Annotated in this window: 53 protein-coding genes (2 of these 53 only partly in view); 28 read left to right on the top strand and 25 right to left on the bottom strand. The window is 69.4% G+C overall.

Annotated elements, in window-relative coordinates; all coding sequences use genetic code 11:
• Positions 1-1,296 carry the 3' portion of a TrkH family potassium uptake protein gene (locus B9O00_RS06765; RefSeq protein ID WP_143596167.1) on the top strand. Its footprint begins 159 nt before the window's first position, so only the last 1,296 of its 1,455 coding nucleotides appear in the window; its start codon lies off the left edge, out of view; its stop codon occupies positions 1,294-1,296.
• A gap of 6 nt (positions 1,297-1,302) precedes the next feature.
• Here the strand turns inward: B9O00_RS06765 and B9O00_RS06760 are convergent, their stop codons facing one another.
• The 9 genes from B9O00_RS06760 to modA form a co-directional block, all read right to left on the bottom strand.
• On the bottom strand, positions 1,303-2,766 hold the full coding sequence (locus tag B9O00_RS06760; protein ID WP_085121694.1) for an efflux transporter outer membrane subunit: 1,464 nt from the start codon (positions 2,764-2,766) through the stop codon (positions 1,303-1,305).
• Between the two features lie 2 nt (positions 2,767-2,768).
• Complete coding sequence (locus B9O00_RS06755) at positions 2,769-4,781, bottom strand: MacB family efflux pump subunit (RefSeq protein ID WP_085121693.1); 2,013 nt, start codon at positions 4,779-4,781, stop codon at positions 2,769-2,771.
• A gap of 4 nt (positions 4,782-4,785) precedes the next feature.
• The gene (locus B9O00_RS06750) at positions 4,786-6,030 is read right to left on the bottom strand and encodes an efflux RND transporter periplasmic adaptor subunit (RefSeq protein ID WP_235017051.1); all 1,245 of its coding nucleotides are present in this window, start codon (positions 6,028-6,030) and stop codon (positions 4,786-4,788) included.
• 140 nt (positions 6,031-6,170) lie between these two features.
• Complete coding sequence (locus B9O00_RS06745; RefSeq protein ID WP_085121691.1) at positions 6,171-6,881, bottom strand: class I SAM-dependent DNA methyltransferase; 711 nt, start codon at positions 6,879-6,881, stop codon at positions 6,171-6,173.
• 125 nt (positions 6,882-7,006) lie between these two features.
• Positions 7,007-8,230 carry an MFS transporter gene (locus tag B9O00_RS06740; protein ID WP_085121690.1) on the bottom strand — a complete coding sequence of 408 codons (1,224 nt, stop codon included), beginning with the start codon at positions 8,228-8,230 and terminating at the stop codon, positions 7,007-7,009.
• A gap of 77 nt (positions 8,231-8,307) precedes the next feature.
• Positions 8,308-9,102, bottom strand: coding sequence for an SDR family NAD(P)-dependent oxidoreductase (locus B9O00_RS06735; protein ID WP_085121689.1), 795 nt, complete (start codon positions 9,100-9,102; stop codon positions 8,308-8,310).
• Positions 9,103-9,210: 108 nt separating this feature from the next.
• Entirely contained in the window at positions 9,211-10,410 is a 1,200-nt protein-coding gene (modC, locus tag B9O00_RS06730; protein WP_085121688.1) for a molybdenum ABC transporter ATP-binding protein, read from the bottom strand.
• 1 nt (position 10,411) lies between these two features.
• Complete coding sequence (gene modB / locus B9O00_RS06725) at positions 10,412-11,098, bottom strand: molybdate ABC transporter permease subunit (RefSeq protein WP_085121687.1); 687 nt, start codon at positions 11,096-11,098, stop codon at positions 10,412-10,414.
• A 62-nt stretch (positions 11,099-11,160) separates the two neighbouring features.
• Entirely contained in the window at positions 11,161-11,976 is an 816-nt protein-coding gene (gene modA / locus B9O00_RS06720) for a molybdate ABC transporter substrate-binding protein (protein ID WP_085121686.1), read from the bottom strand.
• Positions 11,977-12,310: 334 nt separating this feature from the next.
• On the opposite strand from modA, the gene B9O00_RS06715 reads away from it, so the two are divergent.
• From B9O00_RS06715 to B9O00_RS06705, 3 genes are all read left to right on the top strand, one after another.
• Entirely contained in the window at positions 12,311-13,267 is a 957-nt protein-coding gene (locus B9O00_RS06715; protein WP_085121685.1) for a 4-hydroxy-tetrahydrodipicolinate synthase family protein, read from the top strand.
• A gap of 340 nt (positions 13,268-13,607) precedes the next feature.
• The gene (locus B9O00_RS06710) at positions 13,608-13,862 is read left to right on the top strand and encodes a hypothetical protein (RefSeq protein ID WP_085121684.1); all 255 of its coding nucleotides are present in this window, start codon (positions 13,608-13,610) and stop codon (positions 13,860-13,862) included.
• Between the two features lie 114 nt (positions 13,863-13,976).
• A complete protein-coding gene (locus tag B9O00_RS06705; RefSeq protein ID WP_159460130.1) occupies positions 13,977-14,582 on the top strand; it encodes a type VI secretion system-associated protein TagO in 606 nt (201 codons plus the stop codon).
• A 61-nt stretch (positions 14,583-14,643) separates the two neighbouring features.
• On the opposite strand, the gene B9O00_RS06700 is transcribed toward B9O00_RS06705, so the two are convergent.
• On the bottom strand, positions 14,644-15,852 hold the full coding sequence (locus B9O00_RS06700; protein ID WP_200808427.1) for a hypothetical protein: 1,209 nt from the start codon (positions 15,850-15,852) through the stop codon (positions 14,644-14,646).
• 430 nt (positions 15,853-16,282) lie between these two features.
• Here B9O00_RS06700 and B9O00_RS06695 point away from each other — a divergent pair, with 430 nt between their 5' ends.
• Positions 16,283-16,549 carry a beta/alpha barrel domain-containing protein gene (locus tag B9O00_RS06695; protein ID WP_085121681.1) on the top strand — a complete coding sequence of 89 codons (267 nt, stop codon included), beginning with the start codon at positions 16,283-16,285 and terminating at the stop codon, positions 16,547-16,549.
• Between the two features lie 191 nt (positions 16,550-16,740).
• On the opposite strand, the gene B9O00_RS06690 is transcribed toward B9O00_RS06695, so the two are convergent.
• Both B9O00_RS06690 and metC read right to left on the bottom strand, forming a co-directional pair.
• Positions 16,741-17,100, bottom strand: coding sequence for a winged helix-turn-helix domain-containing protein (locus B9O00_RS06690; RefSeq protein WP_179243934.1), 360 nt, complete (start codon positions 17,098-17,100; stop codon positions 16,741-16,743).
• A 2-nt stretch (positions 17,101-17,102) separates the two neighbouring features.
• Positions 17,103-18,305 (bottom strand): cystathionine beta-lyase, encoded by a 1,203-nt coding sequence (gene metC, locus B9O00_RS06685; RefSeq protein WP_085121680.1) that lies wholly within the window; start codon positions 18,303-18,305, stop codon positions 17,103-17,105.
• A gap of 275 nt (positions 18,306-18,580) precedes the next feature.
• Between metC and B9O00_RS06680 the strand changes: the two genes are divergently transcribed.
• The 6 genes from B9O00_RS06680 (at position 18,581) to B9O00_RS06655 (ending at position 26,788) form a co-directional block, all read left to right on the top strand.
• Complete coding sequence (locus B9O00_RS06680; RefSeq protein ID WP_085121679.1) at positions 18,581-19,603, top strand: amino acid ABC transporter substrate-binding protein; 1,023 nt, start codon at positions 18,581-18,583, stop codon at positions 19,601-19,603.
• A 278-nt stretch (positions 19,604-19,881) separates the two neighbouring features.
• Complete coding sequence (locus B9O00_RS06675; protein WP_085121678.1) at positions 19,882-21,066, top strand: amino acid ABC transporter permease; 1,185 nt, start codon at positions 19,882-19,884, stop codon at positions 21,064-21,066.
• A 4-nt stretch (positions 21,067-21,070) separates the two neighbouring features.
• Entirely contained in the window at positions 21,071-23,071 is a 2,001-nt protein-coding gene (locus B9O00_RS34235; protein WP_367575457.1) for an amino acid ABC transporter permease, read from the top strand.
• 81 nt (positions 23,072-23,152) lie between these two features.
• Complete coding sequence (locus B9O00_RS06665) at positions 23,153-23,902, top strand: amino acid ABC transporter ATP-binding protein (RefSeq protein WP_200808432.1); 750 nt, start codon at positions 23,153-23,155, stop codon at positions 23,900-23,902.
• Positions 23,903-24,081: 179 nt separating this feature from the next.
• A complete protein-coding gene (locus B9O00_RS06660) occupies positions 24,082-25,794 on the top strand; it encodes a B12-binding domain-containing radical SAM protein (protein ID WP_200808426.1) in 1,713 nt (570 codons plus the stop codon).
• Complete coding sequence (locus B9O00_RS06655) at positions 25,781-26,788, top strand: fatty acid desaturase family protein (protein WP_159460129.1); 1,008 nt, start codon at positions 25,781-25,783, stop codon at positions 26,786-26,788. The genes B9O00_RS06660 and B9O00_RS06655 overlap by 14 nt, the downstream gene beginning before the upstream one ends.
• Here B9O00_RS06655 and B9O00_RS06650 read toward each other — a convergent pair.
• Genes B9O00_RS06650 through B9O00_RS06640 form a run of 3 tightly spaced genes read right to left on the bottom strand, consistent with a single transcriptional unit; the run spans position 26,769 to position 29,335 of the window.
• Entirely contained in the window at positions 26,769-27,890 is a 1,122-nt protein-coding gene (locus B9O00_RS06650; RefSeq protein ID WP_085121674.1) for a cyclic nucleotide-binding domain-containing protein, read from the bottom strand. The genes B9O00_RS06655 and B9O00_RS06650 overlap by 20 nt on opposite strands.
• A complete protein-coding gene (locus B9O00_RS06645) occupies positions 27,891-28,694 on the bottom strand; it encodes a lysophospholipid acyltransferase family protein (RefSeq protein ID WP_085121673.1) in 804 nt (267 codons plus the stop codon). It abuts the gene before it with no gap.
• A gap of 14 nt (positions 28,695-28,708) precedes the next feature.
• A complete protein-coding gene (locus B9O00_RS06640; protein ID WP_085121672.1) occupies positions 28,709-29,335 on the bottom strand; it encodes a DUF6962 family protein in 627 nt (208 codons plus the stop codon).
• Positions 29,336-29,521: 186 nt separating this feature from the next.
• On the opposite strand from B9O00_RS06640, the gene B9O00_RS06635 reads away from it, so the two are divergent.
• Positions 29,522-30,688 (top strand): glycosyltransferase family protein, encoded by a 1,167-nt coding sequence (locus B9O00_RS06635; protein WP_085121671.1) that lies wholly within the window; start codon positions 29,522-29,524, stop codon positions 30,686-30,688.
• On the opposite strand, the gene galE is transcribed toward B9O00_RS06635, so the two are convergent.
• Positions 30,685-31,704 (bottom strand): UDP-glucose 4-epimerase GalE, encoded by a 1,020-nt coding sequence (gene galE, locus B9O00_RS06630; RefSeq protein WP_159460128.1) that lies wholly within the window; start codon positions 31,702-31,704, stop codon positions 30,685-30,687. The two genes, B9O00_RS06635 and galE, sit on opposite strands and share 4 nt — an antisense overlap.
• 191 nt (positions 31,705-31,895) lie before the next feature.
• Here galE and B9O00_RS06625 point away from each other — a divergent pair, with 191 nt between their 5' ends.
• Positions 31,896-33,053, top strand: a complete 1,158-nt coding sequence (locus B9O00_RS06625) for a glycosyltransferase (RefSeq protein ID WP_085121669.1) — start codon at positions 31,896-31,898, stop codon at positions 33,051-33,053.
• 39 nt (positions 33,054-33,092) lie between these two features.
• Here the strand turns inward: B9O00_RS06625 and B9O00_RS33680 are convergent, their stop codons facing one another.
• The 5 genes from B9O00_RS33680 to B9O00_RS06600 all read right to left on the bottom strand — a co-directional run bounded on the left by B9O00_RS33680 (position 33,093) and on the right by B9O00_RS06600 (position 37,450).
• On the bottom strand, positions 33,093-34,106 hold the full coding sequence (locus B9O00_RS33680; protein WP_085121668.1) for a GNAT family acetyltransferase: 1,014 nt from the start codon (positions 34,104-34,106) through the stop codon (positions 33,093-33,095).
• A gap of 7 nt (positions 34,107-34,113) precedes the next feature.
• The gene (gene sseA / locus B9O00_RS06615; RefSeq protein WP_235017050.1) at positions 34,114-35,028 is read right to left on the bottom strand and encodes a 3-mercaptopyruvate sulfurtransferase; all 915 of its coding nucleotides are present in this window, start codon (positions 35,026-35,028) and stop codon (positions 34,114-34,116) included.
• A 3-nt stretch (positions 35,029-35,031) separates the two neighbouring features.
• Positions 35,032-35,742, bottom strand: coding sequence for an alanyl-tRNA editing protein (locus B9O00_RS06610; protein WP_085121715.1), 711 nt, complete (start codon positions 35,740-35,742; stop codon positions 35,032-35,034).
• A gap of 8 nt (positions 35,743-35,750) precedes the next feature.
• Entirely contained in the window at positions 35,751-36,752 is a 1,002-nt protein-coding gene (locus tag B9O00_RS06605; protein WP_085121667.1) for a cysteine synthase A, read from the bottom strand.
• Positions 36,753-36,817: 65 nt separating this feature from the next.
• Positions 36,818-37,450, bottom strand: coding sequence for an NUDIX domain-containing protein (locus tag B9O00_RS06600; RefSeq protein WP_159460127.1), 633 nt, complete (start codon positions 37,448-37,450; stop codon positions 36,818-36,820).
• A 146-nt stretch (positions 37,451-37,596) separates the two neighbouring features.
• Between B9O00_RS06600 and B9O00_RS06595 the strand changes: the two genes are divergently transcribed.
• The 5 genes from B9O00_RS06595 to B9O00_RS06575 all read left to right on the top strand — a co-directional run bounded on the left by B9O00_RS06595 (position 37,597) and on the right by B9O00_RS06575 (position 45,421).
• Entirely contained in the window at positions 37,597-38,880 is a 1,284-nt protein-coding gene (locus B9O00_RS06595; protein WP_200808425.1) for a bifunctional alpha/beta hydrolase/OsmC family protein, read from the top strand.
• A gap of 392 nt (positions 38,881-39,272) precedes the next feature.
• On the top strand, positions 39,273-40,967 hold the full coding sequence (locus B9O00_RS06590) for an ABC transporter substrate-binding protein (RefSeq protein ID WP_085121665.1): 1,695 nt from the start codon (positions 39,273-39,275) through the stop codon (positions 40,965-40,967).
• Between the two features lie 139 nt (positions 40,968-41,106).
• Entirely contained in the window at positions 41,107-42,045 is a 939-nt protein-coding gene (locus B9O00_RS06585) for an ABC transporter permease (RefSeq protein ID WP_085121664.1), read from the top strand.
• Positions 42,046-42,057: 12 nt separating this feature from the next.
• On the top strand, positions 42,058-43,290 hold the full coding sequence (locus B9O00_RS06580; protein WP_235017049.1) for an ABC transporter permease subunit: 1,233 nt from the start codon (positions 42,058-42,060) through the stop codon (positions 43,288-43,290).
• A 22-nt stretch (positions 43,291-43,312) separates the two neighbouring features.
• Positions 43,313-45,421 (top strand): dipeptide ABC transporter ATP-binding protein, encoded by a 2,109-nt coding sequence (locus B9O00_RS06575; protein ID WP_085121663.1) that lies wholly within the window; start codon positions 43,313-43,315, stop codon positions 45,419-45,421.
• Between the two features lie 179 nt (positions 45,422-45,600).
• Here B9O00_RS06575 and B9O00_RS33010 read toward each other — a convergent pair whose 3' ends face one another.
• The 3 genes from B9O00_RS33010 to B9O00_RS06565 form a co-directional block, all read right to left on the bottom strand.
• Positions 45,601-45,768 (bottom strand): hypothetical protein, encoded by a 168-nt coding sequence (locus B9O00_RS33010; RefSeq protein ID WP_159460126.1) that lies wholly within the window; start codon positions 45,766-45,768, stop codon positions 45,601-45,603.
• A 498-nt stretch (positions 45,769-46,266) separates the two neighbouring features.
• Positions 46,267-46,869: a response regulator gene (locus tag B9O00_RS06570; RefSeq protein ID WP_085121662.1), complete on the bottom strand. Its 603-nt coding sequence runs from the start codon at positions 46,867-46,869 to the stop codon at positions 46,267-46,269.
• Between the two features lie 215 nt (positions 46,870-47,084).
• Positions 47,085-48,035, bottom strand: a complete 951-nt coding sequence (locus tag B9O00_RS06565; protein ID WP_218822842.1) for an HpcH/HpaI aldolase/citrate lyase family protein — start codon at positions 48,033-48,035, stop codon at positions 47,085-47,087.
• A gap of 378 nt (positions 48,036-48,413) precedes the next feature.
• On the opposite strand from B9O00_RS06565, the gene B9O00_RS32375 reads away from it, so the two are divergent.
• The 5 genes from B9O00_RS32375 (at position 48,414) to B9O00_RS06550 (ending at position 51,588) form a co-directional block, all read left to right on the top strand.
• Complete coding sequence (locus B9O00_RS32375; RefSeq protein ID WP_143596165.1) at positions 48,414-48,620, top strand: hypothetical protein; 207 nt, start codon at positions 48,414-48,416, stop codon at positions 48,618-48,620.
• Between the two features lie 49 nt (positions 48,621-48,669).
• Positions 48,670-48,849 carry a hypothetical protein gene (locus B9O00_RS06560; protein ID WP_200808424.1) on the top strand — a complete coding sequence of 60 codons (180 nt, stop codon included), beginning with the start codon at positions 48,670-48,672 and terminating at the stop codon, positions 48,847-48,849.
• 77 nt (positions 48,850-48,926) lie between these two features.
• A complete protein-coding gene (locus tag B9O00_RS32370; protein WP_143596164.1) occupies positions 48,927-49,595 on the top strand; it encodes a hypothetical protein in 669 nt (222 codons plus the stop codon).
• A 50-nt stretch (positions 49,596-49,645) separates the two neighbouring features.
• Positions 49,646-50,671, top strand: a complete 1,026-nt coding sequence (locus B9O00_RS06555) for a helix-turn-helix domain-containing protein (protein ID WP_200808423.1) — start codon at positions 49,646-49,648, stop codon at positions 50,669-50,671.
• A gap of 38 nt (positions 50,672-50,709) precedes the next feature.
• Entirely contained in the window at positions 50,710-51,588 is an 879-nt protein-coding gene (locus tag B9O00_RS06550; protein WP_200808422.1) for a DDE-type integrase/transposase/recombinase, read from the top strand.
• On the opposite strand, the gene B9O00_RS32365 is transcribed toward B9O00_RS06550, so the two are convergent.
• Positions 51,585-51,821 (bottom strand): hypothetical protein, encoded by a 237-nt coding sequence (locus tag B9O00_RS32365; protein WP_143596163.1) that lies wholly within the window; start codon positions 51,819-51,821, stop codon positions 51,585-51,587. The genes B9O00_RS06550 and B9O00_RS32365 overlap by 4 nt on opposite strands.
• 27 nt (positions 51,822-51,848) lie before the next feature.
• On the opposite strand from B9O00_RS32365, the gene B9O00_RS06545 reads away from it, so the two are divergent.
• The 5 genes from B9O00_RS06545 to B9O00_RS06525 all read left to right on the top strand — a co-directional run.
• Positions 51,849-52,544, top strand: coding sequence for a hypothetical protein (locus B9O00_RS06545; protein ID WP_085121657.1), 696 nt, complete (start codon positions 51,849-51,851; stop codon positions 52,542-52,544).
• A 167-nt stretch (positions 52,545-52,711) separates the two neighbouring features.
• A complete protein-coding gene (locus B9O00_RS06540) occupies positions 52,712-53,749 on the top strand; it encodes a YncE family protein (protein ID WP_085121656.1) in 1,038 nt (345 codons plus the stop codon).
• Positions 53,746-54,795, top strand: a complete 1,050-nt coding sequence (locus B9O00_RS06535; RefSeq protein WP_085121655.1) for a Cj0069 family protein — start codon at positions 53,746-53,748, stop codon at positions 54,793-54,795. The genes B9O00_RS06540 and B9O00_RS06535 overlap by 4 nt, the downstream gene beginning before the upstream one ends.
• Positions 54,796-54,880: 85 nt before the next feature.
• The gene (locus B9O00_RS06530) at positions 54,881-55,162 is read left to right on the top strand and encodes a metal-sensing transcriptional repressor (protein ID WP_085121654.1); all 282 of its coding nucleotides are present in this window, start codon (positions 54,881-54,883) and stop codon (positions 55,160-55,162) included.
• Positions 55,163-55,173: 11 nt separating this feature from the next.
• Positions 55,174-55,603: the 5' portion of a cation diffusion facilitator family transporter gene (locus B9O00_RS06525; protein WP_085121653.1), read on the top strand. 611 nt of this gene lie beyond the right edge of the window; the window shows 430 of its 1,041 coding nt (coding positions 1-430); its start codon is at positions 55,174-55,176; its stop codon lies off the right edge, out of view.

Here is a 55,603-nt window from a genome sequence, read left to right as displayed (position 1 = left end):
GGCTCGCTGGCCTTCGCCTGCCGCGGCGACCGCGGCGCGATCGACCGGCGCGGCGGCTACCTGCTGACCGCCTCGGCCTGGGTCGTGGTCTGCGCCTTCGCCTCGCTGCCGCTGCACTTCTCGTCGCTGCACCTCAGCTTCGCCGACGCCTTCTTCGAGACCATGTCGGGCCTGACCACGACCGGCTCGACGGTGATCACCGGGCTCGACCACCTGCCGCCGGGCCTGCTGCTCTGGCGCTCGCTGCTCAACTGGATCGGCGGCGTCGGCATCGTCGTCATGGCGATCGTCATGCTGCCGGCGCTGGGCGTCGGCGGCATGCAGCTGTTCCGCACCGAGTCCTCGGACATCTCCGGCAAGCCGGTGCCGCGCGCGGTCGAGATGGCCGGCCTCACCGTGCTGGTCTACGTCGGCCTGTCGGTCGCCTGCGCCGCGGCCTACGGCGTCGCCGGCATGAACTTCTTCGACGCGGTCAACCACGCCATGGCGACCATCGCGACCGGCGGCTTCTCGACCAAGGACGCCTCGATCGGCTACTACAACTCGGTGCCGATCGAGCTGGTCTCGATCGTCTTCATGATCGCCGGCGCCTGCCCGCTGATCTGGTACGCGCGCCTGATCATCCACCGCCGCCAGGCGCTGTCCGAGGAGCGCCAGGTGCCGGCGCTGCTGGGCGTGCTGCTCGTCGCCATCGCCGCGGCCACGGTCTGGAACTGCGCGACCAACGGCATGTCGCTCGGTCACTCGCTGCGGGTCTCGGCCTTCAACGTCACCTCGGTCCTGACCGACACCGGCTTCGCGACCTCCGACTTCGCCGGCTGGGGCAGCTTCGCGATCGGCCTGTTCTTCCTGCTCTACCTGATCGGCGGCTGCGCCGGCTCGACCTCCGGCGCGATCAAGATCTTCCGCTGGCAGATCCTCTTCGTCTCGGCGCGCCGGCAGGTCCGCATGATGCTCTCGCCGCACCGTGTGCTGGCGACCCGCTACGGCGAGCGCGCGGTCGACGACGAGACCGTGCAGTCGGTGCGCAACTTCTTCTTCCTCTACCTGCTGACGCTGCTGATCCTGACGCTGGTGGTGACCGCGACCGGCATCGACTTCCTGTCGAGCGTCAGCGCCGTCGCCCAGGCGATGGCCAACGCCGGCCCGGGCCTGGGCAAGATGGGCGGGCCGGCCGGCAACTTCGAGGCCTTCCCGGACGCCGCCAAGTGGCTGCTGTCGCTGGCCATGCTGCTCGGCCGGCTCGAGCTCTCGACGATCTACGTCCTGCTGCTCTCCGACTACTGGCGGGGGTAGCGTCGGCTACTGCGCCGGCGCGGCGCTGGCCTCGGTCGTCGGCACGGTCAGGTCCTCGGCCGGGGCCAGGCCGGTGCCGCCGCCCAGGGCCTGGTAGAGCGTGACCTGGTTGTCGAGCTGGTCGAGCCGGTTCTGCAGCAGGTTCTCCTCGGCGGTCCGCCGGTTCTCCTGGGCGTCGATCCAGTCCTGCAGCTGCTCGGCGCCCTCGCGGTAGCGCGTCTCGTGCAGCTGCTCGGCGCCGCGCGCGGCGTCGAGGGTGGCCTGCAGGTGCTGCTGCTGGATCGCCAGGTTGCGCCGGTTCGAGAGCGCGTTCTCGACGTCGCTCAGGGCCTGGTAGAGGGTCTGGCGATAGGTCGTGACGTCGCTCTGGTACTGGGTCTTCGAGACGGCGACGTCGAGCTGCATCTGGTTGAAGTTGAGGAAGGGCAGCACGAGGCCGGCGCCGAGCGTGCCGATCGGGTTGCTCAGCAGGTCCTTCAGCGCGATCGAGGAGCTGCCGAGGCTGCCGGTCAGGCTGAGCGTCGGGAAATAGCTGGCCCGAGTCGCGTCGACGTCGGCCAGGTCCTCGCGCAGCCTGAGCTGGGCGGCGCGCACGTCGGGCCGGCGGCCGATCAGCTCGACCGGCAGTCCAGCCTCGACCTCGGGCAGCGGGCCGCGCGGCAGGGTCGCCTGCTCGACTGCCAGGGCCTCGGGCGGGCCGTCGAACAGGATGGTCAGCGCACTCTGGGTCTCGAAGAGCTGCTGCTCGAAGTCGCTGAGCGTCGCCCGCTGGGCCTCCAGGCTGCGCTGCGCCTCCAGCACGTCGAGCGGCGAGGCCGCGCCGGCGTCGAGCCGGGTGCGGGCCAGCGCCAGGGTCTGCTCGGCGTAGGCGATCGAGGCCTGGGCGAGGGCGATCCGCTCCTTCAGGAACAGCAGATTCCAGTAGAGCGTGGCGGTGGTGCCGACCAGGGTCAGCGCCGTCGCCTGGCGGTCCTGCTCGCTCGCCAGCGCCGCCCAGCGCGCGGCGTCGAGATTGCTGCCCAGCCGGCCCCAGAGATCGACCTCGTAGCTGACCGACGCGCCGACGCTGAAGCTGTTCGTCGTCGTGCGGCTGCCGGACAGCTCGGTGCTGCGGGTCACGTCGGGACCGGCGTCGAGGTGCGGCAGGTAGGCGTCTGCCGCCAGGCCCGCCTCGAGCAGGGCGCGGCGCACCGCGATGGTCGCGGCCGCCAGGTCGTTGTTGCGGGCCAGGGCCTCCGCTTCCAGCGCGTTCAGCGTCGGGTCGCCGAAGGCCAGCCACCAGCGGTCGAGGCCGGGCGCCGTCGCCGCCGCGCTGCTGTCGGGAACGGGCGCGCGCCAAGCCGTCGGCACCGTGACCGCCGGCTGCTCGAAGGGCGTGTCGATCAGCGAGCCGCAGCCGGCGAGCGCGAGGCCGGCCAGCAGCAGGGCGGCGAGGGCAGGGACGGCAGGGACCGGGGCGCGACGGGCCATGGTCATTCCCTCGCCAGCGCCTCGACCGGGTCGAGGCGGGCGGCGTTGCGCGCCGGCAGGAAGCCGAAGATCACGCCGATCGCCGTCGAGCAGAGGAAGGCGGCGGCGATCGAGCCGGTCGAGTAGACCATGCGGACATTGGGCACGAACTGCTCCAGGCCGGCACCCAGGCCGAGGGCGAGCAGCACCCCGAGCAGGCCGCCGATCAGGCAGACCAGGATGGCCTCGATCAGGAACTGGCGCAGGATGTCGCCCTGCCGGGCGCCGACCGCCATGCGCACGCCGATCTCGCGGGTCCGCTCGGTGACCGAGACCAGCATGATGTTCATGACGCCGATGCCGCCGACGATCAGCGAGATGACGGCGATCATCGAGATCAGCAGGGTCATGGTCTGGGTCGTGCTCTGGATCGTGTCGCGGATCGTGTCGGCGTTGCGGGTGAAGAAGTCCTCGGTGCCGTGGCGGCGCTTCAGCAGCTGGACGATGTGCTGCTCGGCCGCCGTCGTGTCGGCGTTGTTGCCGACCCGCACGATCACGCTCTCCAGGTACTTCTGGCCGATGATCCGGCTCATCGCCGTGGTGTAGGGCACCCAGACGTTGAGCGCGTCGCCGTTGATGCCGAAGCCGGACTTGATCGGCGCGGTGACGCCGATCACCCGGCAGGGCACGGTACCGAGGAAGATCACCTCGCCGATCGGGTCGCGGCCGTCCGGGAACAGCTTGTCGCGGCTGTTGTCGTCGATCACCACCTCCTGGGCGCGGCGCTCGACGCCGCGCTCGGTGAAGGCCATGCCCTCGGCCAGCTGGTAGCCGCGGACCTGGAAGTACTGGGCGCCGACGCCCTGGATCGTCGCGGTGACCGCGACGTTGCGGTAGCGCAGGGTCTTGCTGCTGGAGACCTGGGGCGTGACGCTGTCGACGTCGGAGAGCGCCAGCACGGCCTGGGCGTCGGCCGGCACCAGCGTCTCGATGCGGCTGGCGCGGCGGTCGCCGAAGCCCTTGCCTGGGAAGATGCTGATCGTGTTGGTGCCGATCGCGCTGATGTCCTCGAGGATGCGCTGCTGCGAGCCCGAGCCGAGCGCGACCACCGAGACCACCGAGGCGATGCCGATGATGATGCCGAGCATGGTCAGGAAGGTGCGCAGGCGGTGCGAGGCCATGGCCAGCAGCGCCATGCGGAAGGCCTCGGTCAGGCGGCCGGCCTGGGCGCCCAGGCCGTTCGAGGCGGCGACCGGCGGCGCCAGGCGGCGGCGCGGCGATCCGGCCGGGTCCGCGGCGCCGGCGCGGCTGTGGTCGCCGACGATGCGGCCGTCGCTGATCTCGATGATGCGCTCGGCGTGGTCCGCGACCTGGCTGTCGTGGGTCACGATGATGATCGTGTGGCCCTCGCCGTGCAGCTCCCGCAGCAGGGCCATCATCTCCCGGCCGGACTCGCTGTCGAGCGCGCCGGTCGGCTCGTCGGCCAGGATCACCCGGCCGCCGTTCATCAGGGCGCGGGCGACCGAGACGCGCTGCTGCTGGCCGCCCGAGAGCTGGCTCGGCCGATGGCCGAGGCGGTCGCCCAGGCCGAGCCGCTCGAGCAGGCTCCGGGCGCGTGCCGCGCGCTCGCCGCGCGGCTTGCCGGCATAGATCGCCGGCACCTCGACGTTGCCCAGGGCGTTGAGCGTCGGCAGCAGGTGGTAGCGCTGGAAGATGAAGCCGAAGTGCTCGCGCCGGAGCTCGGCCAGCTCGTCGGGCTCCAGGGTGCCGGTGTCGCGCCCGGCGATGCGGTAGCTGCCGCGGGTCGGCCGGTCGAGGCAGCCGAGAATGTTCATCAGGGTCGACTTGCCGGAGCCGGAGGCGCCGATGATCGCGACCATCTCGCCGGCCCGGATCTCCAGGTCGACGTCCCTGAGCACGGCGATCGTGCCCTCGCCGGCCGGGAACTCGCGCCACAGGCCCCTGATCTCGAGCAGCGGCCGCTCCGCCGAGCTTGCGGCGGCCGGCCCGGCCGGGGCGAGGCTGTCGGGGCCCATCGGCTCAGAAGCCCAGGAAGCCGCGCGGGCGGCGGCTGGAGGACGAGGTCGCCGGCGCCGCCGGCGCCTCGTTCAGCACGACCTTGTCGCCTTCCGACAGGCCCGAGCGCACCTCGGCGCGCACCGAGTTGTTGATGCCGATCTCGACCTGGCGCGTCTTGAGCGTGCCGTCCGGGCGCAGCACCCGCACGGCATAGAGGCCGTCCTTGCCGGGCCGCCCGAGCGCCGAGGAGGGGATGGTCGGCACCTTGTGGGCCTGGTCGATGACGATCGAGACCTGGGCGGTCATCGAGATGCGCAGCCTGTGCTCGGGATTCTCGATGTCGAACAGGGCGTCGTAGTAGACCGCGCTGTCCGACGAGCTGCTGCTCGACGAGCTGGAGGTGGAGGTGCTGGCCTCCTCGCTGATCGATTCGGGGGCCGGCTCGATGCTGCGCAGGATCGAGTAGTAGCGCTTGTCTGGCTCGCCGAGGATCGAGAAGTAGACCGTCTGGCCGGGCCGGACCCGGGTGACGTCGGCCTCGGAGACCTCGGCCGAGACCGTCATCGTGTCGAGGTCGGCGAGCATCGCGATGGTCGGCGTCGTCTGGGCGGCGTTGACCGTCTGGCCCTCCTTGACCGGCAGGTAGACGACCGTGCCCTTGATCGGCGCCGTGATCTCCGTGTAGCCGAGGTTGATGCGTGCCGTGTCGGCGGCGATCTCGGCCTGGGCGATCTGGGCGTCGAGGGCCTGGATCTCGGCCTTGGTCGTGTCCAGCGTCGCCTCGGCGTCCTCGTAGTCGGCGCGCGAGGTCGCGTCGCCCTTGAGCATGCGCGCCTGGCGCTGGAAGGCCAGCTGGGCCTGCTTCAGGGTCGCCTGCTTGACCGCCTTCTGGGCCTTGATGTTGGTCAGCTCGGCCTCGGCGTCGCGCAGCGCGTTCTGGCGGGTCAGCGGGTCGATCTCCGCGATCAGCTGGCCCTTCTCGACCTCGTCGCCGAGCTCGACCTTCAGCGACTTGATCTGGCCGGAGACCTGGGCGCCGACGTTGACCAGCTTCTTCGCCTCCAGCTCGCCGTTGGCCAGCACCGTCTCCTCGATGTCCTGGACCAGGACCGGCGCGGTCGCCGGGGCCTGCGCCGGCTTGTCGGAGCCGAGCGTGCGCTGCACCGCGAACCCGGCCGCGCCGAGGCCGGCGACCACCAGCAGGGCGAGGAGCAGGCGGCGCGGCCAGCGCCGGCGCGGCCGGGTAGGGGAGGAATCTTGGGTCACGGGCAGGCGTTCCGAATTCATCGGGGGCGTCGTTCGGACGGCGGCCAGAGACGCGTTCCGGGACCGGCCGTCACCTCTCTAACGCGCCAAGGCGGAAAACCCGGCGCACGGCGGCGCAGGCCTGCCCTGCGCCGGGCGTGTCAGACCGCCTTGCGCCAGAGCAGCAGGTAGCTGACCGGGTGGTGCAGGAAGGCCCGCCACTTCGGCTTGACCGCCAGCCAGTCCTGGTCGACCAGGCCCTCGTCCATGGCCTCGAGCCGCCAGCCGGCCGCCTGCGCCGCCTTGACGTGGTCGCTGGTCAGGTGGACGTGGCTCTCGATCGTCATCGACTGGCCGTCGGGCCGGTCGAAGTGCGTCGGGATGCCGCTCATCAGGAAGTGCGGGTGATAGCCGACCAGCAGGAAGGCGCCGCCCGGCCGCGCGAGGCGGAAGGTCTCGCGGTAGAGCGGCGCGAGGTCGGGCAGGTGCTCCTCGGCCAGGACCTGCAGCACGAGGTCGTAGGAGCCGGCGGGCAGCCCGGTGTCGCGGACGTCGCCGGCGAAGAGCGCGTCGTAGACGCCGCGCGCCGCCGCGCGCGCCAGCATCTCCGGCGTGAAGTCGAGGCCGTCGAGCCGCTCGATCCCCGCTCGCCCGGCCCCTCGGCCGCGCAACCAGGCGCCGATCCGACCGGTGCCGCAGGCGAGGTCGAGCACGGTGCCGGCGGCCGTCCAGTCGCGCTCGCGCAGGCGCTCCAGCAGCCGGATGTCCATGACGTCCTGGACCACGCCGTCGTAGCTCGCGGCCCACTCGCCATAGCCCTCGCGCACCGCGAGCGTCGGATAGCCGCGTCGGTCGAAGGGGGCGAAGTCCATGGCCGCCGCGTCCGGATCGTCGAAGCGGCCGGCAGCATCGCGGTGCCGGGCGCCGAAGGCAACGGTTGCGGCGGAAGGTCAGCCCTGCCGCTCTTGCGGGTCGGGCGATGCCGACTCGGAGGACCTCAGGCCGGGCTGGCGGCGGTGGCCGGGCGCAGCAGCAGGAGGGCGCCCAGGCCGGCCAGGCTGAGACCGGCGGTGACCAGCAGGGCGCCGACTCCGAAGCGCTCCATCAGCAGGGCGAAGACGAAGGGCGCGGCGGCCTGGGCGAGGCGCGTCGGCACCATCAGCAGGCCCTGGCGCAGGCCGTAGCCGGCCGGCCCGAACAGTGCCAGCGGCAGGGTGCCCTTGGCGATCGTCATGATGCCGTTGCCGGCGCCGTGCAGCAGGCCGAAGGCGGCGGCAGCCGGCGCGCCGAGGGCGAGCAGCACGGCGACGGCGAGCGGATGGGCGAGGCTGGCGAGGCGCGCCGAGAGCAGCGGATGCAGCCGCTGCAGCAGGCTGAACTCGAGCAGCCGCCCGGCGACCTGGGCCGGCCCGACCAGGGCCGCCGCGGCGATCGCCGCGGTCGGCGAGGCGCCGGCCTGCTGGAGCAGGCGCGGCAGGTGCGCGCCCATCGCCGTCGAGCTGAACCAGACCACCGCGAAGTAGAAGCCGAGCAGCAGCATGCCGGGGTCGGCCCAGAGCGAGCGCCCGCGGCGGGTCGGGGCCGGAGAGGGGGCGGCGGTCGCGGCAGGGGCCTCCGGGCCGGCAGGGGCGGGCGCGGCCGGCTCCGCTGGCACGTCGTCCTCGGCGCGCGGCAGCAGCCGGTTGAGCGGCAGGCCGATCAGCAGCTGCGCGGCGGCCCAGACGAAGCAGGCGCCGCGCCAGCCGATCTCCGCGTTCAGGGCCGCCGAGATCGGCCAGCAGACCGTCGAGGCGAAGCCGGCGAACAGGGTGATGCCGGTGATCGCGCCGCGCGCCTTGGCGCCGTAGAGCCGGGCCAGGGCCGAGAAGGCCGCCTCGTAGAGGCCGATGGTCATGCCGACGCCCAGCACCAGCCAGGCCGCGGTCATCACGACCGGGCCCTGGGCGAGCCCCAGCAGGGCGAGGCCGGCGGCGAAGACCAGGCTCGACAGGCAAAGCAGGCCGCGGCCGCCCTGGCGGTCGATCCGGCCGCCGGCCAGCGGCCCGATCAGCACGCCGACCAGCAGCGCCGCCGAGAAGGCGGCGAAGACCCCGTCGATGCCGATGCCGAGGTCCCGCGCCATCGGCGCGGCCAGGATCGCCGGCAGGTAGAAGGTCGAGCCCCAGGCCAGGGTCTGGGCGGTGCCGAGCACCACCACGACGCCGCTGCGCGAGAGGGTCATGGCGTCGGGAGCCGGCGGAAGGGCGGAAGCATGGGCGGCAGGCTGCTCCGCCGGCGGCGGGGCGTCAAGAGATTGGTCTAGACGATATCGTCGACCACGCCGCCGTCGACCCTGAGCGCCGCGCCGGTGGTCGCCGAGGCCTGCGGCGAGCAGAGATAGACGATCATGTTCGCGACCTCCTCGGGCGTGGCGGCGCGGCGGATGATCGAGCTCGGCCGCTCGGACAGCACGAAGTCGGCGGCGACCTCGTCGAGCGACCGGCCCTGCTCGCTGGCCTGGTCGGCCAGCATCTCAGCGACGCCTTCAGTCAGGGTCGGCCCGGGCAGCACCGCGTTGACCGTGACGCCGCTGCCGGCGACCCGCTTGGCGAGGCCGCGCGACAGGGCCAGCTGGGCGGTCTTGGTGACGCCGTAGTGGATCATGTCGGCCGGGATGTTGCGCCCCGACTCCGAGGACACGAAGAGCACCCGGCCCCAGCCGCGCTCGACCATGCCCGGCAGCCAGGCACGCGACAGGCGCACGCCGGACAGCAGGTTGGTCTCGAGGAAGCGCTGCCACTCGGCATCCTCGACCTCGAAGAAGTCCTGCGGCCCGTAGACGCCGAGGTTGTTGACCAGGATGTCGGGCGCCGGCACGGCCTCGACGATCGCGGCGCAGCCCTCGGCGGTCGCCAGGTCGCCGGCCCAGCCGCTGAGCCGGGCGCCCGACACCTCGCGCTCCAGCTTCGCGATCGCCTGGTCGACTGCGTGCTGGCTGCGGCCGTTGACCACGACCTGCGCGCCGGCGGCGGCGAGGCCCCTGGCGCTCGCGTAGCCGATGCCGGCGGTCGAGGCGGTGACGACGGCGGTCTTGCCGGAAAGATCGATCTGCATGGAGCCCTCCTGTCTGGCGCTGTCCCTGAGGTGGGCCGCCCGGACGGCAGAACCAGGGCGGCGCGCCGACCTGGCGGAACAAGAGCTGCGACGGCGGGCGGGGCGAGCCTAGTCCGGCGGCAGGAAGCGGCGGCCGGGCGGGCGGCCGAGGCTGAAGCGGTCGATCGCCGAGGTCTTGATCAGGGCGTAGACCGGCTTGCCTGGCGCCAGCGCCAGCTCCTGCAGCGAGCGCCGGGTGATGCGGGCCCAGAGCGGCACGCCGTTCAGGTCGAGGCGCACGTCGACCTGCGGGCGGACCTCGCCGCCGGCCGGGTCGCCCCCCGATCCGCTTTGGGGGCCGCCGTGGGGGCCGAGCCCGCTCTCCTCGCCGATGTCGGCGACCACCGCTGGCAGCACGTTCTGGATCGAGATGTCGCCGGGCGGGCTGAGCGCCAGCGAGACGTCGCGCGCCCGGATGCGCAGGCGCAGCTGGCTGCCGATCGCGGCGGCGAGGCGCGGCACCAGCAGCGTGCCGCCGGCGAAGCGCAGCTCCGACAGGCCGTAGGTCAGGTCGAGCCCGGCGACGGTCACGGAGATGACGGCGCCGGCCTCGTAGCGCCCGGTCAGGGGCCGGAGGTCGAGCCGGCTGGTCAGGTCCTCCAGCGCGCCGTGCGCGACGGCCCGGCCCTCCGACATCAGCACCATGGTGTCGGCGAGGCGCAGGATCTCCTCCATCGAGTGGCTGACGTAGACGATCGGGATGCCCAGCTCGTCGCGCAGCGCCTCGATGAAGGGCAGGACCTCCTCCTTGCGCGGCTGGTCGAGGGCGGCGAGCGGCTCGTCCATCAGCAGCAGGCGCGGCGCGGCCAGCAGGGCACGGCCGAGCGCGACGCGCTGCTTCTCGCCGCCCGAGAGGTCGCTCGGCCGGCGCGCCAGCAGCGGCTCGATGCCGAGCAGCCCGACGACGCGCTCGATGCCGACCCGCTCGAAGTGGGGACCGGCGCGCTCGGCCCTGGGCACGCGGCGGCGGCCATAGAGCAGGTTGTCGCGCACCGTCAGGTGCGGGAACAGGCGGCCCTCCTGGAAGACGTAGCCGAGCCGGCGCCGCTCGGGCGGCAGGTCGATGCCCCGGGCGTCGTCGAACAGCACCCGGCCGTCGACCGCAATCCGCCCGCGGTCGGGCCTCAGCAGCCCGGCGAGCAGGTTGACCAGCGAGGTCTTGCCGGAGCCGGACCGGCCGAAGAGCGCAACGATTCCCGTTGCTTCGAAGTCGACCTTCACGTCCAGCCGGAAGTCGCCCAGCCGCTTCTCGACGGCGATCTCCAGCATGTCAGCTCGCCAGACGCCGCTTCAGGCGGCGCGCCAGCAGCTCCGAGGCGCCGAGCGCGAGCAGCGCCAGGACCACGGCGATCACGGTCAGGCGCAGGGCCGGGCCCTCGCCGTCGACCTGCTGGGTGTAGGTGTAGAGGGCGTTCGGCAGGGTCCGGGTCTCGCCGGGGATGTTCGAGACGAAGGTGATGGTCGCGCCGAACTCGCCGAGGCTGCGCGCGAAGGCCAGGATCGCGCCGGCCAGGATGCCCGGCGCCATCAGCGGCAGGGTGACCGTCGCGAAGACCGAGAGCGGCCCGGCGCCGAGGGTGCGCGCCGCCGCCTCGAGCCGGCGGTCGACCGCCTCCAGCGACAGGCGCATGGCGCGGACCATCAGCGGGAAGGCCATGACCGAGGAGGCCAGGGCCGCGCCCTGCCAGGTGAAGGCCAGGGTCACGCCGAACCAGGCCTCGAGCCAGTGGCCGACCGGGCCGTTGCGCCCGAAGGTCAGCAGCAGCAGGTAGCCGACGACGACCGGCGGCAGCACCAGCGGCAGGTGCACCAGGCCGTCGACCAGGGCCTTGCCGGGGAAGTCGCGCCGCGCCAGCAGCCAGGCCGCGGCGATGCCGAAGGGCAGGCTGCAGAGCACGCTCCAGGCGCCGACCCGGAGGCTCAGCTCGATCGCCTCCAGCTCCATCGGGTCGAGCATCGTCCCGGTCCGCCCCCCGTCCTGCCTAGTCGCTCGCGTCCCGCCCCGGCGGCGCCGGCCGCTCAGCTGGCCGGTCGCGGCGCCTCGGCGAGGCCGAAGCCCAGCTCGTCGAAGACCTTGCGCGCTTCCGGACCGCCGAGGAAGTCCAGGAAGTGGCGCCCGGCCTCGAGCTTGCCGCCGTCGATCAGGGCAGCGGGGTAGACGATCGGCTCGTGGCTGTCGAGCGGGAAGCTCGCGACCGCGCGCACGCCCGGCGCGATCGCCGCGTCGGTCGAGTAGACGATGCCGGCCGGCGTCTCGCCCTGTGCGACCAGGGCCAGGGCGGCACGCACGTCGCTGCCCGGCGCGATGCGCGACCGGAAGGCGTCCCACAGGCCGAGGTTGCTCAGCGCCTGCTTGGCGTAGATGCCGGCCGGCACGTGGGAGGGATCGCCGAGCGCGATGCGCGCGTCGGCCGGCAGGCCCTTCAGCACCGCGACGGGATCGTTGCCGCGGCCGGTGATCGGGCTGTCCTTGGGCACCACCAGCACCAGGCCGTTGCGCAGCAGGTCGTGGCGGCTGCCGGCGACCAGGCGGCCCTGCTTCTCCAGGTAGTCCATCCACTGCGGGTTGGCCGAGATGAAGAGGTCGACCGGGGCGGCGGCGGCGATCTGCTTGGCCAGGGTCGAGGAGGAGGCGAAGACCGGCACGATCTCGTCGCCGGTCCTGGCCTCGTAGAGCGCGGCGATGCGCTTGAGGGCGTCGGTCGTGCTGGCGGCCGCGAAGACCGTCAGCTTCTCGGCGTGGGCCGAGCCGCTGGCGAAGCCGCTCGTGAAGGCGATGGCGAAGGCCAGGGCGGCGAGCAGCAGCGACAGGCTGCGGATGGAGAGGCGCTTCATCGGATTCCCCCGGAAGGTCAGGTTCGCGTCCCGTTATATTCCATCATATATAACGAGAGGGCAACGCCCGCCGTGCCGCGGGGCTGGGCCGAGACACTGGCGCTTGACTGCGGCGTCGCGATGGCGGCATCTGGCGACCATGCGACGCCAGCCTCTCGTCTCGCGCAAACAGAAAGCGTCTCCTTCCGGGGACGTGGGGTCCTGCGCCTGACCTGAGCCTGCGACGCGCGCGCCGGCTTCGGCGCGAAACCCAAGGCCCCGGCCGTTCGGACGGGGCCTTTCGTCTGTCTTGCCTCCGCTTCCGACGGCCTTTCGAGGAAAGGAGAACGGACGGATGCGAGAGATCGACGAGAACCACCGGGCGATCGCGGGGCTGTGGCTGCCGCTGGTCACGCCCTTCCGGGACGGCGCGCTGGACGAGGCCTCGCTGGCCCGCCTGGTGCGGCACTACTGCGAGCAGCCGGTCGAGGGCCTGATCCTGGCCGCGACGACCGGCGAGGCGCTGACGCTGGACGCCGGCGAGACCGAGCGGCTGGTCGCGGCCGCCGCGGCGGCGCGGACCCGGGCGCTGCCGCTGTTCCTCGGCCTGTCGGGCAGCGACACCCGTCGGCTCGCCGCGAAGCTCGAAGCGACCGAGGCCTGGCCGGTCGAGGGCTACCTGATCCCGGCGCCCTACTACGTGCGGCCGTCGCAGGAGGGGCTGCGCCGGCATTTCGAGGCGCTGGCGGGGGCGACCGACCGGCCGATCCTGCTCTACAACATCCCCTACCGGACCGGCGTCGCCATCGAGAATGAGACGCTGCTGGCGCTGGCCGAACTGCCCAATATCGCCGGCCTCAAGGACTGCTGCCGCGACCCTCAGCTCTCCTTCGACCTGCTGTGCCGCCGGCCGGCCGGCTTCTCGGTGCTGACCGGCGAGGACGCCCTCTTCCACGGCGCGCTCTGCCAGGGCGCCGACGGCGGCATCCTGGCCGCGGCCCACGCCGAGACGCGGCTCTTCGCGGCCGTGCGGCAGGCCCTGCTGGCCGGCGACCGGGCCGGCGCCCTGGCGCGCTGGCGCCCGCTCTTCGAGCTCGCCCGCCTGCTGTTCGCCGAGCCGAGCCCGGCGGCGGTCAAGCACTGGCTCTGGCGCACCGGCCTGATCGACAGCCCGGAGGTTCGCCTGCCGATGACCGGCGTCAGCCCGGCGCTGGCCGGGCGGCTCGACGCGGAGATCGTACGCAGGGGCACGCTGGCGGCGGCTTACCAGCGTCTTCCCTCTCTGCCCCGGGGGGCGGAGAGGGGCGCGTAGCGCGGCGCTGCGCGCGGAGAGGCGGGGCGACTCTCGTCCGCTCGAGACTACAACCCGCCTGTCAAAAGACTGGATGAGTGCTTGGGAGGTCACTGCCCGACTCGCCGCCTGGGACTGTCCGGGACAACCCGAAATGGTGACTGGGTGTGCTTCAATGGCCGCTTCGTCCCTTCCCACGGGCTTGGGAAGGGAAAGGGAAATCGAGCGTCCTGCAGGGCGGGAGGGCGCCGAGTGTGTAGCGCGGCCGAGGTGCCATCAATTGGCTGCGGAAAAAGGTTGCGTTCGCACAACTCCCGCTTTCTGACTGTCTCGATCGCCAACTCGATCAAGGAGAGGAGCGATGGCAGAGCACTGGAGAATCCGCGGTTACGACAGCACCAATTTGATGTTCGAACGGAATGTACCCGCCGACTCGCTGTCGGAAGCCCAGATCGTTGAGTTGCTCAAGTGCTTGGCGGCCACCAAGCTGAACGACGGTGAAGTCATCTCTTCCATCCTCGGGAACGCAGGCCACCTAGCCATCAAGCGCAACGGCGGCGGCGGCCCTGATTTCATAACGGATGGCAATCCCTGGTACACAGCTGACCTGAGCTAGTGGCGTAAATCGAGCGGGCAGCGGCCGAGGGCGCGATGCCATTGGGACCCGGAAATTGGTGCGTACTTTCCGGCCGTGATGCGGTGCCGCATCGCTGCTTCTGGGGAGGGGGATATGCGATTTTCTCTTTTTCTCGCAGTCTTGGTGCTGCTCGGGTCGACGGCCGCTCAAGCTGCATCGCCAGAGGACTGCGCGAAGATCGCCGACGACAACCGGCGCCTGACCTGCTTCGACCTGATCTTCCGGAAGAGCTCCCACACCGAGAAGGCCGATTATTCGAAGTGGCGGGTAACGATCGAGCGATCGAAGATCGACGACACGACGAATGTCTTCATGTTCCTCGATGCACGTGGCGAGATCCGCAGGCGTTTCGGCGGCACCGGCTATCCGACGTTGGTCATCGCCTGTCGCGAGAACAAGACCGGTCTGTGGCTGACGTTCGCCGGCCACTTCATGGCGGACAACGGCTCCTATGGGGATGTGACCTTCCGCATCGACTCGGAGAAGGCATTCGATCGATCCCTGTCAGAGTCGACCGACCATGAAGCCTTGGGGCTGTGGTCCGGTGACAGATCGATCCCATTCATCAAGCAGCTCTTCGGCAAGAAAACGCTGCTGGTGCGCGCGACGCCCTTCAGTGAGTCGTCCTTGACGATGGAATTCCCGATCACCGGTGTCGAAGACGCGATCGAGCCGTTGCGGAAGGCTTGCCACTGGTGACCCACAACTTCCCCAGCCAACTAGAGGCGGGCAACCGCCTGCACGTTGCAGCCAGGGGGCATCAGGACTTCGCCTCGGCGGCGGGAACGTCGAAGGCGAGGACCGTCAGGATGATCTCCCGGCTGGGATCGCGGGGGTTGCCAAGCACATAGCGGAACCTAGTCTCCCCCTCGACGGAGGGGCCCCGCTTCTTCTGCGGGTGCGCCTCCATCGCCTGCCGCACCTTATCGAGGACTGCTGAGAAGGTCTTCTGCCGATTGAAAAGCACGATGGCGGCTTTCGTGTCCCGCCAACTGAGGTAGGAGAGGATCTGGTCGACCGCCGCCAGAAACAACTTCTCGCCCCTCCAGAACTTGCACTCGGCGATGAAGATGTTCCGGTCCTGGACCCGGATCAGGATGTCCGTCTTGCCGGCATGGTTGAAGGTCTCGCCGGTCGCCTGCCCCTCGAACCGGCCGTTGAGCTGAACCAGGTACTGCTGCCGAAGGTCCTCCTCCGACATCTCCTCGAAGGCCGAGGGGCTGCGCTCCATGACCATCGTCATGCTCTCGATGGTCCCGAGTATCTCCTTGTAGATCGCTTCATCGAGGACCGGCTCGGGCTTGTAGGGAGCTGCCGACGCAGGTGGCAAGCGAGGTTCGATCTTTCGTCGCACCTGCGGAGCCGCGTATGTGTGCGAGGTGTCGCCTCGGTCTTTCATCCGATATCCCAGGCCTGACACGAGCTGTCGATCCTTGAGCAGCTTCTGCTTTCTGGAGTCGATGAGGTTGCGGGCAAGCCTCGCCAAGTCATCGTTGAACTGCTTTGCGGTCGTCCTGAGTGATTCCAGATTACTCTCTATGTTGTCGAGCTGCCGCTCAAACTCAGCCTTTATCTGATCGGCGCTTTGGTCGCCCACCTTGACCAGAAGAACGAGTTCATTGGGATTAACGACCGCCTTAGGCAGTGGTCTGGACGTCTGCGGTTGTACCCGGAAGAAGTCGCGGTCGCCGGTAAATGGCACGGTAAGCGTGACTACTGTTTCCGGTATTTCGATTATACGCCCATAGTCCTGGATCGTTCGCGTCTGCTCATGTTGATCCGCTATGGCCGCCCCTCTCTTGAGAATCGGTATCTCAAAACCCAATATTTTCCCCATATAGGCAACGAGATCGTCAGTAGGTGTGTTTAGTAATCGGTCACCTTCGATTCCCTGTACGCGCTTATCCGCTTCCCGACGATGCACCTCCATCACCTCAAAGATGCTGGTTTTACGGAAGAGCTGTTCCATCATCGCCTCTCCACCCGTTCGCTGCGCGATTCCATGATGGCGCGGTCCGGCAGAGGGCGAAACTATCGCCGGCGCTCAGCGAGCTGCGTCGAGCAGGTTAAACTGCGTGTTGACCACAGACCGTTCTTTTCCCGTTGCACCGTCTCGGCATGGCAACCGACCAAGCGGGCGACTTCCTGGAGGTCGCGTCCCGGTCAAGCACGTGTCGGATCAGCGTCTTCTGCTGGTGCTTGCCCTGCGGCACCTTGATCGTCTCGCCGCCGAAACGGCCTGAGATCGCTATGGCCGCCTCGCGTCCGCCGCCTCGACCAGCAAGCCGCCGCGTGGCTTCCGCGCAACATGCATCGTTGCCCCACCAAAGCTTCTTTCGTAGCTTTAGCGCCGGCACGCTGTGTGTCGGCTTTGGTGGTGGCCCGCTGATGATGGAGTCTTGGCGGGGTGGCAGGTTCAGGCGGCCGGTGTTGGCCGGCATGCGCCGAGCCGATCGGCGACCGGGAGGGCCCGCTGGCGCCCGCTCTTCGAGCTCGCCCGCCTGCTGTTCGCCGAGCCGAGCCCGGCGGCGGTCAAGCACTGGCTCTGGCGCACCGGCCTGATCGACAGCCCGGAGCTCCGCCTGCCGATGACCGGCGTCAGCCCGGCGCTGGCCGGGCGGCTCGACGCGGAGATCGTACGCAGGGGCACGCTGGCGGCGGCCTAGCACTCAATTTCCCTCTCCGCCCCGGGGGGCGGAGAGGGGCGCGTAGCGCGGCGCTGCGCGCGGAGAGGTGGGGCGATTCCGACTTGGCCGCCTGCGCTTGCGTCGAGAGCGATTCCCCCCACCTCTCCCCAACCCTCTCCGCCCCCCGGGGCGGAGAGGGAGCCCTTAGGGGGGAGCAGGGAGGGGCGTCCTCACTCCTCGGCCGGCGGCTCCTCCTTGAGCAGGGTGGCGAAGTCGGCGAGGTCGTCGGCCAGGGCCTCGGCGCCCTTCTCCTCGAGTGCGCGGTAGCGGGCCAGGACCTCCTCGCCGAGCGGCGTCAGGTGCGCGCCGCCGCCGCCGCTGCCGCCACGCGCCGCCTCGACCAGCGGCCCGGCGAAGCAGGCGTTCATGGTCTCGACCAGGAGCCAGGCGCGCCGGTAGGACATGCCCATGGTCTTGGCCGCGCCGCTGATCGAGCGCTCGCGGCCGATCGCCGCCAGCAGGTCGGCCTTGCCGGGGCCGACCGCGATCGCCGAGCCGAGCAGGATCCTGAGGCGCGGCCGGGCGACCATGGTCAGCCGCCCGCGGCGCGGAGCCGCTCGAAGCCGGCCTCGAGATCGGCGATCAGGTCGCCGGGATCCTCCAGGCCGACGTGCAGGCGCAGGATCGGGCCCTTGCCGTCCCAGGGCACGGCCGTGCGCAGCTTCTCCGGGTGGGCGGGCAGCACCAGGCTCTCGTAGCCGCCCCAGGAGGCGCCGAGGCCGAACAGCTCGAGGCCGTCGACCAGGGCGGCGACGGCGGCCTCGGAGACCGGCTTCAGCTCGAAGCCGAAGAGGCCGCAGGCGCCGCTGAAGTCGCGCTTCCAGAGCGCGTGGCCGGGATCGCCGGGCAGGGCGGGGTGGAAGACGCGGGCGACCTCCGGCCGGGCGGCCAGCCAGCGCGCGACCTCGAGGCCGCTCTCGTGGTGCCGGGCCAGGCGCACCGAGAGGGTGCGCAGGCCGCGCAGCGCCAGCCAGGCGTCGTCCGGCCCGACCGCGTAGCCGAGCTCGTGGCTCGTCTTCTTGATGCGCTCGTAGTGCGCCTCGGTCGTGGCGAGCGTGCCGAGCATGGCGTCGGAATGGCCGACGACGTACTTGGTGCCGGCCATCAGCGAGACGTCGACGCCGACCTCGAGCGGCCGGAAGTAGAGCGGCGTCGCCCAGGTGTTGTCGATCGCGGTGACGACGCCGCGGGCGCGCGCGGCCTCGGCGATCGCCGGCACGTCCTGCATCTCGAAGGTGAGCGAGCCCGGCGCCTCCAGGAAGATCAGCTTCGTGTTCGGCCGGATCAGCTCGGCGATGCCGGCGCCGACCGACGGATCGTAGAAGGTCGTCTCGACGCCGATGCGCGCCAGCAGGCCGGTGCAGGTGTTGCGGTTCGGCGCGTAGACCGTGTCGGCGACCAGGGCATGGTCGCCGGGCCCCAGGAAGGCGAGATAGGTCACGACGATGGCGGCGAGGCCGGAGGGCAGGCAGAGCGCGGCGTGGGCGCCCTCCAGCTTGGCGATGGCGTCGTTGAGGGCGAAGTGGGTCGGCGTGCCGAAGCGGCCGTACTGGACGAAGTCCGGCTCCATGCGCCGCGGCGCCGCAGCCGCCCAGTCGGCCAGGCTGTCGAAGACGATGGTCGAGGCGCGCACCACCGGCGGGTTGATGGCGCGGCCGCCATGGGCCGTCAGGTCCCGGCCGGCATGACCGAGGATGGTATCCGGTTGTAGTCCAGACTTTACTTTCCCGGTCATCGGGTCGACCCTCTGTGCTGTTCACGGGCGCCCGTCCGGGCGTTCCGGGGGCACTGTCACCTGTCTACGCGAAGGCAGCGAGCCCCGCCAAGGGCACCCGACAAAAGCTCATGGCAGCCATGATCGGATTTGTTGCCTTTGCTTCAGGGATGTTTCATGGTTGCGCCCGAAGCGGTGATTCCGCGGCAGCGCAGACGAGCAAAAGATCTGCGGCGAGCCGCGGGGGGCATAACCGCTCAAGACGACAAAGTTAGGACAACAGGGAAGGTCACCAAATGAAACTGACCAGGATTCTCGTCGCCGCCGCTGTGGTCACCGCGCTTACCGCCGGTACCGCCGCCGCGCAGTCGACGCTGGAGAACGTCAAGTCGAGGGGCCAGCTGAAGTGCGGCGTCTCGACCGGTCTCGCCGGCTTCTCGCAGCCGAACGCCCAGGGCAAGTGGGAAGGCTTCGACGTCGACTACTGCCGGGCCGTCGCCGCGGCGATCTTCGGCGATCCCGACAAGGTCGCCTTCACGCCGACCACCGCCAAGGAGCGCTTCACCGCGCTGCAGTCCGGCGAGATCGACATCCTGTCGCGCAACACCACCTGGACCCTGTCGCGCGACGTCCAGCTCGGCTTCGAGTTCGTCGGCACCGACTACTACGACGGCCAGGGCTTCATGATCCGCAAGGACATGGGCATCTCCTCGGCCAAGCAGCTCGACGGCGCCAGCGTCTGCATCCAGACCGGCACCACCACCGAGCTCAACCTCGCGGACTTCTTCCGCAGCCACAACATGAAGTTCGAGCCGGTCACGATCGACACCTCGGACCAGGCCCGCGAGGCCTACGAGGCCGGCCGCTGCGACGTCTACACGACCGACGCCTCGGGTCTCGCCGCGCAGCGCGCCTCGATGGCCGACCCCTCGGCCCACGTCATCCTGCCCGAGATCATCTCCAAGGAGCCGCTGGGCCCGCTGGTCCGCCACGGCGACAACAACTGGGGCGACATCGGCCGCTGGGTGCTGAACGCGATGATCACGGCCGAGGAAGACGGCGTGACCTCGAAGAACGTCGACGAGATGAAGACCAGCTCGGACAATCCCGAGGTCAAGCGCCTGCTCGGCGTCGAGGGCGAGATGGGCGCCATGCTCGGCCTGCCGAACGAGTGGGCGTACAACATCATCAAGAGCGTCGGTAACTATTCCGAGGTCTTCGAGCGCAACGTCGGCGTCAAGACGCCGCTGGGCCTCGAGCGCGGCCTGAACGCGCTGTGGAAGGATGGCGGCATCCTCTACTCGCCGCCGTTCCGCTGAGCCAATCCGGAACCGTGCCGCGGGCCCCGGCCCGCGGCACGGGCCCGGTTTCGGCATCGCATTGAACGTTGATCCGCTTTTGAACCGAATCGGGTGAGGGCCGGCTGCGGCCTTCAAACGGGGAGCCTGTGGCTCGAACGGACCGGCCGCGCCAGGCGTGCGCCGGGGCCGGGCTCCGGAAAGTCGACCGTTCACGGGCGACGGAGGCCTTGCTGGGAGGGCCCCGGGCGGAAAGATCCGCGGCCCGCGATGGCGCATAGAGAACACAAGGGGGCGACATGGCGGTCGATCTGGCCGAACGTGCGAAGCTCGGTTCCTCACTCTGGACCGACCAGCGCTTCCGCGGGCTTCTGCTCCAGGCACTGACCATCGGCCTGGCCGGTACCTTCCTCGCCTTCATCGTCCACAACACGGCGCACAATCTGGCCGAGCGCGGCATCGCCAGCGGCTTCGGCTTCCTGGACGTGCAGGCGGGCTACGAGCTCAAGAACACGCTGATCTCCTACGGCCCGACCAACACCCACGGCCGCGCCTTCCTGGTCGGCCTGCTCAACACGCTGCTGGTCGCGGGCGTCGGCGTGGTGCTGGCCACGGTCATCGGCTTCATCCTGGGCGTGCTGCGGCTGTCGCCGAACTGGCTGCTGTCGAAGGCGGTCTACTGCTACATCGAGGTCGTCCGGAACATCCCGCTGCTGCTGCAGATCTACTTCTGGTACGCGGTGATGATCTCGCTGCCGCAGGTCCGCAACGCGATGGACCTCGGCATCGGCGCCTACATCTCCAATCGCGGCCTGCAGGCGCCGGCGCCGATCCTGGAGCCGGGCTTCTCGATCGTGCCGGTGGCGCTGCTCGTCGGCATCCTGATCGCCATCGGCCTGTCGCGCTGGGCGCACAAGCGCCAGGAGGCGACCGGCCAGCGCTTTCCCAGCTTCTGGATCAACGTCGGGCTGATCGTGCTGCTGCCGGTCGTCGCCTACCTCGGCGCCGGCCGGCCGATGTCGTTCGACGTGCCGAAGCTCGGCGCCTTCAGCTTCCGCGGCGGCTTCACGATCACGCCGGAGTTCGTCGCCCTGCTGCTCGCGCTGTCGCTCTACACCGCGGCCTTCATCGCCGAGATCGTGCGCGCCGGCATCCTCTCGGTCAGCCACGGCCAGACCGAGGCGGCCTATGCGCTGGGGCTCAAGCCGCGCTGGACGATGCGGCTGATCATCATCCCGCAGGCGCTCAGGGTGATCGTGCCGCCGCTGACCAGCCAGTACCTGAACCTGACCAAGAACTCCTCGCTCGGCGTCGCCATCGGCTACGCCGAGCTGGTCGCGACGCTGAGCGGCATCACGCTCAACCAGACCGGCCAGGCGGTCGAGTGCATCGCGCTGACCATGGCGGTCTACCTGACGATCTCGCTGATGATCTCGTTCGTGATGAACATCTACAACCGGCGCATCGCGCTGGTGGAGCGTTGACGCCATGGTGATGTCGGAAAGCCAGGTTCCGCAGGACGACGGAAGCATCTACTACCCGCCGGGCCAGCACCCCAACCTGCCGCCGCCGCCGGGCACGGTCGGCATCATCGGCTGGCTGCGCGAGAACCTCTTCTCGAGCCCGGTCAACGCGATCGCGACGCTCGCCACGTTGGTGCTGCTCTACCTCGCCGTCGTGCCGATCGTGAACTGGGCGGTCGTCGACGCGGTGGTTTCCGGACCGGACCGGCGGGTCTGCGACCTGGGCCGGACGGCGACCGCGCTCGGCGAGGGCATCGCGTCCTTCAGCGCCGCCGACTACGCCCTCGACCCGACGGCGGCCGGCCTGAGCGAGAGCCAGGCCGCCAAGGCCAGGGGCGACCAGCGGGCCGCCAGCTCCGCGTTCCTCGGCATCGAGAGCACGCTCGGCGTGTTCCTCGACCGCTACGCCGCGACCGAGAAGGCCGGCCTGGTGCCGGCCAGCCTCGAGCCGGTCATCGCCAAGGTCCAGCCGCAGCAGCTGGCGGCGCAGCTCCACGACGCCGTCGCGAAGAAGAACGTCGCCGCGGCGGAGGAGATCTACGGCGAGCTGAAGCCGCTGACCGACTGGGGCAGTGCCTACAACGGCGCCTGCTGGGTCGTGGTCAAGTCGCGCGTCACCCTGTTCCTGGTCGGCTTCTACGACCGCGACCAGCTGTGGCGCCCGCTGCTCGCCTTCCTCGGCCTGCTGATCGCGGTGCCGCCCCTGCTGTTCACCGGCATGCCGTTCCGCCGCCGCCTGATGTGGTTCAGCGCGGCCTACCCGCTGATCGCCTACTACCTGCTGACCGGTGTCGCGCTGGCCCACGGGCCGCTGCGCCTGGTCCTCGGCGCCCTGGTCCTGGCCGCGGCGCTGGTGCCCTTCGCCTGGCCCGGCGTGCCGGCGCGCCGGCGCCTGCTGGTGTTCAGCTACGTCGCCCCGGTACTGGCGGTGGTGCTGTTCTTCGCCCTCGGCCCCGAGCGGGTCTTCGGCTTCGAGCCGGCGACCATCCAGGCCAAGGTGACCGACGCCATGGCGGCGGCCGACAGCTCGCTCAACGTCGGCCAGGTGGTCAGCAAGCCGGGCGGCCTGCTGGAGCAGTTCCTCTCCGGCGACCTCTACGTTCTCGGCCTGCCGCTCTCGCCGCTCTGGTGGCTGATCCTGATCGCGAGCTTCGCCTGGGGGCTGGTCTCGGTGCTGCGCCAGGCCGCCCGGCGGGCCAGCGAGGCCGAGTGGCGCAGCCGCCGGCCGCTGGTCGTCGTCGTCGCGCTGCTGGCCGGGCTGATCCTGTTCGCCGGCAACCAGGTGAACCACGACGGCGTGGTCATGCCGACCGTCGGCACGGACAAGTGGGGCGGCCTGCTGGCGACCCTGATCTCGGGCGTCGTCGGCATCTCCGCCAGCCTGCCGATCGGCATCGTCCTGGCGCTCGGCCGGCGCTCGCGCCTGCCGGTCGTGCGGGCCCTGTCGATCGCCTTCATCGAGGCGGTGCGCGGCGTGCCGCTGATCACCGTGCTGTTCATGAGCTCGGTGATGCTGCCGCTGTTCCTGCCCGAGGGCGTCAACTTCGACAAGTTCCTGCGCGCCCTGATCGGCGTCGCGCTCTTCGCCTCCGCCTACATGGCCGAGGTCGTGCGCGGCGGCCTGCAGGCGATCCCGAAGGGCCAGTACGAGGCCGCCGACGCGCTCGGCCTCACCTACTGGAAGAACATGCGGCTGATCATCCTGCCGCAGGCCCTGAAGATCGTCATTCCGGGCATCGTCAACACCTTCATCGGCCTGTTCAAGGACACGACGCTGCTCGGCATCATCGGCATCCTCGACCTGCTGCAGGTCGCAAAGTCGACCAACTCCGATGCCAACTGGATCGGCTTCTTCCAGGAAACCTACGTCTTCGTCGGCCTGGTCTTCTTCAGCTTCTGTTTCACCATGTCGCGCTACTCCATCTACCTGGAGAAGAAGCTCGACACCGGTCACCGCCGACGCTAGCCCAACCCTTCGCACCAGACGGAACCAGCCATGAGCGACCTCCAGAGCCAGCCCGCCGATCCAACGGTCGACACCTCTCGGATGAAGGTTTCCGAGGAAGTCGCCATCGAGATCCGCAACATGCACAAGTGGTACGGCGAGTTCCACGTGCTGAAGAACATCAACCTCACGGTGCACAAGGGCGAGCGGATCGTCATCTGCGGTCCCTCGGGCTCCGGCAAGTCAACGCTGATCCGCTGCATCAACCGCCTCGAGCAGCACCAGAAGGGCGACATCGTGGTCAGCGGCGTCGAGCTGACCGACGACATCAAGAACATCGCCGAGATCCGCCGCGAGGTCGGCATGGTGTTCCAGCACTTCAACCTGTTCCCGCACCTGACCGTGCTCGACAACTGCACCCTGGCGCCGATCTGGGTGCGCAAGATGCCGAAGCGGGAGGCCGAGGAGGCCGCCATGGAGTACCTGCGCCGGGTGCGCATCCCGGAGCAGGCGAACAAGTTCCCGGGGCAGCTGTCCGGCGGCCAGCAGCAGCGCGTGGCGATCGCCCGCTCGCTCTGCATGAATCCGGAGATCATGCTGTTCGACGAGCCGACCTCGGCGCTCGACCCGGAGATGATCTCCGAGGTGCTCGACACCATGGTCAGCCTCGCGGAATCGGGCATGACCATGCTCTGCGTGACCCACGAGATGGGCTTCGCGCGCAAGGTCGCGAACCGCGTCATCTTCATGGACGGCGGCGAGATCATCGAGGAGAACGACCCCGAGTCGTTCTTCAACAACCCGCAGTCCGACCGGACCAAGCTGTTCCTCAGCCAGATCCTGCACCACTAGCTTCGGCAGGGCCCCGGCCCCGCTCGCAGCGGCGCCCGACGGCGCGGCGGTATCGTTCTCCTGGCCTCCCCGGGGCCCAGATGTTCTACTGGGAGCGTCAGGGACGAGCGCGCCAGGCGGGCGGGGAAGGGCCATCGATGCAGGCTTCGGGAGGGCCTTCGGGGGGAACGACGGAGCGCGTGTCGCGCCGCGGCCGTCTCGGCCTGCTGCTGATCAAGCCGTCGCACTACGACGACGACGGCTATGTCATCCAGTGGCGCAGCGCCTTCATCGTGGCCAACTCCCTCGCCGTGGTCGACGGCATCATCGCCGATGCCGCTCAGCGGCTGGTGCTCGGTCCCGACGTGCAGGTCGAGAGCCGGCGCATCGACGAGGTCTGCGAGATCCTGCAGCCGGCGAAGCTGATGCGCTGGCTCGACGGCTTCGACCGCTCGGCGGTGCTGATGACCGGCGTCCAGAGCAGCCAGTTCCCGCGCGCCCTCGACGTCGCGAAGCAGTTCACCGCGGCCGGCTACCAGGTCGTCGTCGGCGGCTTCCACGTCAGCGGCTCGCTGGCGATGGTGCCGGACTGGACCCCGGCCTTCGAGGGCGTCGCCGAGGCGGGCGTCAGCCTCTATGCCGGAGAGCTCGAGCCCGGCATCGACGAGCTGCTGCGCGACATCTTCGACGGCACCCTGAAGCCGCTCTACAACTACCTGGGCAGCACGACAGACCTCGCGACGGCACCGAACCAGGTGCTGATGCACGACCTGGCGGCGCGGACGGTCGAGGGCTACTACGGCGTCGAGGTCGGCCGCGGCTGTCCCTTCGTCTGCAGCTTCTGCACGATCATCAATTTCCACGGCCGCACCCTGCGGCCCCGGACGCCGGAGGCCATCGAGCGCTACCTGCGGCAGTGGGCGGACGCCGGCGGGAAGACGATCCTGGTCACCGACGACAACTTCGCCCGCAGCCCGATCTGGCGCGAGGTCCTGGAGATCTTCGCCAGGCTGCGCCGGGAGGATCCCCGGCGGCGCTGGGACATCTGGATCCAGGTCGACGCCCTGGCGACCCGGATCTCCGGCTTCGTCGAGGCCTGCCGGCGGGCCGGCGTGACCCGGCTCTTCGTCGGCCTGGAGTCGGTGCGCGCGGACAACCTCGCGGCAGCGGCCAAGGGCCAGAACAAGGTCCACCAGCTGCGCGACATGATCGTGACCTGGAAGCGCGCCGGGATCATGGTCTACGCCGGCTACATCGTCGGCCTGCCGAACGACACGCCCGCGCGCCTGGCCGAGGAGATCCGCGAGCTGCAGGAGGTCTATCCGATCGACTTCCTGACGGTCTTCCTGCTGACGCCCCTGCCCGGATCGGAGGACCACAAGAAGCTGGTCGCCGCCGGCACGGCGATGGACCTCGACCTCAACCGCTACGACAGCACCCACGTGACCACCGCCCATCCGCTGATGACGCGGCAGGAGGTGCAGGACCTCTACTGGCGCTGCTGGAGCGACTACTTCTCCCTCAGGCACCTGAAGACGGTGCTCGGCCGGGCGCTCTACCACGGCCTGCCGATGGACATTGTGCGCAGCACCTTCGTCTGCACGCGGACGATCGCGATGCTTGAGCGCATGCACACCGGCGATTCCGGGGCGCTGCGCATCAAGGACCGCCGCTCGCGGCGGGCCGGTTACCCGGTCGAGCCGATGGTCCCGCACTTCTGCCGGCGCTTCGCGTCGAACACCTGGATCGTGGCGCTCACCGGCGTCTGGCTGGCCTACGCCTACCTCGTCGAGCTGGCCCTGCGGCTGGAGAAGCGGCGCAACGGGCTCGCGCACTATGCCTGCGAGCTTACGCCGGTCGAGGAGACGCGCCGGGCCCGGGCCGGGGAGGCGTCGACGGTTGCCGCGGAGTAGCCTGCTGGAGGACCGGGGGAAGGCGGCCGGGGCGGCCGGCGGCATCGACAGGCGCTACTTCGTCGCCGACTTGGCCGCCTACTACCGCGACTACCTGATCCCGCTGGCGGTCTTCGTCGCCAGCTTCGCCTGGTGCGCCACGGCGGACTGGCCGCTGGTCGTCGTGCCCCTGGTGCTCGCCAGCTTCTCGGTCCACCGGGCGGGGGCCTTCGTCCACGAGATCACGCACCGCTACAGCGACCCGCGGATGCAGGGCTTCATCCGCCTCTGGAACCTGACGATCGGCGCGGTGATCCAGCTGCCGGCCCCGCGCTTCTTCAAGCCGCATCTCGTCCATCACGCCAGGGGGACCTTCGGCACCAAGGCCGATCCGCAGTACCTGGAGCTCAGGCACGATCCCGGATTCATGATCTTCGTGCTGTTCGTCGGCCCGTTCCTGATGCCGCTGCTGAACTTCGCCCTGATGGTCACCGCGAGCCTGGGGGTCGACGCCGAGGCGCGCCTCGAGCGGTTCCTCCAGCGGCACTTCGACTTCACGATGGGCAGCGAGGTCGAGGCGCAGCACCGGCGGGAGGTGACGACCCTCAGCCGCTACTACCTCGTTCTCTTCGCCCTCTACGCGGCCGTCCTGCCGCAGACCGTGCCGCTGCTCTACCTGGTCCTCGTCGGCGGCTGGCTGCTGGTGACCCTGCGCATTCCGCTGGAGCACCGGATGGAGCGCCACGTCGACTCGACGGACAGGCACGACCAGCTGGTCGACAGCTTCACCGTGGAGGCGCCCCTGGCGGCGCTGCTGCAGCCCCTCGGCCTGCGCTTCCATACGGCGCACCATCTCTACCCCGGCGTGCCCTACCACAGGCTGCGCCAGCTGCACTACGAGCTGAAGGCGCGCGGCGACGCCGAGTACAACAGGAACGTGCTCGGCTTCTGGCAGGCCGTGCGCGGCCCCGGACGGGCGGTCGCGGCCCGGCCGGCTACAGCAGGCCGAGCGTGAAGGCGCAGGAGCCGAGCACGATGTGCAGCAGCGTGACGCCGTAGATGTTCTGGTGGCGCAGGTAGAACGCGCCGAACACGAAGCCGCTGAGGATGACCACGCCGACGGCCGGCAGCCCGAAGTGCACGTGGAACATCCCGAACAGCACGCTGCTGATGAACACCGACCTCAGGCCCTTCTGATCGTTGAGAAAGCGCTGGAACGAGGTCTGCATGAAGCCGCGCGCGACGACCTCCTGGAGGAAGGAGTGCGCGATGTAGGTCGGAAAGCCCGCCCAGTGCACGACGACCGGCTTTCCGGAGAAGGCGATGAACGCCGCGGTGAGGCCGATGGCCACCAGCGAGAGCGCGCCGCCTTCGGTCAGCGATTTCCTGAGCCCGACGCTGCTGAGGCCCATGTCGTGCAGCGACAGCCTGAGCATCCGGATGATCACCAGGGTCGGCAGCAACAGGATGGCGAGGTACTGCCAGGCGAAGCTCTGCGTGTAGATGTCGACGTTCAGCAGGCGCGTGGCGATCGCGTTGCTGACCAGCATGACGATCGAGAACAGCGCCAGCGTGTAGAGGAAGAAGCGGCCGAAGTGCTGCTGCATCCTGGCCAGGTCGAGCTGCCGCTTGAGGACGGCGACATGAATCTCCGTGCCGGTCCTCAGGCGCTCGACGACGGTGATGCCGACGCTGGCGCGCAGGTTGTCGTAGTAGTGGTCGCCGTCGTCCAGCTCCAGCAGGTCGAAGGGGCTGACCTTCAGGATCGCGCTGTCGGTCTCGGCGCGCGCCGTCAGGTGCTGGGGACCGCCGTCGAGGAAGGTGAGCTCGCCGAAGATGTCGCCGCGCGCGACGCGCAGGATCGGCCACTCCTCGTCTTCCGCCTGTCCCGTGCGGTAGCAGACGACCTCGCCGTCCTCGACGATGAACAGGTCGTTGCAGTGGTCGCCCTCGTCGAAGATGATCCGGCCTGCGTCGAACCGCTCCCGCTGGGCGATGCTGTCCATCGCCTGGCGCGTTTCGGGCGAGAGCATCTTGAAGGTGCCGGCGTCGACGTCGGAGACGGGCGTCGGGGAGGTGCCGGCGTCGGGCTGCGCTTCCGGGGGGGTGTCGTTCATCTATCTGCCGTCTTGCACTGAGATCGCGGGTTCCTCGGGGGCGGCAGCTGCGGCGCGGCTGGCGGCGCCCGGGGGCGGCTCGGCCAGGGCCCAGGCATCGAGACGCGATTCGATGAAGGAGACAACCCGGCGATGGGCCGCAGAGCCGTCGTCGCCGACCGGGATCGCTTCGCCGATCGCGAAGCGGACCGGGCGCGCCGGCTGGATCCAGCCCAGGTCCTTGATCAGCTTGCCGGGCGACCAGGCCGCCGTGTCGAGGGCGATCGGCACGAGCGGCACGCCGGCCGCGCGGGCCAGGCGCATGCCCATGGAGTTGAAGGCCTGGCGGTCGAAGCCCTGGGTCCGGTGGGCCTGCGGGAAGACGATCACCGAGATGCCGTCGCGCAGGCGCGCGCTGCCCTGCTCGATCACCCGGCGCAGATCGGCCCGCGGGTCGGTGCGGCTGACCACGACCGGGTCGAAGGAGCGCAGCACCGAGCCGAAGACCGGGTACTCCAGCAGGCCGGCCTTGACCACGAAGGTGCAGGGCGCGGCGGCCCGCAGCACGGCCGGCAGGATCTGCGTCTCCAGCGGGCTCATGTGGTTGGCGACGAAGACGTAGGGCCCGCCCTCGCGGTCGATCGACTCGCTGCCGGAGATGTCGAAGCGCACCCCGGAGCGCTCCAGCGAGCGGCGCAGCGCCTGGCTGCCCTTGACCAGCTCGGGATTGGTCAGGCGTCCGCGCGCGCTCTTCGAGGCGGCGAGGCCGATGTGCGCGGCGTACTGGCTGTAGAACAGCAACGACGAGACGAGGACGGGCAGCATCGGCCGGGGCCCGCCTAGGCCGCCGTGGGGGCCAGGCGGCGGCCGCCGAGGTAGAAGCCGATCGCGCCCGGCATCAGCGCGATGTGGTAGGTGGCATAGAGCCCGAGCCCGGGCAGCCCCTGACTGCCGAGCGGCGCCAGCAGCGAGGCGCCGAGGACGATCATGATGCCGGCGACCATGGCGAGCGAGCCCTTGCGGGAGCGCAGGTTGGCGAGGTGCAGGGCCAGGGTCAGCAGCAGCACGAGGCTGTAGGCCGCGATCACCACCAGGAAGTTGTCGAAGAGGAACAGCAGGACGAGCTCGACGACGAGTCCCGCCAGGCCGATCGCCGTGCAGAGGCGCACCCAGCCGGACGACAGGAACTGCCGGGCCGTCGAGAGCAGCATGGTGAAGCTGGCGAGAGCCAGGCAGGTGCGGGTGGCGAACATCAGCCAGCGGTGCGCCGGATGGCCGATCGGCTGATAGAAGGCGTGGTCGATGACGCCGAGCATGGTGCCGGTGGCGATCAGGAACAGCATCAGGGCCCAGAGCCCCGCCGGGGAGCCTCGCTCGACATCCGGCCGCATCGAGAGTCCCGCGAGGAAGTACAGGCCGCAGGCCAGGATGACGTCGGTCAGGGCCGAAAGGGCAAGCTCTGTCATGGCGTCGGGGGTGGTCCTGATGGTGTCGTCGGGCGAATCTTAGCGACCGAGGGGGTTGCCACACTCTTGACGCTCGGCCGCCGTTTGTCGACAGCCGGCCGGTTTCCTGCTACCCGCTGCTGCCGCCCAGGGGAGACGGCACCGCCTTCAGTAGCGCCTCGACAGGCCGCAAGCACACGGGATTCGATGGGGGAAGACGGGAAGTCCGACGAGCGCCACGTCGTCGTCGTCTACACGGATGCCGGTGGCGGCCACCGGGCTGCCGCCGAAGCCCTGCGGGAGATCCTGGTCTCGGCGGGCGGCTTCCGCGTGACGCTGGTCAACGCCTACCAGGAGGTGCTGCCGGGGCTCGACCTCTTCAGGCGCTGGACCGCGCGCGACGTCGAGGAGACCTACAACGAACTGGTCCTGCGGCGCGGCCATACCGGACTGCTCTGCCTCGGCTTCTATCTGCTGGCCGTGCTCAACGTCCGCCTGCTCGGCGGTCCGGGGCGCCGGGCCTTCCGGGCGCTCTGGGAGCGCAGCCGGCCGGACCTCGTGCTCTCCGTGCTGCCGGTGATCAACCATCTGATGATCGACAGCCTGGCCGGCTACCAGGGCGGCAGGGTGCCGTTTGCCGTGCTGATGACCGACTGGGCGGAGCTCAGCCGGGACGTCTGGTTCCCCCGCGGCCGGGACTACGATGCGATCTGCGGCACCGAGCGGAGCTGGCGGCAGCTGGCGCGGATCCTGCCCGAGGGCCGCCGGTTCCGGATGGCCGGCCTGCTGCTGCGCCCGGCCTTCCTGGACCGGCCGGAGATCGACGTGGCCGCGGCGCGGCGCGAGGCCGGTCTCGATCCGGACCGGCCGGTCGCCTGCATGCTCTACGGCGGCTACGGCAGCTGGCGCATGCTCGAGCTGGCCGAGGCCCTCCGCGACGACCCGCCGGACGTCCAGATGATCTTCCTCTGCGGCCGCAACGAGACGCTGGCCGAGGCGCTGTCGGCCGCCGAGCTGCCCTATCCGTCGCTCGTCCTGGGCTTCACCCGGGAGGTCCACCGCTACATGGCGATGTCCGACCTCTTCATCGGCAAGAACGGACCGCTGTCGGTCAGCGAGGCGCTGACCTTCGGCCTGCCGCTGCTGGTCGACAGCCACCGCGTGATGCCGCAGGAGCGCGCGGTGCTGCACTGGATCCGCCGGGCGGGGGCCGGAGCGACCTTCGCCACGCCGCGCCACTTCGCCCGGGCGCTCAGGCGCCTGCTCGCCGGCAGCCTCGCCCCCACCGAGGAGGCCGCCGCCCAGGGGCGCAACGCGGCGGCGCGCCAGATCCCGGAGATCCTGAGGCGGATCCTCGGGCGGAGCGGGAACTAGCCGGCATCCTTCATGCCGGCCGCGATCGTCGCGCGAGGCCCGCGCGTCGCGTAGCCTTCGGGGTGCGTCCGGTGCCAGCGCCAGGCCGTTTCGACGATCGAGCGCAGCGCCGAGCGTTTCGGCTGCCAGCCGAGCCGCTCGGTGATCCGGGCGATGTCCGCCACGTTCTCCATGGCGTCGCCGGGGCGGCGGTCCGCGATGCGGTAGCGCGGCGCGATGCCGCTCACCCGCTCGCACTCGCGGACGACCTCGAGCACGGAGGTCCCGGCGCCGGAGCCGACGTTGTAGGTCTCGACCCGGCCTTCGGCGATCGAGCCGCAGGCCAGCAGGTGCGCGTGCGCGACGTCCTCGACATGCACGAAGTCGCGGATGCAGGTCCCGTCCGGCGTCGGCCAGTCGCCGCCGAAGATGGTCAGTTCCTCCCCGGGGCTCGAGAGGCTGCGCATGATCATCGGGATCAGGCGGGTCTCGCGGGCCCTGGCCTCGCCGTGCCGGCCGTCGAGATCGGCCCCCGCGGCGTTGAAGTAGCGAAAGATCACCGCGCCGATCCCCTCGTCGCGCGCCCGTTCCCGGATCATCTCCTCGGCGGCGGCCTTGGAGGACGCATAGGGCGAGTTCGGCGCGAGCGGGTCGTCCTCCGCCATCGGCGCGCCCGATCCGTGCCCGTAGACGCTGCCGGTGCTGGAGAACAGCAGGCGGCGGACGCCGGCTCTCGTCATGGCGCGCAGCACGGCCTGCGTGCCGTCGAGATTGACCGAGCGGTAGCGCTCCGGCGCCAGGACCGATTCCGCGACCGAGGAGAGCCCGCAGAGATGGATGACCGTGTCGATCGCCAGCCGCGCCATCAGCTCGGCCAGCCGGTCCTCGTCGCGGATGTCGCCGCGGAACAGCCGGGAGTCGCAGACCGCCGCTGCATTGCCCAGCGACAGGTCGTCGTAGGCGAAGACCTCGTGCCCCCGGGCCCGGAGGTATCTGAAGCAGGCGCTGCCGACGTAGCCGGCGCCCCCGGTGGTCATTATGCGCATCGCAACGTCCCCGGTTCTCCCTCTCGTCGGTGGCCGAAAGGGATCCCGGCCGGCGGGTCTCGGTCTCCGGTTTGTGCAGGTTGATCAGGCGGATGTGCCCTCGCTGTCCCGTCGCGGCGCATTGCACCATCCTCGCCCGCGCATGACAATATCGGCCGGCCCGGCTCCAGCTCCGCGAAGGCATGTCGACTGTGCGCAAATGGGATTTCGACGTGGCGGTGGTCACGACCGCCGCGCCGCCGTGGCTGACGGGGCCGGCCTACCTGATGCTGCATCAGGCCGCCGGGCTGGCCGAGCTGGGGCTGCGCGTCGCCTTCGTCGTGCCCTGGGTCGGGGAGCGCGGCCAGTCCTGGCTGTGGGGCGAGCCGACCTTCGCGACGCGCCGGGCGCATGCCGACTGGCTGGCCGGGGAGGTCGCCCGGGTCGGCGGCAGGGTCCTGCCCGAGGTCTTCCACTACCGGGGCCACGCGTCGCGGCTGCTGCGCAGCATCGTGCCGCTCGAAGACGTCTTCCGGGCGGCCCCCCCGGCCCGGGTCCTGATCCTCTGCGAGCCCGAGCATCTGGCCTGGCATCCCCTGACTCGCCGGCGCGCCGAGGTCGAGGCCGAGACGGTCTGCGGCATCGTGATGACAAACTATGCCTACTACGTCGGGCAGACGGGGCTGCCGGGCGCGCGCTGGCTCGGGCGGCAGGTCACGCGGTTCCACCGGCGTCTCGTCCGCCGTCACACCGACTTCGCGGTGCCGGTCTCGCCCGCGGTGGCGGAGGTCACCCTCGGTCATCCGAGCCGGGCGGCTCAGGTGACCGGCGTGTTCGCCGGCTATGCCGAGGTTCCGCCCGTCCTGCCGGGCCGCGGAGGGGCGTGCTTCCTCGGCCGGCTGGTCTGGGAGAAGGGACTGGAGACGGTGATCGAGGTGGCGCGTCGTACGGGGCGGACGATCGACATCCTGGGGGACGGACCGGACGGCGCGGCGATCCGGGCGCGGGCGCGCGAGGTCTCGGCGCCCCTCCGGTTCCTGGGGGCCACGACCGCCCCCTGGGAGCGGCTCGGGGACTACCGGGTGTTCCTCAACCCGTCGCTCAGCGAGGTCCTGTGCACGGCAACGGCCGAGGCCCTCGTCGCCGGGCGCCACGTGGTGCTGAGCGACTGCCCGGCGAACGAGCCCTTCCGGCGCTATCCCAACACGCATTTCTTCGCGACCGCGGAAGAGGCCGCCGACGCCCTGGAGCGGGCCATGGCCGAGCCGCCGCTGCCGCCCGAGGCGGCGCGCCGCGACTTCGACTGGCGCACCGCCTGCCGGACCATGGCCGGGCTGTGGGAGTCGAAATCGGGAAAGTGACGCGCGGGTTCCGTGCTCCGGCTGGTGGCCGGGGGCGGCTCAGGTGGCCTTCTGCTTCGGCGGCAGGATGCCGATCGACCGCGGGTCGACGATCGTCTTGGCCTCCTGGCGGACCGGCGTGAAGCCCGCCTTCTGGTAGAGCGGCAGGGCGCGCGGGTGGTCCAGGGTGCAGGTGTTCACCGTGACCCGGGCCGGCTTGCGCTCCCAGGCCGTCTCGACCGCCGCCTGCAGGAACCAGCCGCCGAGGCCCTGGCCGACGAACTGCGGCATCAGGCCGAACATCCCGAGGTCGATGCGGCCCGCCTCGCGGCCGTCGAGCTCGAAGAAGCCGGCCGGCTGGCCCTCGACGTAGAGGACGTAGACCTCGACCCGCTCGTCCTGCAGGTAGGCGGCCAGGCGCTCGTCGGGGATGATGCGCCGCTCCCACCAGGTCCAGTCCTCGCCGACGGCGTCGTAGAGGAAGCGGTAGAACTTGAGCGTCGGCTTCTGGGCGCGCAGCAGGGCGATCCGGCGGTTCGACGGCGGGTGCGCCGGCTCGGGGCGCGGCGGCTCGGTCATCTCGAGATAGGTGACCGTGACCTTGAGGGTCGCCGGCTCGACCGGCTGCGGGCCGGTGAGCTGCTTCAGCCAGCGCGCCATGATCAGGCGCGGCGTCAGCTCGTAGCCGAGGCTCTCGTAGAAGCGGCGCACGCCCTCGTTGGTCGGCCGGATCATCAGCTGGACCTTGGGCACGCCGCGCTCGATCAGCCAGTCCTCGCCGGCGCGCACCAGCTTGCGGCCGAGGCCCTGGTGGCGCAGCTTCGGATCGACCGCGACCTGGTAGAGCCAGCCGCGGTGGCCGTCGTGGCCGACGCAGATCGTGCCGACGACGGCACCGCCGCGCTCGGCCAGCAGGATCTCGGCCTCGGTCGAGCGCTGCCACAGCGCCACGTCCTCGGCCGGGTCGTTGTAGGAGACCGTGATGCCGCACTTGCGCCACAGCTCGACGCAGGCCTCGAAGTCCGCGTCGCGATAGGGGCGCAGGGCGTAGCCCGCCGGCTCCAGCTCGGGCATCGCCCGCTCAGCCCGCGCTGCCCGGGCCGCTCGCCTGGGCGGGGCCGGTCTCGATCGGCGGGCCGTCGGGCAGGCCCCACTCCGACCAGGAGCCGTCGTAGACCGCGAGGTTGCCGCCGGCGCCGATGCGCGCCAGGCCGAGCAGCAGCACGCAGGCCGTGACCCCCGAGCCGCAGGTCGTGACGACCGGGCGCCGCGGGTCGATGCCGGCCGCCGCGAAGCGCTCGCGCAGCCGGTCCGGCGGCAGCAGCGTGCCGTCGGGGGCGCTGAGCTCGAGGAAGGGCAGGTTGAGGCTGCCCGGGATGTGGCCGCGGCGCTGGCCGGGCCGGACCTCCTCGACCTCGCCGCGGAAGCGCTCGGCGGCGCGCGCGTCGAGCAGCTGCTCGCGGCCGCTGGCGATGTTGGCCTGGACCTGCTCGAGCTCGCGCAGCAGCAGCGAGTTCATGCGCACCGTGAAGTGCCGCTCCATCGGCAGCACCGGATGGTCGTCGACCGCGCGGCCCTCGGCCAGCCACTTCGGCAGGCCGCCGTCGAGCACCGCGACGTCCTCGTGGCCGTAGATCCGGAAGGTCCACCAGACGCGCGGCGCCGAGAACAGGCCGCGGCTGTCGTAGACGACGATGCGGTTGCCGTCGCCGAGCCCGAGCTTGCGCACCTTCGAGGAGAAGACCTCGGGCGGCGGCAGCATGTGGGGCAGGGGATTGGACGGGTCCTTGACGTCGTCGATGTCGAAGAAGACCGCGCCGGGGATGTGCTGCGCGGCGTATTCGGCGCGGGCGTCGCGGCCCTCGATCGGCAGGAAGTAGGTGGCGTCGACGACGCGCACGTCCGGCGCGCTGAGGTGCTCGGCCAGCCAGTCGGTCGAGACGAGGCAGCGCTCGGCCAGCGAGTCGCCGCGGCGGGTCGATGAGGTTGCGGCCACGGCTCAGCCCTCGGCGAAGCGGATGTTGACCCGGCGGTTCTGCCGGCCCTTGTTCTCGATCTTGCCGATCTCGACGCGGCCGATCTCGCCGGTGTGCGCGACGTGGGTGCCGCCGCAGGCCTGCAGGTCGACGCCCTCGATCTCGAGCAGGCGGACCCGGCCGCTGCCCGAGGGCGGGCGCACCGACATGGTACGCACCAGGTTCGGGTCGGCCTCGAGCTCGGCGTCGGTGACCCAGCGCGGGCGCACCGGGTGGTCCTCGGCGATCAGCCGGTTCAGGCCCTCGGTCAGCGCCTCCTTGTCGAGCGCCGCGCCGGGCACGTTGAAGTCCAGGCGGCCCTTGCCGTCGCCGATCTGGCCGCCGGTCACGTCGCCCTCGACCAGCGAGCAGAGCAGGTGCATGCAGGTGTGGATGCGCATGTGACGGTGCCGGCGCGCCCAGTCGATCTCCGCGGTGACCCTGGTGCCGGGCGGCGGAACGGGCGCGCCCTCCTCGAGGAGATGGACGATGTCCTCCGGGCCGTCGCCCTTGCGGGTGTCGACGACCCGCGCCTGGCCGCCGTCCCAGGTCAGGGTGCCGCTGTCGCCCGGCTGGCCGCCGGACTCGGCATAGAACACCGTGCGGTCGAGGCGCAGGCCCTCGGGCCCGGCCGAGACGACCTCGGCCTCGCAGCTCTTGAGGTAGGCGTCGTCGCGGAACAGCAGCTCGGTCATGGTCTGGCTCACTTCATCCAGCCGGGGGTGGGCAGGTCCTTTTCCCGGAGGAAGGCCGGGTTGAACAGCTTGCTCATGTAGCGCGTGCCGGAATCGCAGAGGATCGTCACGATGGTGTGGCCCGGTCCCAGCTCCCGGGCGAGGCGGATCGCGCCGGCGACGTTGACGCCGCTCGAGCCGCCCAGGCAGAGGCCCTCGCGCTCCAGGAGGTCGAAGACCACCGCGACCGACTCGCTGTCGGGGATCTGGAAGGCGACGTCGATCGGCGCGTCCGCTAGGTTGGCGGTGATGCGGCCCTGGCCGATGCCCTCGGTGATCGAGCTGCCCTCGGCCTTGAGCTCGCCCTTGGCATAGTAGTGCCAGAGCGCCGAGCCCGGCGGGTCGGCGAGCGCCACCTTGACCGTCGGCTTGCGCTGCTTGAGGGCCATGGCGGTGCCGGCCAGCGTGCCGCCGGTGCCGACCGCCGCGACGAAGCCGTCGATATGGCCGCCGGTCTGGTCCCAGATCTCCGGCCCGGTCGTCTCGAAGTGACCCTGGCGGTTGGCGACGTTGTCGAACTGGTTGGCCCAGATCGCGCCGTTCGGCTCGCTGGCCGCCAGCTCGTCGGCCAGGCGGTGCGAGACGTGGACGTAGTTGCCGGGGTCCCTGTAGGGCTTGGCCGGCACCTCGCGCAGGTCGGCGCCGCAGAGCCGGAGCATGTCCTTCTTCTCCTGGCTCTGGGTCTCCGGGATGACGATGACGGTGCGGTAGCCGCGTGCGCGGCCGACCAGGGCGAGGCCGATGCCGGTGTTGCCGGCGGTGCCCTCGACGATCACCCCGCCGGGCCTCAGCAGGCCCCTGCGCTCGGCGTCGGAGACGATGGCCAGGGCGGCGCGGTCCTTGACCGAGCCGCCGGGATTGAGGAACTCGGCCTTGCCGAGGATCGTGCAGCCGGTCGCTTCCGAGGCGTGGCGCAGCTTGATCAGCGGCGTGTCGCCGATGGTGCCGATGAAGCCGTCGCGCACGTCCATGGGGTCCTCTCCAGCAATGGGACGAAAGGCGGCCGGAACCGCCGGGTTCGGTGGGGGCGGCGAGCTTAGCCCCCGGTCCCCTCGGGGTCGAGCCACTCGGCGCGCAGCCGCTCGCGGTGCCGGGCCAGCCAGAGCAGCGCGATCAGCATCGGCCCGCCCTGGAAGCGGCCGGCGTCGAGCAGCGCGAGGGCGGTTTCGACCGGCAGCACGCGGACCTGGATGTCCTCGTCCTCGTGCTCCATGCCGAACAGGCCGCCGGCCCGGCTCGCGTCGACGCGGGCGACGAAGAAGTCCATGACCTGGGTGTTGCCGCCGGGCGAGGGAAAGTAGCGGCAGGCCTTGACCAGTGCCGAGCAGCTCAGGCCGGCTTCCTCGGCCAGCTCGCGGCGCGCCGCCGCCGGGCTGTCCTCGCCGGGGTCGACCATGCCGGCGACCGGCTCGACCTGCCAGGCGTCGCCGCCGCCGACGAAGGTCGGCAGGCGGAACTGCTCGACCAGCACGATCTCGTCGCGGACCGGGTCGTAGGGCAGCACCACGGCGATCTCGCCGCGCACCATGATCTCGCGGTCCAGCGCGCCGGTCCAGCCGCCGGCGAAGCGGCGGTGGCGCAGGCGGAAGCGGTCGACCCGCATCCAGTCGTCGTGCAGCGTGGTGCGCTCGAAGATCTCGACCGCGGTCTCGTCGAATGACCTGTCCATGGCGCCGCAAGCTAGCGAAGCCCGGCGGCCGGTGAAAGCCCGTGGTTGTCGGGGGCACAATGCCGTGCTGGCATGGCACCTTGGACCCCGGGGCATCGCCCCCGGAGTGTCGATCCTCGGGACAACACGGGCAGGGAGGCCGGAGCATGGCGATCCGCAGCGAGAAGTTCACCTTTCCCGGAGAGGGCGGCCTGGAGCTTGCCGCGCGCCTCGACCTGCCCGAGGGGGCGCCGCGCGCGACCGCGCTCTTCGCCCACTGCTTCACCTGCACCAAGGACATCTTCGCGGCCGCGCGCATCGCCGAGCGGCTGGCCGAGCGGGGCATCGCGGTGCTGCGCTTCGACTTCACCGGCCTCGGCCACAGCCAGGGCGAGTTCGCCAACAGCAGCTTCTCCTCCAACGTCGCCGACCTGCTGCATGCCGCCGATCACCTCAAGCGGCGCGGCCTGGCGCCCGACCTGCTGGTCGGCCACTCGCTGGGCGGCGCCGCGGTGCTGGCGGCGGCCGGCGACATCCCGGAGGTCAAGGCGGTCGCGACGATCGCCGCGCCCGCCGAGCCGTCGCACGTCGAGCACCACTTCACCGGCTCGCGCGCGGCGATCGAGCGCGACGGCGAGGCCGAGGTGCTGCTCGCCGGCCGGCCGTTCCGCATCAAGAAGCAGTTCCTCGACGACATCGCCGAGCACCGCCTCGCCGAGCGCATCGCCGGGCTGAAGCGGCCGCTGCTGATCTTCCATGCGCCGCGCGACGAGACCGTCGGCATCGACAACGCGACCAGGATCTTTCTCGCCGCGAAGCATCCGAAGTCCTTCGTCTCGCTCGACGACGCCGACCACCTGCTGACCCGGCGCCGCGACGCCGAGTTCGTCGCCGAGGTGCTGGCGGCCTGGGCCGGTCGCTACCTGCCGGCGACGATCCGGCAGCCCGAGCCGGTCGATTCAGTCGCCGGCCAGCCGGTCGGCGAGCCGGCGGGCGCGGTCACGGCCGGGGGCGAGACGCCGGCCGAGGGCACGGTCGTCGTCACCGAGAGCGGCAGCGGCCGGCTCGGCCAGACGATCCGCGCCGGGCGCCATCGCCTGGCCGCCGACGAGCCGGTCGCCGTCGGCGGCGAGGACGGCGGTCCGAGCCCCTACGACCTGCTGCTGGCGGCGCTCGGCGCCTGCACCTCGATGACGCTCAGGCTCTATGCCGAGCGCAAGGGCTGGCCGCTGGAGCGCACGAGCGTCACCCTGACGCACGACAAGATCCATGCCGAGGACTGCGCCGACTGCGAGACCCGCAGCGGCCTGCTCGACCGCATCGGACGGCGCCTCGAGCTGACCGGCGAGCTGGACGAGGCGCAGCGCGCCAAGCTGCTGGAGATCGCCGACAAATGCCCGGTCCACCGGACGCTGACGAGCGAGATCAGGATCGAGACCGAGCTGACCTGATCGGCCGTGCGTCACGGATTCGCGAGGTCGCAGGTGGGGTAGCGCCGGTCGCCCGAAAGAAACTTGCGGGTGACGTCGGATCGTAAAGTCTATACCGTTTTCCACATGATGGCCTGGGAAACGAAGCGCGACCGGGGCTAACCTGGCGCTAAGGAGAACAGGAAGTGTTTTCGTTGGGGAGCCTCGTTCGAGGCCTGTCCGGGGTGCTGCGGAGGCGGGATCTCCGGTGAGCGCGGGCGGATCGATTCCGACAGCCGTCGAGTAGCCGACCGGCAGGTCGCCGGTGGAACCTCGTCGTCCCGTCGCATCGTCCCCGAAGACCTTCCCTAGGGCCTGACAGGATCGGCGCGGCGACCTCCGTGTCCGAACGAGAGCCACCAAGGGAGACGAGCATGGCCAAGGAAATCAAGGACGCACAAGGCAAGCGCGTCCATCCGTACGTGCCGGAGCTGTGTCAGCAGCTTCGCGAGAACAAGATCGACCGCCGCGAGTTCCTGCGCACCGCCTGCCTGCTGGGCGTCAGCGCCGGCGTCGCCTATGCGACGGCCGACAAGATCATGGGCCGTCAGGGCTCCCTGATCCGCCCGGCGATGGCCGAGACGCCGAAGATGGGCGGCCGGCTGCGCTCCTCGATGCGCGTGCAGCGCATGGACGACCCGGCGACCTACGACTGGACCCAGATGTCCAACCAGACCCGGGCGATCATCGAGTACATGACGCTGACCACGCCGGACAACGTCACGGTGCCCTACCTGGCCGAAAGCTGGGAGGCGTCCGACGACCTGAAGACCTGGACCTTCAAGCTCCGCAAGGGGATCAAGTGGTCGAACGGCGACGACTTCAACGCCGACGACGTGATCCACAACTTCACCCGCTGGCTCGACCCGGCGACTGGCTCGTCGAACGTCGGCCTGTTCATCGGCATGACCGAGGAGGCCGGCAAGGACGACAAGGGCAAGATCAAGCGCCGCATGCGCAGCGACGCCATCGAGCGGGTCGACGACCACACCGTCACGCTGCACCTCTCGGCGCCCGAGCTGGCGATCCCGGAGAACCTCTACAACTACCCGACGGCGATCGTGCACCGCGGCTTCGGCAAGGACTACGCCGCCGACTTCGCCAAGAACCCGATCGGCACCGGCCCCTTCACGCTGGCCGAGTTCAAGATCGGCGAGCGTTGCCTGCTCAAGAAGAAGCCCGACTACTGGGGCCCGAAGTACTACCTGGACGAGATCCTCTACCTCGACCACGGCGACGACCCGAACGCGCCGATCCAGGCCCTGGCCTCGGGTGAGGTCGACCACGTCTACGAGGTCGACATCGACTCGATCGACCAGGTCGAGGACATGGACCACGGCGTGCTGCACGACGTCGTGACCGCCCAGACCCACGTCATGCGCATGCGCGTCGACGCCAAGCCGTTCGACGACAAGCGGGTGCGCCAGGCGGTCTGCGCCGGCCTCGACCACGCCAAGATCCTGGAGCTGTCGTACCGCGGCAAGGGTGCGGTCGCCGAGGACCACCACGTCGCGCCGATCCACCCCGAGTACTTCAAGCTGCCGATGATCGAGCGCGACATCGAGAAGTCGAAGAAGCTGCTCGCGGAGGCCGGCTACAAGGACGGCATCGACCTCGAGATCGAGGTCCATCCGAACTACCAGTTCACGGTCACGGCGGCCCAGGCGGCGCGCGACCAGCTGGCGCCGGCCGGCATCCGGCTGAACATCAAGCCGAATCCGAACTACTGGGACGTCTGGCAGAAGGTGCCGTTCGGCGCCACGACCTGGACGCACCGGCCGCTCGGCGTGATGGTGCTCAACCTCGGCTACCGCTCCGGCGTGTCGTGGAACGAGACCGGCTATGCGAACCCGGAGTTCGATGCCGCGCTCAGCGACGCCAGCGGCACGCTCGACGTCAAGGAGCGCACCGCGAAGATGGAGAAGGTGGAGAAGATCCTGCAGGACGATTCCGTGATCGCCCAGCCCTACTGGCGCTCCGTCTTCACGGCCACGAGCGACAAGGTGCACGGCTACAAGGCGCACCCGACGCAGTACCACCAGTTCAGCAAGACCTGGATCGACAGCTGATCGGTGCGGTCGGGCCGGCGGCGCTTCGGTGCCGCCGGCCCGACCGGTTCCCTACCGCTTCCCGCCCAAGAAGGAAGCGGACGAAGGAGACGCCCCGGCCGAGGCAAGGGGCGCGCTACGGAAACAGGGGGTAGGGCGTATGCTCGTATTCATCGCGCGCCGCATGGGCCAGATGATCCTGGTCATGCTCGGCGTATCGGTCCTCGTGTTCGCGATGCTCGAGGTCAACGTCGACAACCTCGCTGTCAAGGTGCTGGGGCCCTATTCCTCGCAGGAATCGCGGGAGATCTGGCTCCAGGAGAACGGCTTCAACCGGCCGATGTACGAGCGCTACGTCGACTGGATCGGCGAGATCGCGACCGGCGACCTCGGCAAGTCCGTGACCCTCTACAAGGGCCAGACGGTGGTCGCGGTGATGGCGCCGCGCCTGCTCAACACGGCGATCCTCGGCGGCCTGGTGATGGCGGTGATGGTGCCGATCGCCCTCCTGCTCGGCGTGCTCGCCGGCATGAAGGAGGGCTCGCTGCTCGACCGCTTCGTGTCGACCTTCACGATCATAACCACCTCGATACCGGAGTACGCGACCGGTCCGATGCTGATCGTGTTCTTCGTCTACCTGATACCGCTGTTTCCCGGCACCGCCGCCATGTCCTCCGGCTGGGACTGGTCGGCGATGGTGCTGCCGGTCATCGTGCTGGTGCTCTACGACATCGGCTACGTGGCGCGCATGACCCGGGCCTCGATGGCCGAGGTCATGACCACGCACTACATCCGCACGGCCCGCCTGAAAGGCCTGCCGTTCGGCCGGATCATCGTGCGCCACGCCCTGCGCAACGCGCTGATCGCGCCCTTCACGGTGATCATGCTGCAGCTCAACTGGCTGCTGTCCGGCGTCGTCGTGACCGAGGCGATCTTCGCCTATCGCGGCTTCGGCAAGCTGCTGCTCGACGCCTCGCTGAGCGGCGACATCTTCATCATCGAGGCCTGCTGCCTGGTGGCGGTCTTCGTCGCGGTCGGGTCCCAGCTGATATCGGACATCGGCTACCGCTTCCTCAACCCGCGTCTGCGGTTCGGCTAGGGGAGAAAGACCATGGCTGTCACCGCCGAGGCGATGCCGAAGCCCACGCCCTTCTACCTGCGGCTCTTCCGCGCCGTGCTGCTGCTGCGCGAGAGCTGGATCGGGATGATCGGCGCCTCCCTGGTCGCCTTCTGGGTGCTGATGGCGCTGATCTGCAACCTGCTGCTCTCCGCCGGCCTGCTGTTCCACCCGAACACCGGATTCGCCGGCTACACCGCGGCGCCCCCGGGCACAACGCTGATCATGGCCGGCGACGAGCCGGTCCGGATCAGCGACTACACCGAGAAGCCGGCCAAGGACATCGGCACGCTGATCAGCAAGGACGAGGCCGCCCGCATGGCCGGCTTCGAGAGCTACGACAAGCTGCAGGCGACGGCCGACGACCTGAAGGGGCAGGTCGAGGCGATCCGCCAGCAGCGCCGCGACCTGAAGAAGCAGATCCAGGCCCTCGACGAGGGCGACCCGAAGGCCGAGGAACTGAGCCGGCAGCGCTCGGCCCTCGGCGACCGGAGCGACGCCCTGAAGGAGCGGCTCGACAGCCTGGCGGTCGCCGTTAAGTCGGCCGGCAAGTACGACGTCGGCACCTTCTGGCTGGGCACGGACAAGTCGAGCCGCGACATCCTGAGCCGGCTGATCTTCGGCGCCCGCCAGGTGCTGATCTACGCCCCGCTGGCGATCCTCTGCGCCTACGCCGTCGGCATCCCGATGGGCCTCTGGGCCGGCTACCGCGGCGGCTGGATCGACTCGATCCTGTCCTACATCTCGAACGTCATCCTGTCGTTCCCGCCGGTCGTGCTCTACGTCGTGATCATCATCGTGATCGGGCCGTCGGGCCTCAACATCGTGCTCGCGGTGACCTTCGCCTCGGCACCGGGCATCATGCGCATCGTGCGCTCGCTCGCCCTCGACCTGCGAACGCGGGAGTACATCATGGCCGCCGAGACGCGCGGCGAATCGGTGTTCCGCATCCTGTTCGTCGAGCTGCTGCCGAACGCCCGCGGGCCGATCATCGTCGATGCCATGCTGCGGCTCGGCTACACGGTCATCACCATCGGAGTCCTCGGGTTCCTGGGCCTCGGCCTGCCGCCGCCAAACCCCGACTGGGGCAAGATGATCTCCGAGGCCCGGCAGCTGTCGCTGACCGCGCCGCACGCGATCATCTTCCCCTGCATCGCGCTGTCGTCCCTGGTGCTCGGCTTCAACCTGCTGGCCGACGCGCTGCGCGAAATCTCCCTCAAAGACTAGAAGAACGGGAGGCACGGAACCGATGCGCGACAAGTCCAAGCGGTTCGGGGCCCCGGTCCTGGAATGCCGGAATCTCTGCCTGTCCTACTTCACCAGGGCGGGCGAGATCCCGGCGGTCATCGACTTCAGCATGACGCTGCACGAAGGCGAGGCGATCGGCCTGGTCGGCGAGTCGGGCTGCGGCAAGTCGACGGTCGCGCTCGCGATCATGCGCTACCTCGGCGGCAACGGTAAGGTCGTCGGCGGCGAGATCCTCTACAACGGCCGGGACATGCTGTCGTTCAGCGAGGAGGAGCTGCGCCAGCTGCGCGGCAACGAGATCGCCATGGTCTACCAGGAGCCCATGGCCTCGCTGAATCCCTCGATGCTGATCGGCCGCCAGCTGATGGAGGTGCCGCTCTTCCACGAGAAGGGGGTGACCGAGGCGCAGGCGGCCGAGCGCGTGCTCGACATGCTGGGGGCGGTCAAGCTGCCGGATCCGGAGCGCGTCTTCCGCTCCTATCCGCACCAGATCTCCGGCGGCCAGCAGCAGCGCGTGGTGATCGCCATGGCGCTGCTCTCCAAGCCGAAGCTGCTGCTGCTCGACGAGCCGACCACGGCGCTCGACGTCACGGTCGAGGCCGGCATCATCGAGCTGATCGCCGAGATCGCCGAGCGCTTCAACACCTCGATGATCTACATCTCGCACAACCTCGGCCTGATCCTGGAGACCTGCGACCGGATCAACGTCATGTACTCCGGCCAGGTCGTCGAGACCGGCGCGGTCGAGGAGGTCTTCAACGAGATGCGGCACCCCTATACCCAGGGGCTGTTCGACTGCATCCCGCTGCCCGGCGCCGACAAGACCGCGCGCCCGCTGGTGCCGATCCGCGGCCAGCTGCCGCTGCCCCACGAGCGGCCGAAGGGCTGCTATTTCGGGCCGCGCTGCGACCATTTCGTGGCCGGCCGCTGCGACGCCGGGATGATCCCCATGTCGGACATCCCGGAGGAGCCGGGCCACGCCGCGCGCTGCATCCGCTGGAACGAGATCGACTGGGACGCGCACCGCCCGCACGGCCTCTCGACCGAGGGCTCCCAGGTCGGCCCGGAGGTGCTGCACGTCGACCGCATGCGCAAGTACTACGAGCTGTCCGACACCTCGCTGGCCGCCCTGATCAAGGGCAAGACCGTGCGCTACGTGAAGGCCAACGAGCAGATCACCTTCACCGCCCGCGAGAGCCAGACCGTGGCGATCGTCGGCGAGTCGGGCTGCGGCAAGTCGACCTTCGCCAAGGTGCTGATGGGGCTGGAGACGGCGACCGACGGCACGGTGCAGTTCCGCGGCGGCGACCTGGGCAAGAAGCCGGTGCAGGCCCGCTCTCCCAAGGAGATCGGCTCGCTGCAGATGATCTTCCAGAACCCCTTCGACACGCTGAACCCAAGCCACTCGGTCGGCTCCCAGCTGGCCCGGGTGATCCGCAAGTTCGGCGTCGAGACGGACAGGCGGAAGGTCGAGCAGCGGGTGCTCGAGCTGCTCGACCTGGTCAAGCTGCCGCGCGAGTTCGCGCGGCGCCGGCCGCGCCAGCTCTCCGGCGGCCAGAAGCAGCGCGTCGGCATCGCCCGGGCCTTCGCGGGCAACCCCTCGATGGTGGTCGCCGACGAGCCGGTCTCGGCGCTCGACGTCTCGGTCGCGGCGGCGGTCACCGGCCTCCTGATGGACATCCAGCGCAGCTACCGCACGACCCTGCTGTTCATCAGCCACGACCTCAGCCTGGTGCGCTACCTCGCCGACCGGGTCGTGGTCATGTACCTCGGCCACATCGTCGAGCAGGGCACGACCGACGAGGTCTTCTCGCCGCCCTACCATCCCTATACCGAAGCGCTGCTCTCGGCCGTGCCGATCGCCGACACGTCAGTGCACAAGAAGCGGATCATCCTGGAGGGCGCCTTGCCCTCGGTGCTGAACCCGCCGAAGGGCTGTCCCTTCAACACCCGTTGCCACCGCAAGATCGGCCGGGTCTGCGAGACCGAGGCGCCGCCGAACCGCGTCGACGCGCCGGGCCACGAGATCCTCTGCCACATCGAGCTCGAGGAGCTGCGCGCCGTCGAGCCGGTGATCGTGCAGGTGCCCAAGGGCGAGGCGGCGGAGTAGGGCGGGCCGGCCAGTACGGCAACGGCGCCGCCTCTCGTCGGAGGCGGCGCCGTCTTGCCGTTTCGACGCCTCGTATCGGTGGGCTCGGACTTCCCCCGGCCCTTCGATGGCCGTGCGCGGCGGCGGCCTCGACCCGGCTCGGCCCGACGGGCCGGCAGGGAGCCGCCGGCCCCCTTCGCTCAGAAGACCATCGTCACCCAGAGGGCGATGGCGGTCGCCCCCAGGAGCAGGCTGCCGGTGACGAGACCGGCGTTGATCAGCCCGGCGTTGAGCAGCTGGCGCTGCCGGTCGGCCGCGACCGCGCGGCCAGAAGCGTTCCGGTCCGGTTTGTTCGGTCGTGGGTTCATGACAGTCCTCCCGCCTGGTCAGGTTCGTCCGCCTCGCTGGCTCGGGAGGCGCCCTCTTCGCGGGGCTGCTGGACGATCCCGGCGCAGTGCTCCAACTCTTGGTTGCTGGAACGCTGCAGGAACCTGGATTCTAGCGGTCGAGGCCCGGCTGTCAAATGGGGAAGGGTTAAGACGCCGGGCCCAGCCTGGGGATAAGTTCTCATTTCGTCCCCAATCATCCGGGCCTGCCGGCGATTCGCAAGGAACTTTCCGGGTACCCCGGGCAGACGGCACAGGATGTTATCTTGTGCAGTGCAGCGTAGAAATTTTCTTGCGATGGGTGCGCCGCCCTGGCATTGTTCGTCTGCCGAAGATCGAGGCAGCAAGCTCGACCATGGCAGGGCCCAAGTTTAGGGAGGAAGCCGGCGCGAGTCCGGCGGAGGATTGAGACGGTCGCGCAGGACCTGCGCGACCGTTGTTTTTTGCCCCAGATCCGTGTATCGCGCCGCTGCAGCGGCGTCAGCCGCCGCGGACGCCGGCGGCGGCCCGGCGCAGGCAGGCGCCGAGCGCCTCTTCCTCGAAGGGCTTCTCGAGCAGCAGGCTGGAGTCGGCGAGGCCGGCCTCGGCCAGGCCCTCGATCCGGCTGTGGCCGGTCGCGAAGACCACCAGCAGCGCGGGGCGGACCAGCCGGCCGCGGCGCGCCAGCTCGACGCCCGAGCCGTCGGGCAGCCCGACATCGGTCATCAACAGGTCGACCGCCTGCGTCTCCAGCGCCTCCAGGGCCTCGGCGGCCCGCCGGGCCTCGAGGACGCGATGGCCGAGCTCGTCCAGCATGTCGGCCGTGCTCTGCCGGATCAGGCTGTCGTCCTCGACCAGCAGCACGGTCAGGCCACCGGCGAGGGCCTGGCAGGGCGGCATCTCCGGAGGTAGATCGGGTGGCAGCTCGCTCGGCGCTCCGGGCGGCAGTTCCTCCGGCGTCTCGCCCGGCACTTCCGCCGGCTCGCGCGGATCGCCGCCGCCGGCCGATGCCGGCAGGTCGGGGGCTGCGAGGCGCCGGGGCCGTGTGCCGGCGGGCGTCCCGGCCGGGCGGTTTGCAAGCTCCTCGCTCTTCGGCTCGTGCAACAGCAATGCCTCCTCACTCGGCGCTCGGATCGGCCCGCAGGCTCTCAGGTCGTCGGCCGGCCGCGCGATCTCGAGCCCCCGGGCTCCGGACCTCCGGACGCGGGGCCGAGGTACCTTGCTACGCCTTCCGGCGGCCGCCGTCCTTAGCCTGGAGCAAGATCGGACGAGCCCTGTCCGAAGGGGGCGGTCAAGCCGCGCGGCGCGGCCGCCCCGCGTCAGGCGTCGGCGATCGCGCGCACCGCCAACATCCGCGCGAAGCTGCGCAGCACCGGCTTCTCGATCAGCTTGCCCTCGAAGACCAGCAGGCCGCCGTCGCTCTTCTCGAAGGCCTCGAGCACCCGCCGGGCGTGCGCGACGCTCGCGTCGTCCGGGGTGAAGACGTCGTTGAGGTCGGGGATCTGCTTCGGGTGGATCGCACCCTTGCCGGTGAAGCCGAGCTCGGCCGACAGCGCGGCCTCGCGCAGCATGCCCTCGCGGTCCCCGAGGTCGAGGTAGGGCACGTCGATCGCGTCCAGCCCCTGGGTCGCGGCCGCATGGACGACGCGGGAGCGGGCGTACTGCAGGGCCATCCAGCTCGACTTGCAGCGCAGGTCGGCGGCCATGTCGACGCCGCCGAAGAACAGCGCCTCGATGCGGTCGCTGGCGCGGGCGATCTCGTGGGCGGCCTCCAGGGCCTCATTGGTCTCGATGATGACGTGCAGCCGGGTCGCCAGCCGGTACTCGACCAGCAGGTCGGCGAGGTTGCGCACCTCCTCCGGTCCCTTGACCTTCGGCAGCATCACCGCCTCGATCGCGGCCGGCGCCTGCAGCAGGGCCTGGACGTCGGCCATGCCGTCGAGGGTCCTGAGGCAGTTGATGCGGACGACCCGCTCGACCCGCACCGGCCCCTCGGCGGCGGGCAGCTGCGCGAAGGCCTGCCGGCGCGCCTGCTCCTTGTCCTTCGGCGCGACCGCGTCCTCCAGGTCGACGCAGACGATGTCGGTGCCGCAGCGCAGCGCCTTGGGGAACATGTCGGGGCGCGTGCCCGGCGCGAAGATGAAGCTGCGGCGGGGGCGCAGGGCGCGGTCGGTGGCGGTCACGGGATCGATCTTCCTCTCGTCGGGGCTGTCCGGGGCGCCAGCGGCGGCGCCGACGCGCAGCTTGGCCGTGGCGAGGCTTCCGGCCAAGGGCTCGAATCGAGGGGCAGGCTCCTGGGAGGATAAGGATTCGGGGGAGGAGAAGGATTCGGGGAGGGCGGGGCCGGGCTCTGCTGTGGGGACCATGGCGCCGGGGCAGCGGAGCCGTCGGCGGCCTGCAATCGATCGCCTGTCGAGCGGCGCGGCAGCCTTGCCGGCGAGCAGGCCTTCCCGGACCCCGAAGCGGGCGAGCGGAGAAGCGCGATCGTGACGGCGCCGAAGGCGTCGCTGCGGCGCCCCTGCAGCCGTGACTCGCTCGTGAAGAGGCGGCGCGGGGTAGTGTCTCAGTTTGAAAATCGTCGGCCTTGACGTGGGGTTCGCTCGACGCTCCGGCTTCCCATATGCTTAGTGGCAAGCATGGAGGCCGTCATGTCATCTGATCTCGACAAGGCGCGAGCCATTGTCGCCACCCGCAAGCGATGGGTGGGACCGCCTGGTTCCCTGCCGGAAGAGATAGCCAAAGCGGTCGCTGAGGGCATTGCTCTTGGTCGTAAAGAGGGCTTGGAGCTGGCCGCGCAGATCGTGACGGACCACGCCTCCCGGCTCCCGACCGATACGAAGGACAGTCATGCCTAGAGGCCCCAAGGGCGAGAAGCGCCCAGCCGACGTCGTGGGCGCCGCCGTCATGGTCGCCAAGATCGCCACAGGCGAGATCGAGGAGCAGACCGAGCAGGACGTCGGCAAGGACAAGGCTGCTCAGGCCATGGGCCGGAAGGGTGGCGAGGCGCGTGCCAGCAAGCTCACGCCTGAGCAGCGAAAGGAGATCGCGCGGAAGGCGGCTGCGAAGCGGTGGGGCAAAGAATAAGTCTCGACAAAAGAGGCTTGACCATGTTCATTTTTTCCGCCTAGAGTGAGGTCGAAAAAATGAACATGGCATGAGACGTGACCGCTATCTTCCGCACGAATCCCATCGAAGTTCGCAATCGTCTAGAGCAGTTGGGCTGGACGCCGGACGAGCTTCTAGAGGTTGTTGACGCCATGGTGGGCGCTCGAAACGGATGCACAGACAACGATCCCGCCTCGGCGCCAGGCTGGATGTCCTGGAAGGATGGCAGTCGGAGATTCCGCGAGATTGGGCGTTCAAAGGGATATGCGAAGGACGACGCGGATCAGATTCCGTGGGTCGTCGATGTCGAGAATGGGCGTCGGTTCGCTGTAAGCAATACTGACGATGGGACAGGCGTCAAGGGACCGGGGCCACAGAATCGCAGTCGGAAAGGCCCCGCAACAGATCGTGCTGTTTCCGAAAATCAAGGCTCTTTTTTTGATCGATTTGACGACCCTGAGTTTTTAAAAAAGGTAATTCCGCTCTCAATGAAACGGGGTCAGCCTGGAATTATCATTTCGTGGTATCTCTGTGTTTATTGCGAAGGTGATGAAGTTCGCGCCGAATTATCCTGCCCAGTAGGCGCTGATGGTGGTTTCTTCAGCGACTTCATGGAGCGACTCGTTCTTATCGGTGACGGTGACGATGGGCCTGGAGAAGAGCTTCGCAAATCCGACGATGGCGACGATGGCACTGAGTTCGATATCCCGGTCTCTCGAAAGTAATCTGTATGCGGTTCAACCCGTCGCGGCTCAGCATCGCCAGAAGAAGGCGGTTGCTGAACAAGAAAGGATTCGCTGAACTTGCCGGTGTGGCCCAGCACACCGTAGTTCGGTGCGAGAAAGGTTTGACCGAACCAACGGCAGAAAATGTCGACGCCTTCTCTCGTGCTCTAGCATTTCCAACTAGCTTTTTCTTTGGACCGGATCTGGACGAGCCAGAATCCGCCAGCTTTCGTAGTCAGACAAGTATGTCTGCGGCGATAAGAGATGCCTCTCTCGCCGCAGGTGCTATTGGATTCATGCTGTCAGATTGGGTAGAGGACCGGTTTAATCTTCCGGAAATTCAGGTTCCGGATCTTCATCTATATGATCCGGAACGCGCAGCTAGAGTTCTCCGAGAAGAGTGGCGGTTAGGAGAAAAGCCGATTTCTAATATGATCCATTTGTTAGAATCTAAGGGTGTTCGCGTATTTTCACTCGCTGAAAATACCGTAAAAGTAAATGCTTATTCGCTATGGCGCAGAGATAAGCCATACATGTTCTTGAATACGTACAAAAGTGCAGAGAGTAGCCGATTTGACGCCGCTCATGAGCTTGGCCATTTGGTACTACATCAAGATGGCGGATGCGTTGGTAGGAAAGCAGAAAGTGAAGCGAATCAGTTTGCGTCAGCGTTCCTTATGCCTTCCGCCGACGTAATGGCTGTATTACCTCGTGCACAATACCTGCCGCAAATTTTGCGTGCTAAGTTGCGTTGGCGTGTGTCTTTGGCGGCGTTGAATTTTAGGCTTCACAAGCTAGGGATCACATCGGACTGGAAATATAGGGACTTTTGCATCGAAATCGCGACTAAAGGATACAACAAGTCAGAACCCCATCCTATCGAGCGGGAAAGTTCAGTTGTTTGGCAGAAAGTGTTGCAAAATCTGTGGGCCCATAAGATGACGCCGGGGCATGTGGCGCGGGAGCTAGCTGTCCCAGAGTCGGAGATCAGTGGACTGATTTTCGGAGTCATTGCGTCCCAAGCGGTGCCGGTCGAGCGAACGCGGCCAGTTGCGGTAGTAAATAATGAACGGTGATGCTTGACGCTAAGCATAGGAGTTCACATATGAGGGGTATGAACAAGCTGCCCCTCGCTAAGCGCATCCAGATCCTCTCCATGCTGGTGGAAGGATCTTCCATGCGGTCGATCTCGCGGGTTGTCGGCGTGTCGATCAACACGGTGACGAAGCTGCTTGAGGACGCCAGCGAAGCCTGCATGGCGCACCATGACGAGACCGTGCGGAACGTGAAGGCCAAGCGGGTCCAATGCGATGAGATCTGGTCGTTCTGCTATGCCAAGCAGAAGAACGTCGCGGCGGCGAAGCGGAAGGACCTGGCCTACGGCGACGTGTGGACGTGGACGGCCATCGATGCCGACAGCAAGCTGATTGTCTCCTATCTGGTTGGCGGCCGGGACAGCGAATACGCCATGGGGCTGATCGACGATCTGCGCCAGCGGCTCGCCAATCGGGTCCAGCTCACCACGGACGGCCACAAGGCCTACCTTGAGGCGGTCGAGGGCGCCTTCGGCAGCGAAGTCGACTACGCTATGCTGGTGAAGCTGTATGGGACGGCTCCGGAAGCCGCCCGCGGTCGCTACAGCCCGGCAGAGTGCATCGGCGCCCGCAAGGAGCGGATCGAAGGCAACCCGGATCCGAAGCACATCAGCACGAGCTACGTCGAGCGGCAGAACCTCACCATGCGCATGTCCATGCGCCGGTTCACCCGACTGACCAACGCCTTCTCGAAGAAGGTCGAGAACCACTGCCACGCGCTGGCGCTGTACTTCACGTTCTATAACTTCTGCCGCATCCACAAGACGCTGAAGGTCACGCCCGCGATGGCCGCTGGCGTGTCCAACACGCTGCACGACATGGAGTGGATCGTTGGGCTGATCGATGCGCGGGCGCCGGAGCCGAAGCCACGCGGACCGTATAAGAAGCGCGCTCGCTAGGAGCCAGCCGCAATCATCCGAGCTAATCGCTCTGCGGCAGAAGCGGACCAGAACTTAGCCAGCACCTCTATTGGTTTTTCTGGATCGTCCTGACTCGCCAAAAAGAGGTAGTATCCCATTCCGTCGAGATCGTGGCCCGCTTCTCGCGCCCGTTCTGCTTCGGCGCTCGAAATTCCGCCGATGCACAGGGTTGCAGAGTTGGACACCGGCACTGCGCCTACGATTTCGTCCATGTCAGCCTCTCATAAAGGGGATTTGGGATGGCCACAAACAGCACGCCGAGCATCGGTGTCAACAAGCTTGGAGAGTATATCGTCTCAAGGGGCAATAGGCAAAGGGAGATACTTCGGGATCGTAAATTTCCGCAAGACTACAAGGGCATGTACTACAAGGAGGCATCGGAGGCGATTGCGGATGCCTTGGCATCAAATCTTGAGGACTTGTCCGCGCTGACTCGTGCGCGCAGAATTCTTGAGCAGAGGACGCCCGAGCGCGTTGGGACGCAGCGGCGGCTGAACGCGAACATCGATGCGCTTGAATCCTTCGATCTGCTGTTGGACTCCATCGACTTCTGTGGCGGAGCGCCAGAGCTAGGTCCGCATCGTCCGCCAAAGATCTCCCGCCTTGGTGTCGAGATCAGTGTCAGGCCGGAGATAGTGCTGAGAGGCACGGGCAAGGGCGGCAAGTCGCTGGTCGGCGCAGTCAAGGTCCACTACTCCAAGACCCGCCCCCTAAATGAAGAAAGCGCCGGCTACGTGTCCGCCATCGTGCAGCAGTACTGCACGGAGACGATGCCAGACGATGGAGAAGCCTATGCACCCTACTGCTTCGTCATCGATCTTGGCTCCATGCGGGTGTACCCAGGCGTGAAATCGACGGTCCAGCGCATGAAGGATGTGGAGGCCGAGTGCCGGAACATCGCCGGCCTCTGGCCGACGATCAAAGAGAACGAATGATGCCAAGTTCAAACTGAGACACTACCCGGCGCGGACCATGCTTGCCGCCGGGTTGCCGGCGGTCGTAGAGTGACGATGCATCGGGGATGCAGGCTCCCCGTCAGACGATCCCCGTCCAAGCCCTGCTTCGAGCGGCGCCTTTCGATGGCGCGGCAGGAGCATTGGCTATGGCGACCCGATCCGACAGATCCTTCGGTCTTTTTCCGCAAACGTTTGCGCGTGTCATCGCGACCGCGGCGCTCGTCTCGCTGCCGCCTGGCGCACTGCTCGGCAACGCCGGCGCCTGGGCGCCGCTCCAGGCCGCGGGCACGATCGCCCTGCCGGCCACGAGCGGCCGAATCGACCATCTGGCGATCGACCTCGGGCGCAGGCGGCTGTTCGTCGCGGAGCTCGCCAACGGGACCGTCGACGTCGTCGACCTCACGGACAACAGGGTGATCAGGCGGATCTCCGGCCTGGAGGAACCCCAGGGCCTTGCCTACCTTCCCGTGCCGGACCTGCTGGCGATCGCCGGCGGCGGCGACGGCACGCTCAGGCTTCTCGCCGGCGGCGACTTCAAGCGCCGCGGAGTCGTCAGGCTGGACGGCGATGCCGACAATGTTCACCTCGACCCGGCAACCGGCCGGCTGGTCGTCGGCCACGGCACCGGCGGCCTCGCGCTCGTCGACGCCCAGGCGGCGGCCGTTGTCGCCGACGTCGCGCTGCCCGCCCACCCGGAAGGCTTCCAGATCGCGGCGCACCGCGCCTACGTCAATCTTCCCGACGCCGGGCGGATCGCGGTGGTCGACCTCGACGCCGGCCGGTCGGCCGCGACCTGGGCGACCGGCGCGCTGTCGTCGAACTTTCCCATGGCGATCGCCGAGGGGCGCGTCGCCGTCGTCTTCCGCGGGCAGGACCGCCTCGTGCTGTTCGATGCCGCCTCGGGCCGGGCTGTCGCGTCGATCGGCACCTGCGGGGACGCCGACGACCTGTTCTTCGACGCCGGACGCCGGCGATTCATGGTGAGCTGCGGCGCCGGCAGCATCGAGGTGATCGCGCTGGACGGGTCGAGGCTCCGCTCGCTGGGCCGTACCAGGACCCGCCAGGGCGCCCGCACCAGCCTCTTCGTCCCGGAGCTGGACCGCCTGTTCGTGGCCGAGCGACAGGGTTCGCGCGGCGTGCCGGCGGCGATCGCCGTCTTCCGTCCTGCGGAGGCGGCCCGATGAGCGGGGCGGGCGGCCGTGTCGCGCTGCTCTGGCGCGGAGACCGCGCAGCGCGCGCCGCTGCAACGCCGGAGAACAGCCGGCTGCACCGTATCTTCGCGGCGCTCGCGGCCTGTGGGCTCCGGGCCGAGCCGGCTGTCTATGCCGAGGAGTTCGCCGAGGAGGTCCGCAGCCAGCTCCTGGGTTGCGACGTCGTGCTCGTCTGGGCCGACCCGCTCTCGGACGGCCGGACCCGTGCCGCGCTCGACCCATTGCTGCGCGAGGTCGCGGCCCGGGGCGTCCGGGTCAGCGCCCATCCCGACGTGATTCCGCTGCTCGGCACCAAGGAGGTGCTGCATCGGACCCGGCAGCTCGGCTGGGGCACGGGCACGCGGCTCTACCGCACCGTCGAGGAGCTGCGGGCCGGCTTTCCCGAGGCACTGCAGACCGATCGCCCGCGCGTGCTCAAGCGCAACCGGGGCAACGGCGGCCAGGGTGTCTGGAAGGTCGAGCGCCTGGCAGCAGGGCGATCGGCGGCGCAGCGCGTGCGCGTGCTCGAGGCGCGGCGTCGCAGCCTGCCGGAGGAGCTGGATTTGCCCGTCTTCCTGGAGCGCTGCGCCGCCTACCTCGCGGACGACGGGCCGATCGTCGACCAGCCGTTCCAGGCGCGCCTGCCCGAGGGCATGATCCGCTGCTACCTGGGCGCGGACCGGGTCGTCGGCTTCGGGCACCAGCTGATCAAGGCGTTGCTTCCGCCGCCGCCCGAAGGCCCGGACTCGCCGCAGGCGCAGCCGGGGCCGCGCATCATGCATCCGGCCTCGGCGCCGCCGTTCGCGCGGCTGCGGAGCCTGGTCGAGGCGGAGTGGCTGCCGCAGGCCATGGCGCTGCTCGGGCTCGACCGCAGGTCCCTGCCGGTCATCTGGGACGCCGACTTCCTCTACGGCCCGAGGAGCGAGGCGGGCGAGGACAGCTACGTCCTCTGCGAGATCAACGTCAGCTCGGTGTTCCCGATCCCGGACGACGCGCCGACGGAGATCGCGCGCCTGACCGCGGAGCTGCTGCAGGCATAGCGGGCGCCGGGGCCGGATAGCGCGGGGCCGGCCGCCGCGCCGGACGGGTTTGACTCCATCCTCTCCAGGGGGATAGGTTAATCCTATGCCCGACGCCGACCACCTGCACCAGAGCCATCCGGAGATCGTCAAGCGGCTGAAGCGCGCCGACGGCCATCTCAGGAGTATCGTCGAGATGATCGAGGCGGGCCGCCCCTGCCTCGACATCGCCCAGCAGCTCCACGCCGTCGAAAAGGCGATCGGCCAGGCCAAGAAGACCCTGATCCAGGACCACCTCGACAACTGCCTCGAGGAGGTGGTCGGGCCGCTGGCGCGGGAGCAGCGCCGCCCGATCGACGAGTTCAAGGAAATCACCAAGTACCTGTGAGGAGCTGTCGGATGTTTCGCTCCGCCCTGGCGTGGCTCGGCTTCGCTGCGCCCCACGACGCGCACGGCCATGGCGGCGTCCATGATCACCATCATGGCCACGGCCACGGCCACGGCCACGGTCACGGTCACGGCCATGCGCACGGCGTGATCGACCCCACGATCGCCACGACGGAGCGCGGCATCTGGGCGATCAAGTGGTCGTTCCTGTTCCTCGGCGTAACGGCCGCCCTGCAGCTCGCGATCGTGCTGCTTTCGGGCAGCGTCGCGCTGCTCGCCGACACCATCCACAACGTCGGCGATGCCGCCACCGCCGTGCCGCTCTGGATCGCCTTCCTGTTCGCCCGGCGCAAGCCCTCGGAGCGCTTTCCCTACGGCCTCGGGCGCGTCGAGGACCTGGCCGGCGTGGTCATCGTCGCGATCATCCTGTTCAGCGCGCTGG

The sequence above is a fragment of the Tistlia consotensis USBA 355 genome (genome assembly GCF_900177295.1).
Lineage (GTDB): Bacteria > Pseudomonadota > Alphaproteobacteria > Kiloniellales > DSM-21159 > Tistlia > Tistlia consotensis.
Note: the sequence above shows the minus strand (reverse complement) of the source record. Positions and strands in the feature narration are given on the sequence as shown.

Coding starts and splice junctions, on each gene's coding strand:
- B9O00_RS06760 (WP_085121694.1), bottom strand. CDS start 2,766: ATGGCCCGTCGCGCCCCGGTCCCTGCCGTCCCTGCCCTCGCCGCCCTG.
- B9O00_RS32365 (WP_143596163.1), bottom strand. CDS start 51,821: ATGGACGAAATCGTAGGCGCAGTGCCGGTGTCCAACTCTGCAACCCTG.
- modA (WP_085121686.1), bottom strand. CDS start 11,976: ATGAAGCGCCTCTCCATCCGCAGCCTGTCGCTGCTGCTCGCCGCCCTG.
- B9O00_RS06680 (WP_085121679.1), top strand. CDS start 18,581: ATGAAACTGACCAGGATTCTCGTCGCCGCCGCTGTGGTCACCGCGCTT.
- B9O00_RS34235 (WP_367575457.1), top strand. CDS start 21,071: ATGGTGATGTCGGAAAGCCAGGTTCCGCAGGACGACGGAAGCATCTAC.
- B9O00_RS06645 (WP_085121673.1), bottom strand. CDS start 28,694: ATGCTGCCCGTCCTCGTCTCGTCGTTGCTGTTCTACAGCCAGTACGCC.
- B9O00_RS06675 (WP_085121678.1), top strand. CDS start 19,882: ATGGCGGTCGATCTGGCCGAACGTGCGAAGCTCGGTTCCTCACTCTGG.
- B9O00_RS06740 (WP_085121690.1), bottom strand. CDS start 8,230: ATGACCCTCTCGCGCAGCGGCGTCGTGGTGGTGCTCGGCACCGCCCAG.
- B9O00_RS06590 (WP_085121665.1), top strand. CDS start 39,273: ATGGCCAAGGAAATCAAGGACGCACAAGGCAAGCGCGTCCATCCGTAC.
- B9O00_RS06540 (WP_085121656.1), top strand. CDS start 52,712: ATGGCGACCCGATCCGACAGATCCTTCGGTCTTTTTCCGCAAACGTTT.
- B9O00_RS06705 (WP_159460130.1), top strand. CDS start 13,977: ATGCGATTTTCTCTTTTTCTCGCAGTCTTGGTGCTGCTCGGGTCGACG.
- modB (WP_085121687.1), bottom strand. CDS start 11,098: ATGCTCGACCCGATGGAGCTGGAGGCGATCGAGCTGAGCCTCCGGGTC.
- B9O00_RS06640 (WP_085121672.1), bottom strand. CDS start 29,335: ATGACAGAGCTTGCCCTTTCGGCCCTGACCGACGTCATCCTGGCCTGC.
- B9O00_RS06575 (WP_085121663.1), top strand. CDS start 43,313: ATGCGCGACAAGTCCAAGCGGTTCGGGGCCCCGGTCCTGGAATGCCGG.
- B9O00_RS06535 (WP_085121655.1), top strand. CDS start 53,746: ATGAGCGGGGCGGGCGGCCGTGTCGCGCTGCTCTGGCGCGGAGACCGC.
- B9O00_RS06710 (WP_085121684.1), top strand. CDS start 13,608: ATGGCAGAGCACTGGAGAATCCGCGGTTACGACAGCACCAATTTGATG.
- B9O00_RS06610 (WP_085121715.1), bottom strand. CDS start 35,742: ATGACCGAGCTGCTGTTCCGCGACGACGCCTACCTCAAGAGCTGCGAG.
- B9O00_RS06650 (WP_085121674.1), bottom strand. CDS start 27,890: ATGAACGACACCCCCCCGGAAGCGCAGCCCGACGCCGGCACCTCCCCG.
- B9O00_RS06700 (WP_200808427.1), bottom strand. CDS start 15,852: ATGGAACAGCTCTTCCGTAAAACCAGCATCTTTGAGGTGATGGAGGTG.
- B9O00_RS06560 (WP_200808424.1), top strand. CDS start 48,670: ATGGTCGCCAAGATCGCCACAGGCGAGATCGAGGAGCAGACCGAGCAG.
- B9O00_RS06715 (WP_085121685.1), top strand. CDS start 12,311: ATGCGAGAGATCGACGAGAACCACCGGGCGATCGCGGGGCTGTGGCTG.
- galE (WP_159460128.1), bottom strand. CDS start 31,704: ATGACCACCGGGGGCGCCGGCTACGTCGGCAGCGCCTGCTTCAGATAC.
- B9O00_RS06745 (WP_085121691.1), bottom strand. CDS start 6,881: ATGGACTTCGCCCCCTTCGACCGACGCGGCTATCCGACGCTCGCGGTG.
- B9O00_RS33010 (WP_159460126.1), bottom strand. CDS start 45,768: ATGAACCCACGACCGAACAAACCGGACCGGAACGCTTCTGGCCGCGCG.
- B9O00_RS06530 (WP_085121654.1), top strand. CDS start 54,881: ATGCCCGACGCCGACCACCTGCACCAGAGCCATCCGGAGATCGTCAAG.
- B9O00_RS06735 (WP_085121689.1), bottom strand. CDS start 9,102: ATGCAGATCGATCTTTCCGGCAAGACCGCCGTCGTCACCGCCTCGACC.
- B9O00_RS06635 (WP_085121671.1), top strand. CDS start 29,522: ATGGGGGAAGACGGGAAGTCCGACGAGCGCCACGTCGTCGTCGTCTAC.
- B9O00_RS06585 (WP_085121664.1), top strand. CDS start 41,107: ATGCTCGTATTCATCGCGCGCCGCATGGGCCAGATGATCCTGGTCATG.
- B9O00_RS32375 (WP_143596165.1), top strand. CDS start 48,414: ATGTCATCTGATCTCGACAAGGCGCGAGCCATTGTCGCCACCCGCAAG.
- B9O00_RS06550 (WP_200808422.1), top strand. CDS start 50,710: ATGAACAAGCTGCCCCTCGCTAAGCGCATCCAGATCCTCTCCATGCTG.
- B9O00_RS06545 (WP_085121657.1), top strand. CDS start 51,849: ATGGCCACAAACAGCACGCCGAGCATCGGTGTCAACAAGCTTGGAGAG.
- B9O00_RS06755 (WP_085121693.1), bottom strand. CDS start 4,781: ATGGGCCCCGACAGCCTCGCCCCGGCCGGGCCGGCCGCCGCAAGCTCG.
- B9O00_RS06625 (WP_085121669.1), top strand. CDS start 31,896: ATGTCGACTGTGCGCAAATGGGATTTCGACGTGGCGGTGGTCACGACC.
- B9O00_RS33680 (WP_085121668.1), bottom strand. CDS start 34,106: ATGCCCGAGCTGGAGCCGGCGGGCTACGCCCTGCGCCCCTATCGCGAC.
- B9O00_RS06605 (WP_085121667.1), bottom strand. CDS start 36,752: ATGGACGTGCGCGACGGCTTCATCGGCACCATCGGCGACACGCCGCTG.
- B9O00_RS06690 (WP_179243934.1), bottom strand. CDS start 17,100: ATGGTCGCCCGGCCGCGCCTCAGGATCCTGCTCGGCTCGGCGATCGCG.
- B9O00_RS06600 (WP_159460127.1), bottom strand. CDS start 37,450: ATGGACAGGTCATTCGACGAGACCGCGGTCGAGATCTTCGAGCGCACC.
- modC (WP_085121688.1), bottom strand. CDS start 10,410: ATGCTGGAGATCGCCGTCGAGAAGCGGCTGGGCGACTTCCGGCTGGAC.
- B9O00_RS06595 (WP_200808425.1), top strand. CDS start 37,597: ATGGCGATCCGCAGCGAGAAGTTCACCTTTCCCGGAGAGGGCGGCCTG.
- B9O00_RS06580 (WP_235017049.1), top strand. CDS start 42,058: ATGGCTGTCACCGCCGAGGCGATGCCGAAGCCCACGCCCTTCTACCTG.
- B9O00_RS06665 (WP_200808432.1), top strand. CDS start 23,153: ATGAAGGTTTCCGAGGAAGTCGCCATCGAGATCCGCAACATGCACAAG.
- metC (WP_085121680.1), bottom strand. CDS start 18,305: ATGACCGGGAAAGTAAAGTCTGGACTACAACCGGATACCATCCTCGGT.